57 protein-coding genes and 1 other RNA gene (2 of these 58 cut by a window edge) are annotated in these 57,671 nt (G+C 44.0%); 33 read left to right on the forward strand and 25 right to left on the reverse strand.

The features are described 5' to 3' along the window. The 5 genes from cysZ to gatC all read right to left on the reverse strand — a co-directional run. Positions 1-383, reverse strand: partial view of a sulfate transporter CysZ gene (gene cysZ / locus ACYQ28_RS14590; RefSeq protein ID WP_460051327.1) — the 5' portion only. The gene continues 382 nt to the left of window position 1, outside the view; 383 of the gene's 765 nt are visible here — the first part of the coding sequence; it begins with the start codon at positions 381-383; the stop codon falls past the left edge of the window. A gap of 249 nt (positions 384-632) precedes the next feature. Beyond that, positions 633-929, reverse strand: coding sequence for a PA4642 family protein (locus tag ACYQ28_RS14595; RefSeq protein ID WP_460051325.1), 297 nt, complete (start codon positions 927-929; stop codon positions 633-635). Between the two features lie 96 nt (positions 930-1,025). Then, positions 1,026-2,477 carry an Asp-tRNA(Asn)/Glu-tRNA(Gln) amidotransferase subunit GatB gene (gatB, locus tag ACYQ28_RS14600; protein ID WP_460051323.1) on the reverse strand — a complete coding sequence of 484 codons (1,452 nt, stop codon included), beginning with the start codon at positions 2,475-2,477 and terminating at the stop codon, positions 1,026-1,028. Between the two features lie 12 nt (positions 2,478-2,489). Then, entirely contained in the window at positions 2,490-3,944 is a 1,455-nt protein-coding gene (gene gatA, locus ACYQ28_RS14605; protein ID WP_460051321.1) for an Asp-tRNA(Asn)/Glu-tRNA(Gln) amidotransferase subunit GatA, read from the reverse strand. A gap of 170 nt (positions 3,945-4,114) precedes the next feature. Then, positions 4,115-4,396, reverse strand: a complete 282-nt coding sequence (gene gatC, locus ACYQ28_RS14610; RefSeq protein WP_460051319.1) for an Asp-tRNA(Asn)/Glu-tRNA(Gln) amidotransferase subunit GatC — start codon at positions 4,394-4,396, stop codon at positions 4,115-4,117. Between the two features lie 467 nt (positions 4,397-4,863). Between gatC and ACYQ28_RS14615 the strand changes: the two genes are divergently transcribed. From ACYQ28_RS14615 to ACYQ28_RS14640, 6 genes are all read left to right on the forward strand, one after another. Further along, a complete protein-coding gene (locus ACYQ28_RS14615; RefSeq protein ID WP_460051398.1) occupies positions 4,864-5,898 on the forward strand; it encodes a rod shape-determining protein in 1,035 nt (344 codons plus the stop codon). Positions 5,899-6,094: 196 nt separating this feature from the next. After that, positions 6,095-6,964 (forward strand): rod shape-determining protein MreC, encoded by an 870-nt coding sequence (mreC, locus tag ACYQ28_RS14620; RefSeq protein WP_460101154.1) that lies wholly within the window; start codon positions 6,095-6,097, stop codon positions 6,962-6,964. Then, positions 6,964-7,452 carry a rod shape-determining protein MreD gene (gene mreD, locus ACYQ28_RS14625; protein WP_460051317.1) on the forward strand — a complete coding sequence of 163 codons (489 nt, stop codon included), beginning with the start codon at positions 6,964-6,966 and terminating at the stop codon, positions 7,450-7,452. The genes mreC and mreD overlap by 1 nt, the downstream gene beginning before the upstream one ends. 275 nt (positions 7,453-7,727) lie before the next feature. Next, on the forward strand, positions 7,728-8,312 hold the full coding sequence (locus tag ACYQ28_RS14630) for a Maf family protein (RefSeq protein WP_460051315.1): 585 nt from the start codon (positions 7,728-7,730) through the stop codon (positions 8,310-8,312). A gap of 169 nt (positions 8,313-8,481) precedes the next feature. Further along, positions 8,482-9,960, forward strand: coding sequence for a ribonuclease G (gene rng, locus ACYQ28_RS14635; protein ID WP_460051313.1), 1,479 nt, complete (start codon positions 8,482-8,484; stop codon positions 9,958-9,960). 459 nt (positions 9,961-10,419) lie between these two features. Then, a complete protein-coding gene (locus tag ACYQ28_RS14640; RefSeq protein ID WP_460051311.1) occupies positions 10,420-14,424 on the forward strand; it encodes a YhdP family protein in 4,005 nt (1,334 codons plus the stop codon). Positions 14,425-14,536: 112 nt separating this feature from the next. On the opposite strand, the gene yjgA is transcribed toward ACYQ28_RS14640, so the two are convergent. The 13 genes from yjgA to ACYQ28_RS14705 all read right to left on the reverse strand — a co-directional run bounded on the left by yjgA (position 14,537) and on the right by ACYQ28_RS14705 (position 25,727). Beyond that, positions 14,537-15,037 (reverse strand): ribosome biogenesis factor YjgA, encoded by a 501-nt coding sequence (yjgA, locus tag ACYQ28_RS14645; protein WP_460051309.1) that lies wholly within the window; start codon positions 15,035-15,037, stop codon positions 14,537-14,539. A gap of 99 nt (positions 15,038-15,136) precedes the next feature. Next, complete coding sequence (mgtE, locus tag ACYQ28_RS14650) at positions 15,137-16,510, reverse strand: magnesium transporter (RefSeq protein ID WP_460051307.1); 1,374 nt, start codon at positions 16,508-16,510, stop codon at positions 15,137-15,139. 305 nt (positions 16,511-16,815) lie between these two features. Beyond that, positions 16,816-17,085 carry an HPr family phosphocarrier protein gene (locus ACYQ28_RS14655; protein WP_460051305.1) on the reverse strand — a complete coding sequence of 90 codons (270 nt, stop codon included), beginning with the start codon at positions 17,083-17,085 and terminating at the stop codon, positions 16,816-16,818. A gap of 238 nt (positions 17,086-17,323) precedes the next feature. Continuing rightward, positions 17,324-18,193 (reverse strand): RNase adapter RapZ, encoded by an 870-nt coding sequence (gene rapZ / locus ACYQ28_RS14660; RefSeq protein WP_460051303.1) that lies wholly within the window; start codon positions 18,191-18,193, stop codon positions 17,324-17,326. A 23-nt stretch (positions 18,194-18,216) separates the two neighbouring features. After that, positions 18,217-18,666 carry a PTS IIA-like nitrogen regulatory protein PtsN gene (ptsN, locus tag ACYQ28_RS14665; RefSeq protein WP_460051301.1) on the reverse strand — a complete coding sequence of 150 codons (450 nt, stop codon included), beginning with the start codon at positions 18,664-18,666 and terminating at the stop codon, positions 18,217-18,219. A 2-nt stretch (positions 18,667-18,668) separates the two neighbouring features. Beyond that, complete coding sequence (gene hpf, locus ACYQ28_RS14670) at positions 18,669-18,959, reverse strand: ribosome hibernation-promoting factor, HPF/YfiA family (RefSeq protein ID WP_460051299.1); 291 nt, start codon at positions 18,957-18,959, stop codon at positions 18,669-18,671. Positions 18,960-19,057: 98 nt separating this feature from the next. Next, the gene (locus tag ACYQ28_RS14675) at positions 19,058-20,659 is read right to left on the reverse strand and encodes an RNA polymerase factor sigma-54 (RefSeq protein WP_460051297.1); all 1,602 of its coding nucleotides are present in this window, start codon (positions 20,657-20,659) and stop codon (positions 19,058-19,060) included. 383 nt (positions 20,660-21,042) lie between these two features. After that, positions 21,043-21,768 carry an LPS export ABC transporter ATP-binding protein gene (gene lptB / locus ACYQ28_RS14680; protein WP_460051295.1) on the reverse strand — a complete coding sequence of 242 codons (726 nt, stop codon included), beginning with the start codon at positions 21,766-21,768 and terminating at the stop codon, positions 21,043-21,045. A 44-nt stretch (positions 21,769-21,812) separates the two neighbouring features. Further along, positions 21,813-22,373 (reverse strand): lipopolysaccharide transport periplasmic protein LptA, encoded by a 561-nt coding sequence (lptA, locus tag ACYQ28_RS14685; protein WP_460051293.1) that lies wholly within the window; start codon positions 22,371-22,373, stop codon positions 21,813-21,815. Beyond that, the gene (lptC, locus tag ACYQ28_RS14690) at positions 22,351-22,959 is read right to left on the reverse strand and encodes an LPS export ABC transporter periplasmic protein LptC (RefSeq protein ID WP_460051291.1); all 609 of its coding nucleotides are present in this window, start codon (positions 22,957-22,959) and stop codon (positions 22,351-22,353) included. Before lptC ends, lptA begins: the two co-directional genes overlap by 23 nt. An 81-nt stretch (positions 22,960-23,040) precedes the next feature. Then, a complete protein-coding gene (gene kdsC, locus ACYQ28_RS14695) occupies positions 23,041-23,592 on the reverse strand; it encodes a 3-deoxy-manno-octulosonate-8-phosphatase KdsC (RefSeq protein ID WP_460051289.1) in 552 nt (183 codons plus the stop codon). 57 nt (positions 23,593-23,649) lie between these two features. Next, positions 23,650-24,621 carry a KpsF/GutQ family sugar-phosphate isomerase gene (locus tag ACYQ28_RS14700; RefSeq protein WP_460051287.1) on the reverse strand — a complete coding sequence of 324 codons (972 nt, stop codon included), beginning with the start codon at positions 24,619-24,621 and terminating at the stop codon, positions 23,650-23,652. Between the two features lie 131 nt (positions 24,622-24,752). Continuing rightward, positions 24,753-25,727: a calcium/sodium antiporter gene (locus ACYQ28_RS14705; RefSeq protein WP_460051285.1), complete on the reverse strand. Its 975-nt coding sequence runs from the start codon at positions 25,725-25,727 to the stop codon at positions 24,753-24,755. Between the two features lie 237 nt (positions 25,728-25,964). On the opposite strand from ACYQ28_RS14705, the gene ACYQ28_RS14710 reads away from it, so the two are divergent. The 5 genes from ACYQ28_RS14710 to hisD all read left to right on the forward strand — a co-directional run bounded on the left by ACYQ28_RS14710 (position 25,965) and on the right by hisD (position 30,663). Then, on the forward strand, positions 25,965-26,672 hold the full coding sequence (locus tag ACYQ28_RS14710; protein WP_460051283.1) for an MlaC/ttg2D family ABC transporter substrate-binding protein: 708 nt from the start codon (positions 25,965-25,967) through the stop codon (positions 26,670-26,672). A 366-nt stretch (positions 26,673-27,038) separates the two neighbouring features. Next, positions 27,039-27,284, forward strand: coding sequence for a BolA family protein (locus ACYQ28_RS14715; RefSeq protein WP_460051281.1), 246 nt, complete (start codon positions 27,039-27,041; stop codon positions 27,282-27,284). 33 nt (positions 27,285-27,317) lie between these two features. Further along, the gene (murA, locus tag ACYQ28_RS14720) at positions 27,318-28,580 is read left to right on the forward strand and encodes a UDP-N-acetylglucosamine 1-carboxyvinyltransferase (RefSeq protein ID WP_460051279.1); all 1,263 of its coding nucleotides are present in this window, start codon (positions 27,318-27,320) and stop codon (positions 28,578-28,580) included. A gap of 75 nt (positions 28,581-28,655) precedes the next feature. Continuing rightward, positions 28,656-29,294: an ATP phosphoribosyltransferase gene (hisG, locus tag ACYQ28_RS14725; protein ID WP_460051277.1), complete on the forward strand. Its 639-nt coding sequence runs from the start codon at positions 28,656-28,658 to the stop codon at positions 29,292-29,294. 58 nt (positions 29,295-29,352) lie between these two features. Next, positions 29,353-30,663, forward strand: coding sequence for a histidinol dehydrogenase (hisD, locus tag ACYQ28_RS14730; protein WP_460051275.1), 1,311 nt, complete (start codon positions 29,353-29,355; stop codon positions 30,661-30,663). 38 nt (positions 30,664-30,701) lie between these two features. On the opposite strand, the gene ACYQ28_RS14735 is transcribed toward hisD, so the two are convergent. Continuing rightward, a complete protein-coding gene (locus ACYQ28_RS14735) occupies positions 30,702-31,850 on the reverse strand; it encodes a S1C family serine protease (protein WP_460051273.1) in 1,149 nt (382 codons plus the stop codon). Between the two features lie 311 nt (positions 31,851-32,161). Next, a complete protein-coding gene (locus tag ACYQ28_RS14740; RefSeq protein ID WP_460051271.1) occupies positions 32,162-32,662 on the reverse strand; it encodes a Z-ring associated ZapG family protein in 501 nt (166 codons plus the stop codon). Positions 32,663-33,052: 390 nt separating this feature from the next. Here ACYQ28_RS14740 and zapE point away from each other — a divergent pair, with 390 nt between their 5' ends. The 9 genes from zapE to ACYQ28_RS14785 all read left to right on the forward strand — a co-directional run bounded on the left by zapE (position 33,053) and on the right by ACYQ28_RS14785 (position 42,986). Continuing rightward, positions 33,053-34,168, forward strand: a complete 1,116-nt coding sequence (gene zapE / locus ACYQ28_RS14745) for a cell division protein ZapE (RefSeq protein WP_460051269.1) — start codon at positions 33,053-33,055, stop codon at positions 34,166-34,168. Between the two features lie 420 nt (positions 34,169-34,588). Further along, positions 34,589-35,017 carry a 50S ribosomal protein L13 gene (gene rplM, locus ACYQ28_RS14750; protein WP_460051267.1) on the forward strand — a complete coding sequence of 143 codons (429 nt, stop codon included), beginning with the start codon at positions 34,589-34,591 and terminating at the stop codon, positions 35,015-35,017. A 12-nt stretch (positions 35,018-35,029) separates the two neighbouring features. Next, positions 35,030-35,422, forward strand: coding sequence for a 30S ribosomal protein S9 (gene rpsI / locus ACYQ28_RS14755; protein ID WP_460051265.1), 393 nt, complete (start codon positions 35,030-35,032; stop codon positions 35,420-35,422). Between the two features lie 297 nt (positions 35,423-35,719). Next, entirely contained in the window at positions 35,720-36,313 is a 594-nt protein-coding gene (gene petA / locus ACYQ28_RS14760) for a ubiquinol-cytochrome c reductase iron-sulfur subunit (protein ID WP_460051263.1), read from the forward strand. 5 nt (positions 36,314-36,318) lie between these two features. After that, complete coding sequence (locus tag ACYQ28_RS14765) at positions 36,319-38,535, forward strand: ubiquinol-cytochrome c reductase (RefSeq protein WP_460051261.1); 2,217 nt, start codon at positions 36,319-36,321, stop codon at positions 38,533-38,535. Positions 38,536-38,981: 446 nt separating this feature from the next. Then, positions 38,982-39,614 (forward strand): stringent starvation protein SspA, encoded by a 633-nt coding sequence (gene sspA, locus ACYQ28_RS14770; protein ID WP_460051259.1) that lies wholly within the window; start codon positions 38,982-38,984, stop codon positions 39,612-39,614. A gap of 119 nt (positions 39,615-39,733) precedes the next feature. Continuing rightward, entirely contained in the window at positions 39,734-40,168 is a 435-nt protein-coding gene (locus ACYQ28_RS14775) for a ClpXP protease specificity-enhancing factor (protein ID WP_460051257.1), read from the forward strand. 414 nt (positions 40,169-40,582) lie between these two features. Continuing rightward, on the forward strand, positions 40,583-41,206 hold the full coding sequence (locus ACYQ28_RS14780) for a Yip1 family protein (RefSeq protein ID WP_460051255.1): 624 nt from the start codon (positions 40,583-40,585) through the stop codon (positions 41,204-41,206). 604 nt (positions 41,207-41,810) lie between these two features. After that, complete coding sequence (locus tag ACYQ28_RS14785) at positions 41,811-42,986, forward strand: thiolase family protein (RefSeq protein WP_460051253.1); 1,176 nt, start codon at positions 41,811-41,813, stop codon at positions 42,984-42,986. 102 nt (positions 42,987-43,088) lie between these two features. On the opposite strand, the gene ACYQ28_RS14790 is transcribed toward ACYQ28_RS14785, so the two are convergent. The 4 genes from ACYQ28_RS14790 to ACYQ28_RS14805 form a co-directional block, all read right to left on the reverse strand. After that, on the reverse strand, positions 43,089-43,676 hold the full coding sequence (locus ACYQ28_RS14790) for a BON domain-containing protein (protein ID WP_460051251.1): 588 nt from the start codon (positions 43,674-43,676) through the stop codon (positions 43,089-43,091). Next, a complete protein-coding gene (locus ACYQ28_RS14795) occupies positions 43,673-44,290 on the reverse strand; it encodes an SIS domain-containing protein (protein ID WP_460051249.1) in 618 nt (205 codons plus the stop codon). The genes ACYQ28_RS14790 and ACYQ28_RS14795 overlap by 4 nt, the downstream gene beginning before the upstream one ends. Positions 44,291-44,384: 94 nt before the next feature. Further along, complete coding sequence (locus ACYQ28_RS14800; RefSeq protein ID WP_460051247.1) at positions 44,385-44,816, reverse strand: YraN family protein; 432 nt, start codon at positions 44,814-44,816, stop codon at positions 44,385-44,387. A gap of 19 nt (positions 44,817-44,835) precedes the next feature. After that, positions 44,836-46,797, reverse strand: coding sequence for a penicillin-binding protein activator (locus ACYQ28_RS14805; protein ID WP_460051245.1), 1,962 nt, complete (start codon positions 46,795-46,797; stop codon positions 44,836-44,838). A 30-nt stretch (positions 46,798-46,827) separates the two neighbouring features. On the opposite strand from ACYQ28_RS14805, the gene rsmI reads away from it, so the two are divergent. Together rsmI and rnpB are read left to right on the forward strand one after the other, a co-directional pair. Continuing rightward, complete coding sequence (gene rsmI, locus ACYQ28_RS14810) at positions 46,828-47,676, forward strand: 16S rRNA (cytidine(1402)-2'-O)-methyltransferase (RefSeq protein ID WP_460051243.1); 849 nt, start codon at positions 46,828-46,830, stop codon at positions 47,674-47,676. Between the two features lie 69 nt (positions 47,677-47,745). Then, positions 47,746-48,093: RNase P RNA component class A (rnpB, locus tag ACYQ28_RS14815), an RNA gene on the forward strand. A gap of 238 nt (positions 48,094-48,331) precedes the next feature. On the opposite strand, the gene ACYQ28_RS14820 is transcribed toward rnpB, so the two are convergent. Continuing rightward, on the reverse strand, positions 48,332-48,619 hold the full coding sequence (locus ACYQ28_RS14820) for a DUF6471 domain-containing protein (protein WP_460051241.1): 288 nt from the start codon (positions 48,617-48,619) through the stop codon (positions 48,332-48,334). Positions 48,620-48,736: 117 nt separating this feature from the next. Between ACYQ28_RS14820 and ACYQ28_RS14825 the strand changes: the two genes are divergently transcribed. From ACYQ28_RS14825 to ACYQ28_RS14875, 11 genes are all read left to right on the forward strand, one after another. Further along, complete coding sequence (locus ACYQ28_RS14825; protein WP_460051239.1) at positions 48,737-49,126, forward strand: DUF2170 family protein; 390 nt, start codon at positions 48,737-48,739, stop codon at positions 49,124-49,126. A gap of 48 nt (positions 49,127-49,174) precedes the next feature. Then, positions 49,175-49,858, forward strand: a complete 684-nt coding sequence (locus tag ACYQ28_RS14830) for a PspA/IM30 family protein (protein ID WP_460051237.1) — start codon at positions 49,175-49,177, stop codon at positions 49,856-49,858. A gap of 3 nt (positions 49,859-49,861) precedes the next feature. Further along, positions 49,862-50,911, forward strand: a complete 1,050-nt coding sequence (locus tag ACYQ28_RS14835; RefSeq protein WP_460051235.1) for a potassium channel family protein — start codon at positions 49,862-49,864, stop codon at positions 50,909-50,911. Beyond that, positions 50,901-51,551, forward strand: a complete 651-nt coding sequence (locus ACYQ28_RS14840; RefSeq protein WP_460051233.1) for a YjfK family protein — start codon at positions 50,901-50,903, stop codon at positions 51,549-51,551. The genes ACYQ28_RS14835 and ACYQ28_RS14840 overlap by 11 nt, the downstream gene beginning before the upstream one ends. Positions 51,552-51,872: 321 nt before the next feature. After that, entirely contained in the window at positions 51,873-52,289 is a 417-nt protein-coding gene (locus tag ACYQ28_RS14845) for a DUF350 domain-containing protein (protein ID WP_460051231.1), read from the forward strand. A gap of 14 nt (positions 52,290-52,303) precedes the next feature. Next, on the forward strand, positions 52,304-52,972 hold the full coding sequence (locus ACYQ28_RS14850) for a DUF1190 domain-containing protein (RefSeq protein WP_460051229.1): 669 nt from the start codon (positions 52,304-52,306) through the stop codon (positions 52,970-52,972). A 2-nt stretch (positions 52,973-52,974) separates the two neighbouring features. Next, positions 52,975-54,159: a glutathionylspermidine synthase family protein gene (locus tag ACYQ28_RS14855; protein ID WP_460051227.1), complete on the forward strand. Its 1,185-nt coding sequence runs from the start codon at positions 52,975-52,977 to the stop codon at positions 54,157-54,159. 699 nt (positions 54,160-54,858) lie between these two features. After that, complete coding sequence (gene mraZ, locus ACYQ28_RS14860) at positions 54,859-55,299, forward strand: division/cell wall cluster transcriptional repressor MraZ (protein WP_460051225.1); 441 nt, start codon at positions 54,859-54,861, stop codon at positions 55,297-55,299. A gap of 11 nt (positions 55,300-55,310) precedes the next feature. Further along, positions 55,311-56,237 (forward strand): 16S rRNA (cytosine(1402)-N(4))-methyltransferase RsmH, encoded by a 927-nt coding sequence (rsmH, locus tag ACYQ28_RS14865; protein WP_460051223.1) that lies wholly within the window; start codon positions 55,311-55,313, stop codon positions 56,235-56,237. Positions 56,238-56,341: 104 nt separating this feature from the next. Continuing rightward, the gene (ftsL, locus tag ACYQ28_RS14870) at positions 56,342-56,659 is read left to right on the forward strand and encodes a cell division protein FtsL (protein WP_460051221.1); all 318 of its coding nucleotides are present in this window, start codon (positions 56,342-56,344) and stop codon (positions 56,657-56,659) included. Positions 56,660-56,702: 43 nt separating this feature from the next. Beyond that, positions 56,703-57,671, forward strand: partial view of a peptidoglycan D,D-transpeptidase FtsI family protein gene (locus ACYQ28_RS14875; RefSeq protein ID WP_460051219.1) — the 5' portion only. It continues 798 nt past the right edge of the window; the window shows 969 of its 1,767 coding nt (coding positions 1-969); the start codon lies at positions 56,703-56,705; its stop codon lies beyond the right edge, outside the window.

Here is a 57,671-nt window from a genome sequence, read left to right on the forward strand (position 1 = left end):
ACAGACTCGGGCGGCGGCGCTTTACCCGTTAAATAAACTTCCACTCTTTCGGCCAGAAAACCGTAAAAGGGCGCGGCGATAATGTTGGTGATAATGCTGAAACAGTACCCGTAGAGAACAATACCGATAAACGCTGAAATAATTGAAATAAACAGCGCTAGGGTTTGTTTGATGCCTGAAAGCCAATCCCAATCTGGAATCAATGCCACCACAGATGCAACCGCGTCGTCGAAGTAGTTATACATCAAGCTGGTTAGGGCGATAAATATTACGATGTTGATCATCAGCGGCACGATTAAAAATAATCGAAACTGCGGTTTAAGCAGCAATTTTGCGCCGTCGATTAGGTAACTCGCTCCAGTAATTAAATTTCCGCTAGCCAAGGTAAGTCCTTTAAATGTGGAGTGTGGGTAGAAACGTTTTCAGACGATATAACGTAATAGTTGGTTGCAGAGAATTCTTTGACTTGGTGTTTATTTGTCTTAGAGTCCAGTTGTCTTAGACCTGCTTAGGTGATGTGAATACATTCAGAGAATAAACTGGGGAGCACTGTGAGCCACCGCCAGATTATTCGATAACCTCAAGCGGTCAACCCAGCATTGAAACGGGTCGCTTGAGGTAACTTGAGGCGTTTATTGGGCGCCGTTTTGTTCTAACACTTCTGCGTAGTCGTCGCCTAAGCGATGGGTTTTTACCTGTGCCAGCAAGGTTTGACCTTCTGGATTGGTCGCATTGATGTTGCGTCCTTCTTCTTTGAAAAACTCAAGGAAGGTTGCGAAGTTCTCAACGTTCATACCGCGATACGCTTTTTCAAGTACGTGAAAATCAGGATCAACTCCTTCTGGAGCTTGGAACAATAAAAAGCTTTTTACACGCTCGTTATCGAATACTTCGCCAAGTACTTTTTGTTTGTCTTTCTTTAAAGCCATGTTACGTCCTTAACTTAAAAAGCCCGGTACGAAGTTTACCGGGCGAGGTATTTGGGAAAATACTGAATCAACGTCAATAAAGTTCGTCAGCAATTCCTAAAGTAATTTATCGAGCTTATCCAACAATATTTGATTGATTGCTTGTGGGTTGGCTTGTCCTTGAGACGCTTTCATAATTTGGCCAACAAAATAGCCAAGCATTTTCGGGCGTTTATCGGGTTCGGCGTTGCGATAGTTATCAACCTGTTTGGGGGACGCGGCGATAACGTCGTCGGCCATTTTTTCTAGGGCGCTGGTATCAGAAACCTGTTTTAAACCTTTCGATTCAATAACAGAATCGGCATCGCTACCTTCTTTTGCCCACAAGGCATCAAAAACTTGCTTGGCAATTTTACTCGAAATAGTACCGTCTTTGGTTCTTTCAATTACGCCAGCAAGTTGTGCGGCACTGACGGGACTTTGCTTGATGCTGATGTCATCGGCATTCAAGCGCGCCGACAGCTCACCCATAATCCAGTTTGCCGACTGTTTTGCGTCTTCGGTAAGCTTGGTGAGTTCTTCAAAGTAAGCGCTGATATCGGCATTTGCGGCCAAAATTCCCGCATCGTAATTGTTCAATGAATACTGCTGTTTAAATCGCTCGGTGCGAGCTTCGGGAAGCTCCGGCATAGAGGCGCGAATTGCTTCGATGTATTCGTCGTCAATTACAACCGGCAACAAATCTGGGCAGGGGAAGTAGCGGTAGTCGTTGGCTTCTTCTTTTGATCGCATGCTGCGCGCGGTGCGAGTGTCGCCATCGTATAAACGCGTTTCTTGAATAATCGCGCCGCCTTCTTCAAGAACTTCGATTTGGCGCTCAACTTCAAGGGCAATGGCCTCTTCCATAAACTTAAATGAGTTTAAGTTTTTGGTTTCGGTACGGGTACCAAAAGGCTCGTCGGGCTTGTGGACTGAAATGTTCACGTCAAAACGCATTGAGCCTTGGCTCATTTCGCCGTCACAAATACCTAAAGACGTCACCAAACCGTGCAGTTTTTTGGCAAAAGCCACGGCCTCTTCGGCGCTGCGCATATCGGGTTCAGACACAATCTCAATCAGCGGCGTACCGGCACGGTTCAGGTCGATACCACTCATGCCATGAAAATCTTCGTGCAGCGATTTACCGGCGTCTTCTTCAATGTGGGCGTGATGGATGCGGATTTGTTTGGTCGAGCCATCATCTAGGGTAATTTCTACGATACCTGGGCCAACAATTGGCTTGGCTAGCTGCGTAGTTTGGTAACCCTTTGGAAGATCGGGGTAAAAATAGTTTTTGCGTTCAAAAACAGACTCTTTGCCGATTTCGGCACCAATGCCTAAACCGAACATCACCGCGTAGCGAAAGGCTTGCTCGTTGGCAACCGGCAGTGTACCCGGCATGGCAAGATCAACAGCCGCCGCTTGGGTGTTGGGCTCAGCACCAAAAGCGGTACTGGCAGCCGAAAAGAGTTTTGATTTGGTGGCCAATTGGACGTGAACCTCAAGGCCGATAACGGTTTCCCATGTCATCGCTGTTTCTCCTTAGTCCAAGTCTGGCGCGGTAAGTTTGTGGAAATCGGTGGTTAACTGGAACTGGTGGGCAAGGTTGAGCAGTTTTCCTTCAGAAAATGCCGGGCCGATCATTTGTAGGCCAACCGGTTTATTTTCAACCAAGCCACACGGAATCGATAGACCCGGAAGACCCGCTAAGTTAGTCGCGATGGTGTAGATGTCTTCAAGATACATGGCAACAGGGTCTGCACCTTTGGAGCCAAACTTAAATGCAGGTGTGGTGCAAGTTGGGCCCATGATCACATCAACGTCTTTAAAGGCGTCATCAAAGTCTTGTTTAACAAGACGGCGAACCTGCTGAGCTTTGTTGTAATAGGCATCAAAGTAACCCGCAGACAGCGCGTAGGTACCTACCAGAATACGTCGTTTGACTTCATCACCAAATGCTTCGGCGCGACTGCGACGGTATAAATCTTTGAGGTCTTCCGGGTTTTCACAGCGATAGCCGTAACGAACACCATCAAAGCGCGACAAGTTAGCTGAACACTCTGCCGGTGCAATGACGTAGTACGCCGGAACCGAAAGGTGGGTGTGTGGCAGGCTAATTTCTTTGATTTTTGCGCCAAACTTTTCGAATTGATCGATAGCTTCTTGCACCAAGGCGGCTACTTCTATTTTTAAACCATCGCCAAAGTATTCTTTAGGAACGCCAATGGTTACGCCTTCAACCTTGTCAGCAAGATTTTCTGAGTAATTGCTTCTAGGTACATCAACACTGGTGCTGTCTTTTCGATCGAAGCTAATCAGCGTGTTAAGCATGGTTGCTGCGTCTTCGGCACTGCGTGTAAGAACACCGGCTTGGTCTAGGCTTGAGGCGAAAGCAATCATTCCCCAGCGCGATGCGGCACCGTAGGTTGGTTTAATGCCGGTCAAACCACAGTGGCTGGCGGGCTGGCGAATAGAGCCGCCGGTATCGGTCGCTGTAGCGGCGGTGGCAAGCATGGCTGCAACGGCAGCTGCCGAACCACCCGATGAGCCGCCGGGTACACAGCGCTTATCCCAAGGGTTTTTCACCGGGCCGTAATAGCTGGTTTCGTTAGATGAGCCCATGGCGAACTCATCCATGTTCACCTTACCCAACATTACAGCGCCGGCATTTTTGAAGTTCTCAACCACAGTGGCGTCGTAAGGAGGAATAAAGTTATCAAGCATTTTTGAACCACAGGTGGTTTTCACGCCGTTAGTACAAAAAATATCTTTGTGCGCGATGGGAATGCCGCACAAGGGATTGTTATCGCCTTCGGCCAAGCGTTGATCGGCAATTTTAGCCTGTGCCAGAGCAACGTTTTCGGTCACGGTGATATAGCTGTTGAGGTCGCCGTCGAGACGTTTAATTCGCTCTAGAAAATGTTGGGTTAACTCAACGCTGGAATATTTTTTCTCTCGTAAGCCTTTAGCAAGCTCGGAGATGGTAAGTCGATGCATTGGGGAATTGTCCTTGACAAATCTCATTACAATGAACATTTAAAAGACTTTGTGGGTAAGGCCTAAATTGTAGGAATTACCTAAAAGTCTTCGTGGAAAAATGTTCTTGGTGTTGGTACTGCAAATTAAGTTGGTACTGTAAAAGGTACCGATATCGCCCAAACAAATGCCTAGTCGATGACTTTGGGCACTAGATAAAGACCGTCTTCGCAGGCTGGTGCAATGGCTTGGAATTCATCTCGATGATTCACTTCAGTTACTTCATCAGCGCGTAACCGCTGAACAGTGTCGAGAGGGTGCGCCATCGGTTTTACACCGGTGGTATCTGCCGCTTGCAACTCGTCAACTAGAGCTAATACGTCGCTGATGCGTGCTGCAACTTCTGTAATTTGAGACTCGTCAATTTTGATCATTGCTAGATCGGCGAGTTTTTGTATTTCCGAAGGATCCAAAATGGTTACCTGTCTATTGAGCAAAAAATATTCATGAATGTATAGGTTTTGCCGAAGCTCACCTAAACTTATAAAAACAAACCTTTGCCAATCTTTGTGGTCTATCGTGCCACTTAAATAAATTGGTGCTGTTAAATAAAAGCTTGTTATTTTTGGTTGGAGATATTACCTATCCCACCTCAGCTTTTACAGATTAAATTTGCGCGTTTTGGTATCGGGGTAAATTTAATTTTGGGAATTAGAACTAAAATGTAGCGAAATCGCCAGATATTCCCGCAAGTATAGCTAATGCCACCTTGCTCAATGCCCTTGCCATTGTTAGAGTGCACGCACTTAAAAGCACAGCCAAAATGGGCACTGTGGCCAAAGATTTTGCATAACGAGCGTATGAAAATTGGTCACTTTGGGTGTCCTTCATTGCATCTTTGTTAAAAATATAATTTCTAAGGTACAAACTCTCTATGTTAATGCCAAAGCGTCTGCGCGGTATGTTCTCTAATGATCTATCGATAGATTTAGGAACTGCTAATACCCTTATCTACGTACGTGATCGTGGCATTGTCTTAGACGAACCCTCAGTGGTTGCCATCCGAACTCACAATGGCCACAAAATTGTTGAAGCCGTTGGTGTTGAAGCTAAACGAATGTTGGGGCGTACGCCAGGTAACATTACGGCCATTCGGCCTTTAAAAGACGGTGTTATCGCGGATTTCCAAGTTACCGAAAAGATGTTGCAGCACTTTATTAAAAAAGTGCATGAAAATAGTTGGTTTCAGCCCAGTCCTCGCGTTTTAGTGTGCGTACCTTGTTTATCTACAGAGGTTGAAAAGCGCGCCATTCGTGAATCGGCATTGGGTGCTGGTGCTCGTGAAGTTCGCTTAATAGAAGAACCAATGGCAGCGGCAATTGGTGCGGGTTTACGAGTTGAAGAGGCCAGCGGATCAATGGTTGTTGATATTGGTGGTGGTACTACTGAAATCGCCATTATTTCTTTAAACGGCGTGGTTTACTCCGATTCTGTTCGCATTGGTGGCGACCGCTTTGACGAAGCCATTGTTAATTATGTGCGCCGTAACTATGGCAGCGTCATTGGTGATGCTACCGCTGAGCGCATCAAGCAAGAAGTGGGTTGTGCGTATGCCAGCAGCGAAGTGCGCGAAATTGATGTTCGTGGTCGTAATCTTGCCGAAGGTGTTCCTAGAAGCTTTACGCTCAATTCCGATGAAATTTTAGAAGCCTTGCAAGAACCTCTGGCAGGTATTGTTCAAGCGGTTAAAAGTGCTCTTGAGCAGTCGCCGCCGGAATTGGCTTCCGACATTGCCGAAAGCGGTATTGTGTTAACCGGTGGTGGTGCTTTGCTTCGCGATATTGACCGCTTGCTCAGTGAAGAAACTGGTTTACCGGTAATTGTTGCCGAAGATCCATTGACCTGTGTTGCCCGTGGTGGTGGCCGTGCCATGGAATTTATGGATACCCATCGCATCGATTTGTTGTCGAGCTAATCGATTTCAGTTTGTGCGCTCGATGCTCTCATATTGATTGCAAGCAAGGATGCTTGCAAGAGAGCTAAAATTTAGCCAACTCTTTTTTAGATAATGCTATTCTTTAACAACACAGAGTATTTCGTGTTTGTCTTTGGATGATCGTTACTCATCCGATTGTTAATGACTCCACATGTATTAATATCAGGAAATTGCCATTAAACCGCTATTTTCCAAAGGTGCATCGTCGTTATCCCGAATCACATTGTGGGTAATTTTGCTCACGATGACTATTATCCTTGTCGATGTTTTCACCCCATATCTCAAGCCTGTTAAAGCCAAGCTTTCCGCTGTAGCCGCTCCTTTTTATTGGGTCACCAGTATTCCCTCACGAATTAGCGAATGGGGTCAGGTTAATATTGTTACCCGTGATCAGTTGGTTGAAGAAAACCGCGCCCTCAAGGAACAGCTGTTGATTCATCAGCGTAAACTGCAAGGCATGGCTGCCGTTGTCACCGAAAACGTCCGTTTGCGTGAGCTGATGAATTCGGCAGAAATGGTTGCTGAACAGGTGTTAGTGGCCGAAATGATTGGCGTTTCTTCCGATCCTTTGGTGCACAAGGTGGTCATTAATAAAGGCTCCCGAGACAACGTTTATGTAGGTCAACCCTTGTTAGATGCCCATGGTTTAATGGGGCAGGTCGTTGAGGTTGGGCCAATATCGAGTCAGGTGTTGCTCATTACCGACAGCACTCACGCTCTGCCGGTTGAGGTGAACCGCAACGGTGTTCGCGCCATTGTAGAAGGAACCGGTGATTTGTATCGCCTTGAGCTACGCCATGTTTCAAATACCGTGGACATTAAAGAAGGCGATCTGTTGGTGAGTTCCGGCCTTGGCCAGCGATTCCCTCGTGGTTATCCGGTCGGAAGAGTTTTAGAAGTGATCCACGATCCTGGTAGACCTTTTGCGAGCATTAGAGTTGAGCCTATGGCTCAGTTAAATCGCAGTCGTCATGTTTTGCTGGTATTTAGAGACACAACCACGCCGCAATCAACGACTACCGCCGAGTTAACGGACGAACCTTGATGCAAACTGTTGTTGCTAACAATCGTTGGTTTATCGTCTTAACGGTGGTTGTCGCATTAATGCTGAGTGTGATGCCGCTACCGCAAGAAATTAGTTGGTTGCGCCCTCAGTTTGTCGCCATGGTATTTATTTACTGGTCTTTGGCGTTACCGCAAACCGTCGGTATTTTAAGTGCTTGGATGACCGGGTTATCCCTCGATGTAGTGTCTTTTTCGGTATTCGGCCAGCACACACTGGCCATGGTTATCGTTGCTTATATTTGCCTTTTATCTTACCAGCGCATTCGCACCTACCAACCTTGGCAACAAGCGATCTGGATATTCGTTATGCTGGGTATTTATCAATTATTTGTGAACTGGGTGCACAGTCTTACCGGACATTCCGCTCGGCCGAGCGAATTCCTATTACCCGCCGTTGCCAGTGCTTTGTTGTGGCCAATTGTGCACGTCTTACTGGAGCGTTTTCGGGTCATTTACCGCGTTAGTTGACACTGCTACGGCTGTGGGAATTGGTCTATAGGTTCGCTCAGGTTTCACAACGACGCTCAGGTTTTACAGTCACGCTCAGGTTTTACAGTCACGTCAATTAGATTCACTATTCCGCTGGCGGCCTTCTCAAGCTCAACAAATTAGCTCCTAAAGCCGTCAAGACGGCGCTAATGTTTTGTCTAAAAACTTCAGATGCTTTTTTGCCACACAGTTTACATTTGCGAAAAAGTCTTTAAATTGAAACGGATAGAACATTTATAGGATATAAACCTCCCATGAATCCAGCTCAACTGGTACTGGCCTCGCAATCTCCTCGTAGAAAACAATTACTCGAACAAATTGGCGTGCAATTTATTGTTGCGCCAGCCAATGTTCCTGAAGTTTACTCCGCAACTGAAACACCCTTAGAGTATGTGCAGCGTCTTGCATTAGAGAAAGCATCGTTTATTGCTCAGCAGTATGACGACTCAGTGGCAGTATTGGGTGCCGATACCATAGGCGTTTGCGATGGCAGGGTTTTGGAAAAACCAACCAGTCTTGCCGACGCAAAATCCATGCTTTTGGCGATGTCAGGACGAGATCATGAAGTGATTAGTGCCGTGGCCATTGTATGGGGTGAAACCAAGCTGATTAACACCAGTACCACCCTGGTGACCTTTCGCTCGATATCGGAGTCAGAGATTGAAGCCTACTGGCGAACCGGCGAACCACAGGATCGCTCCGGTAGCTATGCCATTCAAGGTTATGGCGGTGTATTTGTTGAGAAAATCGTTGGTAGTTACAGCAATGTGGTTGGCCTACCCATAGAGATTTTGGTGCCAATGTTTAAAGAAATTGGCGTTCCCATATGGCTTCGATAAGTATTTAAAGACGTTAACGAGTTGAGTGTTAAACATTTGCTCATCATAAGATACCTTAGGAACCTGTGATTAACTCAACCGTGATTTAATCACTGGGGCGCATCCTTGTGTCACTGGAAACTCTAGGTTAATCGGCGTTTCCCTTAGTCATTAATAATAAAGAAAAAATATGAGCGAAGAGTTATTAATTAATTTTGCCCCAACTGAAACTCGCGTAGCCTTAGTTGAAAACGGTGTGCTGCAAGAAGTTTATATCGAACGTACGCAGAGCAAAGGGTTTGTGGGCTACATCTTTAAAGGTAAGGTCGTTCGGGTTTTACCGGGTATGCAAGCCGCCTTTGTCAACATTGGGCTGGAGCGAGCAGGTTTTATTCACGCGGCCGATATCGCACCGCTGGATGAAAACGGCATGGAAGATCGGTCTGCACAGGTTCCTGATATCCGAGATATTGTTCATGAAGGCCAAACCCTAACGGTGCAGGTCACTAAAGATGCCATAGGAACCAAGGGCGCGAGATTAACCACTCATTTATCGGTTTCGGGACGCTACCTAGTGTATATGCCACAAACCGAGCACATTGGTATTTCAACACGCATTGAGGATGATGGAGAGCGGGATCGTTTACGAACTCTGGTTGAAAAAGCCATCGCTGACCTGCCAGAGCGGCCCGAGGGAGGGTTTATCGTTCGCACCGTCGCCGAAGGTGCGCAAGAAGATGATCTGGTCGCCGACATTCCCTTTTTGCAAAAGATGTGGGCGGACCTGTCTAACAAAGCTAAAAAGGCTAAGGTGCCATCGGTTATTTATCAAGATCTTCCCTTGTTTATGCGAACCCTACGAGATTTGGTAAAACCTCATATCGAAAAAGTTCGTGTCGATTCCCGTGAAGTGCACGGCAAAATGATTGAGTTCGCCAGACAGTATGCACCGGAAATTGCTGGCAAAATCGAGCATTATCCCGGTGAGCGTCCGTTATTTGACTTGTACGGTGTCGAAGACGAAATTCAGAAAGCTCTTAGCAAAAAGGTGCCCTTAAAGTCAGGCGGTTATTTAATTATCGAGCAAACCGAAGCCATGACGACCATTGATGTGAATACCGGTGGTTTTGTTGGCCATCGCAATCTCGAAGAAACCATCTACAAAACTAATCTTGAAGCGGCAAGCGCCATTGCTCGTCAGATTCGGCTTCGCAATATTGGTGGCATTATTGTTGTCGATTTTATCGATATGAAAGAGCAAGAAAACCAGCGGCAGGTTTTAAGAACGCTTGAAAAAGCTATGGAAAAAGATCACGCCAAAACCACCATAACGGGTGTGTCCGAGTTGGGATTGGTTGAGATGACGCGCAAGCGCACGCGAGAATCTCTTGGACAAATCATGTGTGAACCCTGCCCCGTGTGCGACGGTCGCGGCACGCTTAAATCTGCACAAACTATTTGTTACGAAATTTTTCGTGAAATTCTACGTGAAGCTCGAACTTACGATACGCCTAAGATACTTGTCTTGGCATCACAACTGGTTGTTGATTGTTTACTCGATGAAGAGTCGGCAAATGTTGCCGATTTAGAGGCTTTTATTGGTCGTGAAATTCAATTTCAGGTCGAGGCTATTTACAGCCAAGAACAATACGACATTATTCCTATTTAGTATTGATTGTCTTAAATAATCGGTAAAAACGTATAATTGATTTAAGTAATCGCTATAAACCGCGCAGATTTTTTACGGTAAATTAGCCTAAGGTGCAATTCTAGCCCTAGTCTGAGTTTGTAAGAACATATTGGATAATCGATCAAAAATCTATTTTTGTACAAATGATTAATTCAGGCGCGGTACAGCGACCATTGATAGAGTGGTGAGGTACAAAAAACCGCTATCAAAACCAAATTCGGTGTAACAGTTAATAGCGATGTTAACTTCAAATTTGGTTTAATTTGTACCGATGCAAGTAACTGAATTGTACAAAAATACGCAACTCGCAGACGTTTATCTGCAACGCATTGTGTTTTTAAGTACAAATCTAGGTCGAGCTGATAGAGCGGCTTGAATTAAATTACCGACGACAGAAAAACCATTAATGACAAAAGGTTTTCGTTCCACAAGCAATGTATGAAAAAAGTATTCATTAAATCAGCTAACGTATTTTGGCTGAGCATTGCATTACTCATCGTTGTATCTGCACTGCTTATTCAAGGTGGTCGTCTGGCAACGCCATTGATTGAGCGTAATAAAGATTATTTCGCGAATATCATTAGCCAACGTATCTCCAGCGATGTGCGCATTGATCAGCTCAGCGCACAATGGCTAAATCTTACTCCTGCCATCTCAATTCAAGGTTTGCAGATATTTCCAACCGAGCCGACGGACACGCAGTCCTTACCCAGTATTGCTGTAGAACAGGCGGTGATTGAAGTTGATTTGTTAGCGAGTTTGGTGCGTGGAAATTGGGTTTGGAAAAGTATCGCCTTTTCAGAGGCATCACTGCGCCTGCAACAAAGTGCCAGGGGCGCGTGGCAGTTAGCGGGTATTAAAACAACCTCATCGACCAATAATGCCATTGATGATCCAACAGATTTGTTTTTTATTGCCGACAGTTTATCCATCGAAAATGTTTCTTTATCGCTTGAAACCTATTCAGGACGAATAATTGATTTGTCGATTTCAGAAATCGAATTTCAAAACCAACGAGATTTTCATCGTTTATTAGCGAATATTCAATTTGACCAAAAACCACTTGCGCGCGCGGTATTAGAAGCTCATGGTGATCCACGTTCAATAGATCACAGAGACGTTACCGGTTTTGTTGAATTCTCACAGTTCCCCTTAGCCGAGCTTAAAAACTTTTTTCCTCAGGCTGATCTCGCCTTTAACGATGTAGACCCCGAAAACGATTCGCTAAACGCTCAATTATGGTTAACCAGTAAACGGCGCTCTGAATATAAAATTGTGGGTGGGTTATCTGCAACCGTTGAAAACGCCACCATTAACGGCTCACAAATACCGAGTTTTTTCGAAACATCCGTTGGTGGAACGATTAATTTTAGTCCCAACGAATTTTTAGTCAGTTTAGAGTTGCGCGATTCCATAATTCATTGGGAGCAACATCAAGCGCGTATCGATCATTTATCGATTTTATTGGAAGACAATATTTGGAACTTCGCATTTCCACAGATCGATCTATCCAAGCTCAGTGATTTTTCTTTGGGATTTTTAGAAAACCAAAGCTTTCTTCAAGAACTTCTTACCGACCTACACCCCACGGGCAGTTTGTCGGCTGTGCATATTGAATTTCCGATATTTGATACCGAGGCGTTTCATATATCCGCTAATTTACATTCGGTTTCAGTTGGTGATTGGCGCGGTGCTCCGGAACTGAAAAATATTACCGGTTATGTGAGTGCTACCGCCAGATCTGGCGAGGTGGTTCTTAACAGCTACGATGGATTTTCGGCATGGTTTACGACTGCCTTTGAATCTCCAATGCAATTTGATACTGCGCGAGGGTCGATAAAATGGCAGTTATCACCGGAGAATAACCAAATACAAATCTATACAGGTTTAATTTATCTCGATGGTGAAATTGGTACAGCGGTGGGCAAGGTTGCCATTGATTTACCTTGGTATGAAGGCACGCGCTCGTCCAATATGGATATGTTTATCAGTTTGGTCGACAGTGATTTTAAATATCGGCAGATATTTATACCGCAGGTTATCAATCCAGATCTTAAGTCATGGTTAGAGACTTCCATTCATCAAGGTGAAATTACGGAGTCGGGGTTTATTTATCGTGGCAGTTTAGCGCGTGGCGGAGAGGTTAATACTCAACTTTGGCTAGGTATTGAGAGTGGCGAATTAAGCTTTCATCCGCAGTGGCCGAATATTTCCAACATTCAAGGTCGGGTTGAATTAAACAACAAACAAGCGACGGTTAATGTTGACTCTGCACAGCTGTGGAATACGCATTTGCACGATGTGGTCGCCACTATTGAGCGCATTAATGAGCAAGATCTCATTAATATTCACGGACGAGTTCAAGGCCCTGGTGGCGATGGCATTCGATTATTAACGGAAACACCTATTAAAGAAAATCTAGGATCGGCGTTGGATGCTTGGCAGCTGAGCAGTGCATTCGAAGGTGCAATATCATTGCAGATTCCTATTTCCGATGGCGAATTAGAGGGATCTCAGTACGTTGATTTATTCTTATCGCCCGGAAATTTAATGCTGGGCGATATCGGTTTGGTTTTAGAAGATTTAACCGGGCCATTGGAATTTAGCAGCGAGTTGGGTTTGAGTTCGAGTGGTTTAGAGTTTTCGCTCTGGAATCAACCGGCATCGGCTTTTATCGTTAGTGAAGGCTATAGCGATTCTTTTCAAACACAGGCATCGCTCGGAGCAAGCAATACCAGTGTGCATTTCAGCAGCTCTGTTGATGTTCGCGAAGTGCAACAATGGTTGCAAAGTCCAGAATTATTATTTGCGCAAGGTATGGCCTTGGTCGATGGCGAGTTGATTATCCCTTCAGCGTCTAAAACGTCTAAAGATAAGCCCGCTACAGTATTAAATATTGAATCGGATTTAGTCGGTGTTTCTGTAAATCTTCCCGAACCTTTCAACAAGCTAGAAGATGATTTTTGGCCATTTAATTTACAACTTAAAATTAATGATCATCAAAATATCTACAGCGGAAAAATAAGCTCAATCAGCAAAGAGCTTAGCAACAAGAATGTTGAATTTTCGTTTCTGAGTACTGACGGTGTTATACAGAGTGCCGGTATTGGCCTGTTTGATAAGGCACCGATTGATTATTCAGGACTGCGCGTAACCGGACAGTTACCTAAATTCCAGTTGGATCAATGGCTAGAAACACTCAATAGTTATGAACAGTTTCAGTCACAGGTTCAAAAATCTTCGGGAAAAAGCTTGGACCTTAGCTTTGATTTAATTGCCAATCATGCAGATGTCAAAATTCGGGAAGTAAATAATTTGCATGCCATTGGCGGTCGGCTGGATGATGCTTTGCTTATTGCGTTTGAAAGCGATCCTTTAAAAGGACGAATTCGGATCTCTGAAGACGAAAGTGCCCCGCTATTTGTGGAGCTGGAACATTTAAAAATACAGTCTGATATTGCCGACGATGATTCGGTACAGACTGCGACCGATCCTTTGGCAGATGTGGATATTTCTGAAATACCTTATGCGCAAGTTGATATTCAAGCCCTTTATTTTAACGACAAACCCTATGGTCAATGGAGATTCGATTTAAACCCAACCGATAACGAGCTGCGTGTCGACAATATTTTGGGCGAAATTAATGGTCTTGAAATATCGGGTATCAATGGTGAGGGTGGTGCCCAATTAATTTGGACTGATTTTGATGATATGAGATCGAGCTTCACCGGACTTGTATCTGCCGCACGTATTCAAGACACTTTACAAAATTGGCAACAGCCGCAATTTCTTGAATCATCCGGAGCTAAATTTGGATTAGATTTAGCGTGGTATGGCTCGCCTGCAGCTATTGAGCTGGATAATTTGTCCGGTGCGGTTGATCTTGATATCGAGCATGGTCGTTTTGTTCGTGTAACAGAAGGCGGTAGCGATGCGTTTTTACGATTAATTGCGTTATTTAATTTTGATTCTTGGGCGCGGCGTTTGAAATTGGGCGTTTCGGATTTGGTCGATAGCGGTATGGCGTTTGACAGTATTGATGGCCGCTTGCAATTTAATAACGGAGAAATGTTTGTGCCTTTACCTGTTAAGGTAAAAGCGCCTTCAAGCACATTAAGTTACGCAGGAAGCTTTGATTTGGTAAATCAGCAAATGGACACCACCTTGGTTGCGACCTTGCCGGTTGGTGGTAATTTAACGTTGTTAGCAGCACTTGCCGGTGGTTTACCCGCTGCGGCCGGTGTATATGTGGCAAGTAAGTTATTCAAAAAACAAGTCGATAAGGTCGCGAGTGTTAGCTATAAAATTACCGGCTCTTGGGATAATCCGAAAACAGAATTCGTGCGATTATTTGATGATAACGCTGCGAAAAAAGCCGGAAAAAAAGCCAATGAAGACGCTCAAAATAAATCTTCTAAAGCATTACCGCCAAAAGAAACTTAAGATCCTAAGCTGTCGTTTCCATCGGCCAATTGACGTGACGCACCGATGTTTAATGTAGGAAACTCTGATTAGTCTAGAGTTTCCAGCGACATAAGTTCAGGTACAGTAGTTTTTAAGAAATGATGATTTGTTTGATGTGCTTGTACAGCTTACGTGTACTTTCAACGGATTTTTCTGTTTTATCACCGCTTGGAATATTTCTGAGCAGTTGGCGCAATTGCTGGCGGTCTGCTTGTGGGTATTGATCAATAAAATCTTGTAAGGCTGAGTTATCGTCGATCAGTCTGTCGCGCCAATTCTCACAAACATGATGAAGTTGCACTTGGTTTTCTTGCTCCTTGTACATCTCATCGTAATTTAATTGAATACTCTCAAAATCACTGTTGCGCAGTAATTTACCAATGTATTGAATCTGCCGACGGCGACCGTTACCAGGTCTCATGATGCGAGCTTGTTTTACGGCATCAAGAATATCGCTGTCTAAGTTTAGCGTCGCAATCTGTTGGTCGTTAAGGGCTGTAAGCTTCTCGCCAAACTCTTGAAGAGCGTTGGATTCTTTCTTTCGTTGGGTTTTACTGGGGCCCAAGTCTTCATCAAAATATTCGTCAGTCATTGTTCTATCTTTAAAATCTTAATTTGTACCGCTATAAGTGGTGTGAGTTTACCCTTGTCGTAAGCATTTCGCCTTGTTTCTTTAGTTATATTTCTTTCGTTATGTGTAGAAGTAGGTTGCAAGCCCTAAGAATGCAAAAAAGCCGACAACATCGGTGACGGTTGTTAATGCCACACCTCCAGCTAAAGCCGGGTCTATTTTCAGGGCTTTTAGAATGACGGGTAATAAGGCACCCGCCAGTGCGGCAAAGATTAAGTTCACAATCATCGCGAAGGCAATAATAAAGGCGATTATTTTATCGTCAAACCAAAACATCACGATAATCGCCATAATCGCAGCCCAGACAATGCCGTTAATTAGGCCGACTTGAAACTCTCTGCTGAGTAGCCAAGAGAGGTTTCCTCGACCAATATGACCAAGCGCTATGCCTCGAATAATCACGGTTAAGGTCTGACTGCCGGCAACACCACCCATACTTGCGACAATGGGCATTAACACTGCTAAAGCTACAACCTTGTCGATGGTATCTTGGAATAGGCTAATCACCATGGATGCGATGATGGCGGTTAACAGGTTGATGCCTAACCAGATAGCGCGTCGAGGCGAGGTTTTACGTACCGACGCAAAGGTGTCCGAGTCATCTTCAAGACCCGCCATACTCATTAAGGAGTGATCGGCACCTTCTCGAATTACGTCAACAACGTCGTCAATGGTGATACGTCCAATCAATTTTCCTTCATCGTCGATAACCGGTGCCATTACCCAGTCTTCGCGTTCAAACAGACTGGCTACTTCGGTGTCTTTCATTTCGCAATGAATTGCCGTCACGTCTGTATCCATGATCTCGCGCACGGTTAAACTCGGATCGCAGGTCAATAATTTGGTAATGGGTAACAAACCCAAGAAAATGTCCGATCGGTTGACGACAATAAGATAATAGGTCGAGTTGGGTAATTCTTCGTGTCGTCTTAAGTATCTAAGAACTACGTCGAGAGTGATATCCGGCCGCACGGTGATGGTGTCGGTGTTCATTAAACCACCGGCGGTGTCTTCATCGTAGGACAGTATCGACTCTACAAGAGACCGGTTTTGGCTCGACATGGTCGCCAAAACTTCTTGAATCACTTGGTCTGGGAGCTGTTGAAGAATATCCGCAACGTTATCGGCTTCCAGTTCTTCGGCCATTGCTGCAAGATCGGCAGTATCCATCTCGTTCAAAAGCTGGCCGCGAACATTGTCAGGCAGTTCTTGAATTACCTCACCTTCAAGCTCTTTATCTACCCACTCCCAAATTAACATCCGGCGATTGGGTGGTGAAGATGCTAATAAGTGCGCAATTGCGGCCGGTTGAAGGCCATTCAACATCCGACGTGTTGAATTAAACGCGCCGCTATCGAGCGCCGATAATATCTCGGTTAATTTTGAATGGGATTCTAGAGTCAGTAGCTGCGTTTTCGATTTACTAGAGGCCATAAATTCCCACTTCAGTTAATGATGGCTTATTCGTGCGGTGCTTTATCAACCAAAAAAGTTAACAATTCGGTTGAAACACGATTTTGTAGGCGGGTGAATCAATATTGTTAGTTTAGAGACTAGGCAATGTTCATGACAAGTCGGTGTGATAAAGATTTCTTTTTTAAAGACTTTTTGGGGCAGGCGATTTCGAATGATTAATCTTGTTATTAATTAGCTTTCAAATAAAACGAAGGTTTTATTAATTATTTGTGCGAAATATTAGCGGAAATATAAGTCTGAAAATACACGGCAGTGAAAAGGGTTCAATTGTCTTCTTCAAATTTATCGGCAAATAAAGCTTCAATCGCAGTAAGCGCAGCTTGTTCATCGCTGCCATCTGCACAGATGGTTACTAAAGTGCCCGCAGATGCCGCCAATAACAGAATCGACATAACGCTTTTGCAATCTGCTTTTTTTCCATTGGCTTCAATAGAAAGTGTCGCGCTAAATTGCATAGCCAATTTGGCGAGCTTAGTAGCGGCACGAGCATGCAAGCCTTTGGTGTTGGAGACCAGGATATTCTTTTCGATCATTGTGTAGGCGCTTGGAATAGTAATAAAAAGTGATTGAGTGACTTTTAATGAGTTAACTTAATCGCGATTTATGAAATTATTGTTGAGTTCTTTTGTTGTTATTATTGTATTTCGATGGCTAATAATAGAACGTTTATCGTTATTATTGTCGCTATTTTAGAAAATTATCGAAATTTTAAAAAAAGAATGCTCTCTGTAGTTTACCGCTATGACGGTTTACTACTATAACCGTACACGGCTATGACGTTTTTGAGCGATTCGGCACCGCCAGATCGCGATGGCGGACGAGTATATTTTCGAAATCTTCTTTTAATTGGTCGGCGAGCGCATTACAGACATATACAGAGCGATGTTGCCCACCGGTGCAACCGATAGCAATGGTTATGTAGCTGCGATTGCTTTTTTCGTATTCAGGTAACCATTGTTTTAAAAAGTTTTGTGTTGAATCGATCATAGCGTGAACCATTGATTGACTCTTTAAAAACTGTACAACTTCTGGATCATTACCCGTACAGCCGCGCAACTTGGGAATCCAAAATGGATTGGGCAAGCAGCGCACATCGAAGACTAGATCGGCATCAGCTGGCAACCCGCGTTTAAATCCGAAGGACTGAAACTGCACCGCCATGTGCGGTGCTCCTGAACCTGTCACCCATTTATGAACCAGATTTCGAAGGTCATGCACACTTAAATTACTGGTGTCTATAACTCGGCTTGCACGGGTTTGAATGGGCCTTAAAAGCTCAGACTCCGCCAAAATAGCGTCTTTCAAATCAACATTATCGGATGTTAGCGGATGTTTGCGGCGAGTCTCACTAAAACGCTGAATGAGAACATCGTCTCGGGCATCCAAAAAAATGATTTGTGTCTTGCGGCATAAACTCTCTAGCTGTGGAAACAAACTATCGAAAGCTTCTAACTCTTGTAGGTTACTGCGCGCATCAATGCTTACGGCGAATTGTTTGGACTGATCCGTTTGTGATGTGACCAAATACTTGAGCAGGGTAATTGGAAAGTTGTCGATACAAATCATTCCGGCGTCTTCCAGCGCACGTAAAGCACTGCTGATGCCTGAGCCTGATCTGCCGCTAACAATGACCAACTCCATTTTATGCTCCGCGAAACGAAAGATTACTGCTGGGTAATAACTTGGTACAACTCTTCATCACTTTTGCAGTTGCGCAATTTTTTTACCAGCTCGGTTTGGGACAAAACCTCAGCGATTTTCGCCAGAGTTTTAAGGTGGGAGTCATCCGCTTCCTCGGGGACTAGCAGCGTAAAGATCAGATCTACGGGCGCGTCATCGATGGCGTCAAAGTCCAATGGCGTATTAAGTTTAAATAACGCTCCCATGACGCCGGTACAGTTTTCCAGTCGGCAATGCGGAATCGCAATTCCTTGCCCGATTCCGGTCGAGCCGAGTCTTTCGCGGGCCATCAGGCGGCGAAAGAGCTCATCAGCGTCAAGAACTGGGAATCCTTTAGTAATGAATTGCGCGACATTTTCTAATGTTCGCTTTTTACTTGATCCCTCCAAGCCACATTTAACGCGGCTGGGAGTAAGAATGCTGGAGAGGTCCATAATCAACGGTGGCTGGTTGCTTTCTCTTTATGTTTGAGCAATTGCCGATCTAATTTTACGGCCATTTCATCGATGGCAATATACAGATCGTCAGATTCACTCTCGGCAAATATATCTTTGCCACTTATGTGTACGGAAGCTTCTGCTTTTTGTCTTTGTTTTTCAACCCTTAATACAACATTGATTGTAGTGATTTGCGGGTTGTGTTTGCCGAGTTTTTCAAATTTAGTTTCAACATAATTTCGAATAGAGTCGGTGACTTCGACGTGGTGCCCACTGATGCTAAGAGTCATTGTTATTCCTCATGTCAGAGTTAAGTCATTGATTACACAGGTTTTAAACCCGTGTAATCGGGTATGAATTAGGGTCGAGATCACCGAGTCATGGTTGGTCAGACCAGTCTTTTACGTTCGTTCGAGGCTGGAATACCCAAGGATTCGCGATATTTCGCAATGGTTCTTCGGGCGACTTGAATGCCTTGGTCTGCCAGTAACGCGGTAATTTTGCTGTCGCTTAAGGGTTTGCGAGCGTCTTCTGCGGCAACCAGCTTTTTGATAATGGCACGTATTGCGGTTGAAGAGCATTCGCCGCCATTGTCTGTGCTGACGTGGCTTGAGAAAAAGTATTTTAACTCAAAGATGCCTTGAGGCGTGTGCATGTATTTTTGCGTTGTTACCCGTGAAATTGTCGACTCATGCATGCCTACGTCTTCGGCAATGTCGTGAAGTACTAGAGGTTTCATGGATTCTGGGCCGAAATCCAAAAAGCCCTGTTGTTTTTCAACAATGCAGCTTGCAACCTTCAGTAGAGTCTCGTTGCGGCTTTGTAAACTTTTCAAGAACCAGCGTGCTTCTTGTAAATTATCTCGCAAGAAGGTGTTGTCTTCACTGCTATCGGCACGCTTTACAAGACTGGCGTAATTGTTGTTGATGCGAATTTTAGGGGCTATTTCTGGGTTCAGCTCTACGATCCAGCGACCTTCTTGCTTGCTCACAAAAACATCGGGAACGATATAACTGGTATCGCTGCTGCCGATAGTAGCGCCGGGATGAGGTGTTAATTCCTGAATTAAATCGATCGCAACTTTGAGTTCGGGCTCTTTAACGCGACATTTACGCATTAACTGTTTGTAGTCACGACTGCCAAGTAACGCTAGATGCTCTGCAACTACCGCCTTGGCGGTTTCCAGTCCGGGTGTTTCTTTGGCGTATTGATTGAGTTGTACCATCAAACATTCAGACAAATCGACGCTGCAAGAGCCGATAGGATCAAACAGTTGAAGTCGGTGTTGAACCGCAATCACTTCGTCGAGGCTTAGGTCTTCGTCTGTATCTGCGTCTTCGTTTAGAGGTTCAGAAGCTTCAAGCTCACCGCTTTCTTGTTCGGCATCTTCGTCATTCTCACGCCAGTCACCGCGTAGGCCGTGAAAAATCTCCTCGATACTGCTTGAGAGCAAACCGCTGGGCTCTACCGAGTCTATGATTGCTAAAGCAATGGTTCGATCGGTTTCTGACATCGGAGTCAGATTCAATTGCCACAGTAAGTATTCTTGAAGGGTCTCGGTGTTGTCGATTTGGCTGTCGAAAAAGCTGTCGTCTCGTTCTACGGCTGATGACGAGGAAGAGTTGCTACTGCCTTGGTAAATGTCGTCCCACTGGGTATCAACGGGTAAATCCTCGGGAATGTTTTCCTGCCATTCGCCTTCTTGGGCGTCGCCAGAATCGGATTCGGATTCGGATGCGGTTGCGGTAACTTTTTCTTCGCTGAAGTTGTCGGAAATTTCGTTGGGTTGTTCGCTGTTGTCGCCGGACTCACCGCTATCAAGGTGAGAGTCATCGGATTCGCTAACTTCGAGCATGGGATTAGACTCAAGAGCTTCTTGAATCTCTTGTTGAAGATCGAGCGTTGAGAGTTGTAGCAGGCGAATGGCTTGCTGCAACTGAGGGGTCATCGTTAATTGTTGACCCATTTTTAGCTGTAATGATTGTTTCATAACTTGACACTACTTCCAAAAACGGTGTCAGAATCGGAGCTGATTCTGATCAAGCTTAGTGTCAGTGTAGACTTGAAAGGGGCGTTTTTGCAACATCTATTAAGCAAAAAATATGCCCAACCTTGAATTTTCTTTAAATAAATGTTTTGAGGGGAAAAATAAAAGAACAGCGAGTGCTTTAGCGGAGGGGATTACTTGTTGATCACTTAACAGTAAGACCAATGTTCGCCTATTTCAACAGCAAGGTAAAGCGGTTTTTTAATGTCGCCTAAAATGTCTTTTGGGTGGTCTTGTAGGCTAAAAAAGAGTCTTTCTGTGGGTTCTTTGATAGGTGTCGAGGCTTTTGTTGTTTTATTGAGGGTCGGTTGAGGTGGCGGCTCAATTTAGAGCTTAAAGCCTTCACCCAAATAAGTGTCTCTTACTTTTTGGTTGGATAAAACCGTCTCAGCGTCGCCTTCGGCAATGATAAACCCGCCGCCCACAATATAGGCTTTCTCGCAGATATCTAAGGTCTCGCGAACGTTGTGGTCGGTAATGAGTACGCCAATTCCTCGTGATTGAAGGTGTTCAATAATTTGCTTGATATCACCGACGGATTTTGGGTCCACGCCGGCAAAGGGTTCGTCAAGGAGGATAAAGCGTGGTTCTGTCGCTAGCGCGCGAGCAATTTCGACGCGACGACGCTCACCACCGGATAGGGCGATGCCTTGGCTGTCTTGTACGTGGGTGATGTGAAATTCTTCTAAAAGTTGTTGCGCTCGGTCTTTGCGATCTGTTGCAGATAAATCGGATCGAGTCTCTAAGATTGCTAAAATATTGTCTTTGACCGATAGCTTTCTAAATACCGATGCTTCTTGTGGGAGATAGCCAAGTCCGCGTCTGGCGCGGCCATGCATGGGAAGATTGGTAATGTCTTCGTTGTCGATCCAAACGCTGCCGTGATCGGCTTTAACAATTCCTGCAATCATGTAAAAACACGTGGTCTTTCCCGCACCATTTGGGCCGAGTAAGCCAACAACTTCTCCCGTTGACACAGAAAATGAAACGTCGGATACGATTTGTCTCGATCCGTAGCTTTTGGCCAAATTTTTAGCGCTCAGTCGACTCATAACTCTTAGTGCTGGTAGTGATTAATTGAAAGATTCAACAAGGTTTATTGGTTGGTGTTTGTGGTGTCTTTATTTTGAGGTTGAATAATCAACTTCACTCGATTCTCACCCGACGCTACGGCATAGGAGTCTTTAAGGTCGTAATCGATGGTATCGCTGTTGATTTTCGAGCCGTCGCCCTGATCAATTTGCGCATTTACGGACAGTTTGATTTTCTCATTGATGACAGAGTAGTGAATGCGTTTAGCTTCGGCTTTAACCGTGGGTTTGTCGATTTTGGGTTTTTGTTCAAGCGTTGCTGGATTTCCTGTCGCTGTAATACTTTCTACGCCTTCGGGTTTATGATGAATGGTGATTGTATCTGCGACGATTACCAAGGTGCCTTGTTTGAGTTTGGCGTTGCCAGAGAAAATGGTTACTCCGGTTTTGTCATTTCGCTCAGCTCTGTCGGCGTCAATATTGATGGGTTGATCGCTGTCGCTTGGCAATGCCACGGCGGTATTGATTGATAACAATAATCCAATAACAACCACGACCATTTTTACTGCCGAGGCGAATGGTTGTGGCTGGGCGCTTTCGTTTTTACGGTGCAGGTTGAGTTTCATAAATGCCTGTAACTTGAGAAAGTAGTTCGGTTATGTTGGTAATCATGTTCAGACGCATACCAACAGAGTCGGCAATGCCTTCAGGGCTGGTAATGGACACAGGACTTTCTGATTCAGCGATTTGTTCGACAGGTTTTACGTCCAATTTATCGGTTGTGAGTCGATATTCTCCACCGGTCTCTAAGTCTTTTCTGACCACCACATTTCCCCAAAGTGTAATCAATGAGCCATTATTTTCTGCTCGCCCATGATCGGCGGTGATTTTCCAGGGAGTTTGATTGGGTTGTTCGGAAAACAGCGTCAGGAAAGGATTGCTTAAGTCGGTGTAGCCTCGTTTGGCTTCGAGCGGGCGGTTTTGTGCGTTATATCTTAGGTATTGCTCGGCCTTATCGACAACTAATAGATACTGTAGCCGACCTGTTGCGTCGAATTGGCGAGTTTTGGAATTTTGTATAATTGCCACTGGCGCCTGCGATTGTGTTTCAGTGGCGGGTTTAGTCTGAGTAATTTCAGGGTTTTCCCACAGTAGTATGACAAGCACAAACAGGCCTGCAATGATGGAAGTTGTTAAGATTTTTTTTAACACGGCTACTGTGGATAACTTTAAGCGAGTGGGCGTTATTGCATGTTGCTAATGACTGGAAACTGTTGGTTTACAAACTCTACCTTACTGGAGATAAGGACTTAATGCAGCATCAAAAGTGCCTTGCACCTGCATAATAAGATCGCAAGTTTCTCTAACCGCGCCTTCGCCACCATTACGAGTTGTTTGCCAGTGCGCATGTTCAACCATGGCGGGTAAAGCATTTGCCACGGTTACCGCAAAACCTACCTTAGTCATAACGGTTAAGTCCGGGTAATCATCGCCAATAAATGCAACTTGGTTGAGTGCAAAATTATGTTCAGCCAGTATTTCTTTTAGTGCGGTGTACTTGTCTTCTCTGCCTTGAACTAAAATTTCGATGCCGAGATCTCTGGCTCGTTTTTCAACCAAAGCACTTTTACGTCCCGTTATAATGCCAACCTTAACACCCGATTTTTGCAAGATTTTTATACCGTGACCATCTAGCGTGTTAAATGCTTTGTATTCGTTACCATCGTTACCGAAATACAGTTTGCCATCGGTTAAAACGCCGTCTACGTCTAGAAGCAATAGTTTTATTTGTTGGATATTTTCTTTTAATTTTGTCGACAATTCTTTCAGGCAGGTAGAGGTCATAATTACTTTAGCTATTGAGTTAACGGTGGCGCGATTAGGCGGTTCAACTTTGGTTATTCAAATCACGCCCGCGCGTAGTATGTCGTGCAAGTGCAGAATTCCAACCAGTTTTTGATGTTCGTCAGAGACAATTACCGCGGTAATTTTTCGGGTTTCCATAAGGTGTAACGCTTCGGCAGCCAACATATTTGGCGAAACGGTTTGCGGTTTAGGCGTCATGACTTGGCTCATCACTGCCGTTGACAAGTTGGTGCCGAGATCAACATGTCTGCGTAAATCGCCGTCGGTAAATACTCCGCAAAGAGCACCTTCGGTATCGGCAACTGTGGTAATGCCGAGACCTTTTTCAGTCATAACAACAAGGGCTTGTGTTACTGGTGTGGTTGTTAATACCACGGGAATTTCGTCGCCTTTGTGCATGATGTTTTCAACCTTGAGCAAAAGCTTGCGACCGAGTGCGCCACCGGGATGAGAAAAGGCAAAGTCTTCGGCGCTGAATCCTCTCGCCTCTAGTAACGCAACCGCCAGTGCATCGCCCATCACTAGGGTTACCGTGGTGCTGGAGGTTGGCGCTAAATCTAGAGGACAGGCTTCTGTCTCGACAGAAATATCTAAATGAGCATCAGCGGCGGTTGCCAGAGGCGACTCTGGATTTCCCGTCATGCTGATTAGGGGTATATCCATGCGTTTAAATAACGGCAGGAGTGTTAATACCTCAGCGGATTTGCCGGAGTTGGATATAGCAATGACAACGTCTGTTGGTGTGATCATTCCCAAATCACCGTGGCTTGCTTCGCCAGGGTGAACAAAGAATGCTGGTGTGCCTGTGCTGGCGAGAGTTGCTGCAATTTTGCGACCTATGTGGCCTGATTTTCCCATGCCTGTCACAATAACTCGACCTTGTACAGATAGGATTAATTCACACGCTTTTTCGAAGCTATCATCAATGCGGGCTTCGAGTTTTGCGACAGCTTCGCATTCCATTCTGACGGTTCTTTTTCCGGCATCAACAAGTGAAGTGGGTGACATGGAAAATAATTCTCTCTTTTTTAAAACTTAAAAACTCAACAATCACTAACAACGAAAAATGGATTTCACTGCGTTGTGATCTAGAACTCTTTAATTAAACCAGGATGGTTTAACCGAGAGTCTCTGTAATGTTATACGGTAAATAAGGAAACGCAGTAGGTGACATAAGCGGCTAATAGCAATGCGCCAATGATTCGACCGAGTTTTCCAGAGCCGTGTTTTTTGGACGCAATGGCATAGTCAATGATCAGCACTACCGCTAAAAATACCGTGATGGCTGCCATGGCTAAATAATCGCGATTGAATACCTCGGCATCCATACTTAACGGACCCAAAATTCCGGGTACAGACATAACCGCGAGAATGTTAAATATATTTGAGCCAACCACGTTGCCAAGCGCAATGTCGTGGTGACCTCTGATGGCGCTCATTACCGATGCAGCCAATTCTGGCAAGCTGGTGCCGATAGCGACGATGGTTAAACCAATAATTAGCGGGCTAACACCAAAATGTGTGGCTGCGGTGGTGGCTCCCCAAACTAAAACCTCTGAACTGCCAATCAATAATGCTAGGCCAATGACAAACCACATAATTGCTTTGCTGTTCGGCATAGATTCAATTTCAGTTTCTTCTTCCTCGGGAGAATGATGATTTTTTTTGCTAATGATCATCCAGCTGATCAGAGGCACGACCGTTGCGGCCAATATGATGCCTTCATAGACTTCGAGTTTTGCGTCGAACAGGAACAGACCCGCAAGCGCAGTCACCACCAGAAGAATGGGCAGTTCTTGCGTTAAAATATGTCTGAAAATAGGTATGGGTGAAATCAAAGCGGTTGCCGCGAGTACCATTCCGATGTTGGCTAGGTTAGAACCCAGCGCGTTGCCAATGGCAAGTTGCCCTTCATCTTTTAACGACGCGCTAACAGAAACAACAATTTCTGGTGCTGATGTACCCAAGGAGACAATAGTTAAACCAATGACTAATTTGGATAAACCTAGATTTTCGGCGAAAGCCGCGCTTCCTTCTACAAATCGATCCGCGCTCCATACAAGCCCCACAAAGCCGAGTAAAATGGCTCCCCAGGCAATCCAAATATCAGGCATTTTTTAATCCTTGTTCATGAAAACGCAATTTAGCGCAACCTTTTCGTAGAGTTCGTGGTCAGATTAGGCGAAATGGTCGGCAATGGTATAGTCTCATTCAGTCTTTGTCACTTTGAGCACCGATTTATACGATTGTTCGCACGGTGCTAAGTCGTTATCATCGCGGCGTATTGAACTTGGGCTCATAGCAAATGACTTGCTCGGCGTATCAAGGTTCGCATGGGAGTATTTCTAACAATGAATAAATTAAATTTTAAACCTCTTTTTTTAGCTTCTGCCTTGGTTTTAAGCGCGGGCTCATGTTCTGTCTTTGCGCAAGAGAACGCTGCGGATGCATCTGTGAAAATCGATAGCGCGGAAGCTGTAGACAAAGCTTCCAAGGTGAATCTTTCAATTGCACATAATGCCGATGAAGTAAGTGCGCACGACGTGGTTAAGTCGGTGACTGAATCGGTATTAGCAATGATTCATAAATCTCAAAATGATCCACAATACGATCAGGCAACCCTGTCCAGTCAGCTTGATGCTTTGTTAACCGAGGTGGTGGATTTTAATTTTATCGCTCTGAACGTCATGGGTGTTGATAACGCTCGATCTATTTCGCGTGAAGAGTTCGACCGTTTTGCATCTGTATTTAAGCAAAATTTGATCAGTACCTATGCGAAAGGTATGACCAGCTTTTCAGACTTCAATGTTGAGGTGATCCCGCCAGAGAACAGTATTGAAGGTCAGCGCAACGTCACGGTTCGCCAAAAAGTGGAGGCTCCTACCGGTACGAGTCTGGTTACTTACACCATGGCTGTGAATAAATCCGGCCAGTGGGTATTGCGGAACATGAACATCAATGGCATCAATCTTGGTGTTACTTTTAGGGATCAATTTAGAGTCGCCCTAAAACAAAATGATGGCGATGTAAAAAAAGTCATCGATAACTGGGACGTCTAGTCATCGCTGATTTTCTGTTCTGTGCAAAGTGGGAATTAGCCACTTTGCACAGAGTTATTAAGGTTTCTCTCCTACAAATTTCTCTTCGTATTATTGTCGTTTGATTTCACGTTCTATTCTTGTTGTCTCTCTTATAACTCTAATTGTCTGGCGTGTTGACGTTTGTGCCGAGAAATCTCTGTAACATACGGTGGTTGAGAGTATGCTGGAGATTGGAGTTTTATCTTAGAAATTAAATCGAATTTGGGTGAATTTAGAGTCTGTCTTCTTTAGAATAGCGGGCCTTTTTCGCCAAGAAGCGGTTAGATTGTGAGCTGGCGTGGCTAGCTCACTCCAATTAACAAATTTGTAGCAAAAGTGAACACAATGATTCAAGCCGAAGAAATTAAGCAGAAGTTAGAGCAGGGCATTGATCAAGCAGAAGCCGTAGTTGAAGTATCTGGTTCTAATGTTAATGCCGTTATCGTCAGTCCAGCCTTTGCGGGCTTAAACCCAGTGAAAAAGCAGCAATTGGTTTACGGTGTGTTAGACGAGTATTTCAAATCCGGCAGCATTCATGCCCTCAATATGAAGACCTTCACGCCTGATCAATGGCAAGCACAAAACTCGTAGTTTTCGATCCTCTATTTACGTTGGCAACTCTCTATGGATAAGTTAATCATCAAAGGTGGCAGCTCGCTCAATGGTGAAATTCGAATTTCTGGTTCGAAAAACTCAGCACTACCGATTCTGGCAGCTACTTTGTTGGCCGATGAACCGATGCATGTGGGCAATTTACCGCACCTACACGACGTAACGACAATGCTTGCTTTGCTGCGTTGCATGGGTGTTGGGGTAACCATTGATGAGAAACTGACGGTAGAGGTTGATAACAGCACCATCACCGACTTTACCGCACCTTATGAATTGGTTCGTACCATGCGAGCGTCGATTTTGGTGTTAGGGCCAATGTTGAGCCGCTTTGGTCAGGCCAATGTTTCCTTCCCTGGTGGTTGTGCGATCGGAAGCCGTCCGGTTGACATTCATTTGCGTGGCCTTGAAGCCATGGGTGCAACCATTGAGGTTGACCAAGGTTACATTCGCGCTCGTTGCAATGGCCGGTTAAAAGGTATTCACTTTTTCATGGACATAGTAACTGTTGGTGGAACCGAAAATCTTATGATGGCGGCTACCTTGGCCGAAGGCACCACCATTCTTGAAAACGCCGCCCGCGAGCCCGAAGTTGTTGATTTGGCCAAGTGTTTGGTCGCAATGGGCGCGCAAATTGAAGGTATCGGTACGGATACTTTAGTTATTACCGGCGTTGACAGTCTCAAAGGTTGTCATTTTGATGTTATGCCCGACCGCATAGAGACTGGCACCTATTTAGTGGCGGCAGCGGCTAGTCGCGGCCGTGTAAAACTTAAAGATACCAATGAAAAAATTCTTGAGTCCGTTTTGCTAAAGCTTGAAGAGGCTGGCGCCAGTATCAGTTGTGGCGATAACTGGATTGAATTGGACATGAAAGGTAATCGTCCAAAAGCGGTAAGCTTAAGAACGGCCCCATATCCAGCATTTCCAACCGATATGCAGGCACAATTTTTAGCAATGAATACCATCGCTGAAGGTGTTGGCTCGGTTACAGAAACGATCTTTGAAAACCGACTGATTCAGATCCACGAATTGAATCGAATGGGCGCGAATATTCGTTTAGAGGGAAATACCGCCATTGTTACCGGTGTAGAATCCTTAAAAGCTGCTCCGGTTATGGCTTCTGATTTGCGCGCATCGGCGAGTCTAGTGATTGCCGGCATGATTGCCGAAGGCGAGACGTTGGTAGATCGTATTTACCACATTGATCGTGGTTATGAATGTATTGAAGAAAAACTGCAATTGCTGGGCGCTAATATTCGCAGGGTGCCGGGTTAGGCATCTGCTTAATAATTCGCCTCGGCGAAATCCAATCATTCCCAGTTTTTTCTGGCAAAGCATTAAAAAAGTACCATGACAGAGTTAACCATAGCCCTTACCAAAGGGCGAATTTTAGAAGAAACCTTGCCATTGCTGGCGGCCGCTGATTTATATCCCCTTGAAGATATTGAAAAAAGTCGCAAATTAACCTTTGAAAGCAATCAGCCAGGTGTACGTTTTGTTGTGTTACGAGGCGTAGATGTTACCACTTATGTTGAATTTGGCGCCGCTGATATTGGCGTTTCTGGTAAGGATATGCTGCTAGAGCATGGTGGCAATGGTATTTATGAACCTCTCGATTTAGGCATTGCTCGTTGTCAGTTGATGACGGCAGGTATTAAGGGTCGTGAGACGCCAAAAGGTCGCATTAAGGTCGCAACTAAGTTTGTGAACGTCGCAAAAAAATACTACGCAGAAAAAGCTCAGCAGGTAGATATTATTAAGCTTTACGGTGCTATGGAGCTTGCGCCGATTATTGGTTTGGCCGATGAAATCGTAGATATTGTTGATACGGGTAATACACTTCGTGCTAATGGTTTAGAGCCCAGAGAGCACATTGCGGATATCAGCTCTCGGCTGATCGTTAATAAGGCTTCTATGAAAATGAAGCACGCAGCGATCAGTTCGATTATCGAAAAGGTTGCGTCTGCTGTTGCTTTGCGTGACAAATAATGTGCCCCAGGATTAAAACCCACTTTCTTCTTAGTTGTATTTCTATAAAGAGTATGTGATGACACAAGATTTATTGATCAAAAAACTGAATTCTCAAGATGTTAACTTTCAAGCAGATCTAGACGCTCTGCTGTATGTGGACTTGGTTTCAGATCATGATGTAACTCGTGTTGTCGATGACATTATCGCCACCGTTCGCCGAGATGGTGATCAAGCTTTGGTTGCTTACACGCAAAAGTTTGATCGTTGGACGCCTGAAAATGCTTCCGATTTGGAAATCACCAGACAGCAATTAGAAGAAGCATTGGCGCGAATTTCGGTCGATGCGCGCGAGGCTCTGCAACAAGCCGCAGATCGTGTAGAGCAATATCATAAACATCAAGCACAAAGTTCTTGGCAGTACATCGAAGCTGACGGAACCGTTCTTGGGCAAAAAATTACGCCCCTAGACACCGTAGGTGTCTATGTTCCTGGCGGTAAGGCAAGCTACCCTTCTTCAGTTTTAATGAATGTCATGCCTGCAAAAGTTGCAGGTGTTGAAAATGTCATCATGGTAGTTCCTACGCCAGACGGTGAGATCAGTGATCTTGTTTTGGCGGCGGCTGCTATTGCCGGAGTAGATCGGGTCTTTGCTATTGGTGGGGCTCAGGCTGTTGCAGCTTTGGCTTATGGTACCGAGCTTGTGCCCAAAGTTGATAAGATCGTTGGCCCAGGTAATGTATTTGTGGCTTGCGCTAAGCGTGCTGTGTTTGGCCAGGTTGCTATTGATATGATTGCCGGCCCTTCAGAAATTCTTGTGGTGTGTGACGGCAAGACTGATCCCGACTGGATAGCAATGGATTTGTTCTCGCAGGCTGAGCACGATGAAATGGCACAATCAATACTTATCTCTCCCGATGCAGATTTCTTGCTTCAAGTGGAGCAAAGCATCAAAAAGCTGTTACCTACTCTAGATCGAAAAGAGATTGTAAAAACCTCTTTGCAATCGCGCGGTGCGCTGATTGCTGTCTCTTCACTAGAAGAAGCAATTGAGATCACCAATCACATAGCCCCAGAGCACTTGGAGTTGTCGGTAGAAGATCCAGAGCAATGGTTGCCGAGTATTCGACATGCTGGCGCCATATTTATGGGGCGCTACACAGCAGAGGCTCTGGGTGATTATTGTGCGGGCCCTAACCATGTTCTGCCAACATCGGGTACGGCGCGTTTCTCTTCGCCTTTAGGCGTTTATGATTTTCAAAAGCGCAGCTCGATAATTTACTGCTCTGAACAGGGCGCCTCTGATTTAGGCAAGGTAGCTTCGGTTTTGGCCCGAGGTGAGTATTTAGAAGCTCATGCTAGATCGGCGGAATATCGCATTAAAAAATAATGCGGTTGCGGTCATATCCAGCTAACAGCGATTGAGTTTTAGCTGGATATGACCGGTTTCTCGGCAAGTAATGCCGACAGTCTGAAATGCTGGCCATTACGAATAAGATCTACAAGTACGGCTTCATTCGGTTTTTTACCGGCAATCTGATTCATCCCATTGCGGCCATTACCTACAGGCGCATCATCAATATGGGTAATGATGTCACCCGGTTTTAGGCCGGCAATATGCGCTGGTCCATTTTTATAAACTCCCACAACTACGACACCATTACCGCCTAAACCCATAGAGTCCGCAATTTGAGGGTTTAATGGTTGAGCTTCGATACCAAGCCAGCCTCGTATTACGCGACCGTTTTCAACAAGATTGCGCATCACTTGCATGGCTTGGTCTGCTGGAATAGCAAAACTGATCCCCACCGATGGGTTGCCGTCGTCAAGAATGGCGGTGTTAATACCGAGTAGTGCTCCGTTAACATCTACAAGTGCGCCGCCTGAATTGCCGGGATTGATCGCAGCATCCGTTTGGATGTAATTTTCATAGTTACTTAAATCTAACCCGTAGCGACCTGTGGCACTGATGATTCCTTGAGTTACCGTCTGGCCAACGCCAAAAGGGTTGCCGATGGCCAGCACCACATCACCAATATTCGCTTTGGCAGGCTCTCCAAGTGTGGCTGGGGTGAGTCTGTCTAAATCAACTTTTAATACCGCAAGATCCGTTTCTGTATCGCGACCAACAACTTCGGCCAAGGCCTCTCGACCATCGTGAACCAATACGACAATTTCCACGGCATCATCAATGACGTGGTTATTGGTAAGAATGTAGCCGTCATCACTAACAATCACGCCTGAGCCCAACGCGGACTGAAGTCTGCGCTGCATTAGGTTGTTTGCATTGTTGAAATAATGTCGGAAAAGAGGGTCGTCAATAAAAGGATAACGGCGTTTACTTGGGAGTTTTCTGGCGTAAATATTAACAACCGATGGCGCAGCAGTTTTTACGGCAAATGAGTAAGATGCTGGGCCGCTCCATCCTTCATAAGGATTAACGGCGCTAACAACTCTATTGAGCTTATCGTTGTCCGAGTCGGTTTTAGTAAGCGAAGGCGACGCGAAAATCGCAATGGCAGCAGCGAGTAGGCCTGTAAAGGCGGGCCATATGAGATAGTCGATAATTTTTTTCATTGCGCTTTTAGCATTACCTGGTTGCGTAGTCGGCGTTTACCGATGAAAACAATCTGTAAGTAGCTTATCTAACGGTATAAACCACTATATCACAGAGCAGAGCGAGTTTATTTTCGTCTACTCTGTAGATCTTTCTAGTATAGAAAAATCTGATTAACCAAGAGTTTCTGGTGACACGAGTATGTGCCGCTAATTCCAAGAACAATAAGTAATTGAAATTGTTAAGAAACTGGAAATCGTGTTGTCAATTTCTTCTCTTTGATTTAAGCATGGCGGAGTTAATCAGAGCTGCCAGCAAGTACCTTGAGCGATCAAATTTTGCTTGTTTTTTGATCGATGATTTCGCCTTCTTTATCCGATAGAGTTGAGTCGATCTCCGATGAGGATTCAAGTCCAAATGATTCACTGAGAGTGCCATTATTAGGCGCCCAGTCTCGTGGTGGCTGAACCTGTGTTTCATCGGCTAAAAGGTCACGATGATGGTCTGACTGAGCCCATTGCTTTGATGCACTATCGAGTAAATCTCTGCCAATATCGGCGTTGGCAAGTTTAATCGCGCCAGCTGCCAAATGCTCGTGTACATCTTTGTAGTTTTCAGTGAGCTTGTTAACTAATACAGAGGTTTCTTTGAAGTGTTCGGTAACGTCATTTTGAAACTGTTTTAATTGCTCTTCGGCTTGGTTGGCACGAGCTTCCATGGCTCGGAAGCCTTTTTTATCAGTGCTAAAGAGTCTGCCCGCGAAGTATCCAGCAACACCTCCAAGAACCAAGCAAACGATACTGACAATAATTAAGACGGATAGAGAATACACATGAAGCTCCTGCAGGTTTAAAATCGTTCAGCTAAGCGCTGAAAACTTCTTTCGTAGAGTTAATTCTACGCGAAAAATAGACTTTGTAGGTTCGATGTAATCTGTCTACATGGGTGTATTAGATTACCATTGACTACCAAAGCCAGAAACGAATAAGGGTTTGCAAAGAAAGAAAAAACCGCGAATCGTTGTTTCAATCACAAATTTTACGCTCTTAATTGGTTCTGTTTAAAACAATAAATGAGCGCCAAAGAATATTTTCTAAATGGTGTTTGGAAAATACGCTTTGGTATAATCCATTTTCTAAAAATCCTTGTCGCCATTGTATGAGGTGATAGGTGAGGGCTTTCTCCTAATATTTCAATTAACAACAGATGTATGGTGTAGATAATGGAGAATACTCCTCTTGCTCGTTATCAGCGTGATTTAGAGCGTGATGATTTCAATTATGACCCTGCTCAAGAGATGGCGGTAAAGCATCTTCAAAATTTGCACGATCAGCTGATTCTTGCCATTGAGCAGGCTAATCCAAAGACTTCTTTGCTCAATAAATGGTTTAAAGCGAATCGCAAACCGGTCACTCCCGTTCGTGGCCTGTATTTCTGGGGCGGTGTCGGGCGAGGTAAAACCTATTTGATGGATAACTTTTTCGAAAGTCTTCCGTTTGATCAAAAAATGCGGGCGCATTTTCATCGCTTTATGCGACGAGTGCATCAAGAACTTAAAACACTTGATGGACAGAAAAATCCCCTAGAAATAGTTGCAGACAGAATTGCCTCTGAGGCTCGTGTTATATGCTTTGACGAGTTTTTTGTTACCGACATAACAGACGCAATGATCTTAGCTACCTTGTTGGACGGGTTATTCCGACGTGGTGTGAGTTTGGTGGCAACCTCCAATATTGTTCCTTCTGGTCTCTATAAAGACGGGCTTCAACGCGCGCGCTTTTTACCGGCTATTGCGTTATTGGAAGAGCATACGCAGGTTGTTAATGTTGATGGCGGTGTCGATTATCGGTTGAGAACACTTGAACAGGCAGAGCTTTATTACACACCTTTAGGTGAGGCTGCGGACGAGAGCTTAAAGTCTAGCTTTGAACGTCTGGTACCAGAAAAGTCCGAGATCAGGGCAGATGTTCAAATAGAAATCGAAGGACGTATGCTCAATGCACTTATGGAAGCCGATGATATTGTTTGGTTTGAGTTTTCCGAGGTTTGTGAAGGGCCGAGATCTCAAAATGACTACATAGAAATTGCCAAGGAATTTCATGCGGTGCTTGTTTCTAATATTCCGCAAATGAATCGAGATTGCGACGATTCTGCTCGCCGATTTATTAATTTAGTGGATGAATTTTATGATCGCGGCGTAAAGCTTATCGTGTCTGCTGCGGTACCTTTGGCACAAATCTACGCAGGTGGAAGGCTAGAGTTTGAGTTTCAGCGTACCACGAGCCGCCTTTTAGAAATGCAAAGTCACGAATACCTAGCGCGCGAGCACCGTCCTTAACTTGAGTGGTGTGTTTACTAGTCTTTAAGAGTTTTCTTGGGTTAATTTCTGCGGACAATTTTTAATGGATATACGCTAATAATTGGCCTTCTGAACTTGTTATTTTATGCAGGAGGCCTTAGAATCCGCGCTCCTTTTTTCAAGTGCGCTGATAGAAACAAGTTATCAGAGTCAACAAGTTGGTTCTACGAAACAGTTTTAGTTAGTGCATGAATAAGCCACACAATTTTGAATTGAAATTTGTTTGGTTGGTGATTGTGTTGGAGTTATCTAACTCTATTACCTTTTTCAGGGCTCGAATTGAGCTTAGCCGTATTTGGCAATTGGATGTATGAACTCATCCGCATTTATTACCGCTGAGATGATTTTTCCAAATCTTGACTCAGCTTTAGTTTTTATACAGGTTATAGGCAAAACAACATGAAGACTATCAGTGCCAATCCTGCTACCGTAAAACGTGAATGGTACGTTGTGGACGCAGAAGGCAAAACTCTTGGCCGTATGGCTGCAGAAATCGCCAGTCGTTTGCGCGGTAAGCACAAGCCAGAATATACACCTCACGTTGATACCGGCGATTACATCGTTGTGATCAACGCAGAAAAAGTACATGTAACCGGTCGTAAAGCTACCGATAAAATGTACTACCACCACACTGGATACATCGGCGGTATTAAGTCGATCAGCTTTGATAAGTTGATAGAAAAAGCCCCTGAGCGCACCATTGAAATCGCTGTTAAAGGCATGTTGCCAAAAGGCCCATTAGGCCGCGCGATGTTCAAAAAGCTAAAAGTTTACGCTGGTACTGAGCATCCACACACTGCTCAGCAACCGCAAGAACTGAACATATAATTGGGGGAAATAATGGCTGCAACACAATACTACGGTACCGGACGCCGTAAAACCTCTACTGCTCGAGTATTCATTACTGAAGGCTCAGGCAACATTGTTATCAACGGTCGCACTCTAGACGATTACTTCGGACGTCAAGTAGCTCGTATGATCGTACGCCAGGCGCTTGAAGTTGCCGAGGCTGTTGATAAATTCGACATCAAAGTTACCGTTAAAGGTGGTGGTAGCTTCGGTCAAGCTGGTGCAATTCGTCACGGTTTAACTCGTGCATTAATGCAATACAACGAAGAATTGCGCAGACCGCTTCGCGACGCTGGTTTCGTTACCCGTGACGCTCGTGAAGTTGAACGTAAGAAAGTTGGTCTACGTAAAGCTCGTAAAAAGCCACAATTCTCAAAACGTTAATACAAAAGCCCGTTTTTGGTTGCTTGTTGTGGTTATCAAAAAGCTCGGGCACTTGCTCGGGCTTTTTTTTGGTTTGTAATCCAAGACGCCAACAACTTGCGAATCTAAATTGTTCTTGACCAATATCAATGATTTTGAGTTAGGAAGGCATGTGTATATAAGCTTATCTTGTCTCAAATTGGCAGGTTCTATACCATGTCGCGATTTACAATCATGCCTAATAATTCAAATTTTAAATCTTAGTGATTCACCCGGTTATCTGTAAGTAAAAGAGTACCTGGAATGGGAGAAAGCCTCATGAGTGAAGACGGTGTTAATACCGGACGGCGCAAGTTCTTAACAGCGGCGACCTCCGTAGTTGGTGCTGTAGGAGCAGTGGGTGCAGCAGTTCCTTTTGTTGGATCTTGGAATCCAAGTGCAAAAGCAAAAGCGGCTGGTGCGCCTGTAAAAGCAAATCTTGAAAAGCTTGAGCCTGGTCAGATGGTCACCCTAGAGTGGCGCGGAAAACCGGTTTATGTGGTTCGTAGAACCCCAGAGATTTTAGAAGGTATTCGAAAAATGGACGGTGAGGTCCGCGATCCGAATTCCGAAGTTCCTCAACAACCTGAGTACGTCAATAAAGAGTACCGCTCTATCAAAAATGAGTTCTTGGTATTGCTAGGTCTATGTACTCACCTTGGTTGTGCTCCTCTATTCCGTCCTGAAGTGGGCGCCGCTGATCTCGGTGGTGATAAATGGCAGGGTGGTTTCTTCTGTCCTTGTCATGGTTCTAAGTTTGATTTGGCCGGTCGCGTATTAAAAGGCGTTCCTGCTCCTATTAACTTAGAGGTTCCTCCTCATTCCTTTGAGGGAGATTACATTCTCACCGTAGGTGTTGATCAAGAGGCGTAAACACAATGAGTAAAATTGCGGATTTATGGAGTTGGGTTGACTCACGCTTGCCGGTTCAGCGCGCGTGGGATACCCACATGGGAAAATATTACGCTCCTAAGAACTTCAACTTTTGGTATTTCTTTGGCGTTCTATCGATTTTAGTTCTGGTTAACCAATTGTTAACTGGTATTTGGTTGGTGATGAGCTTCGTTCCAAGTGCGGAACAAGCATTCGCCTCCGTTGAATACATCATGCGTGACGTTGATTACGGTTGGATCATTCGTTACATGCACTCAACAGGTGCTTCGGCGTTCTTTATCGTTGTGTACCTACACATGTTCCGTGGTTTGATGTACGGATCTTATAAAGCACCTCGCGAGTTAGTCTGGATTTTTGGTATGACCATTTATCTAGCGCTAATGGCAGAAGCTTTCATGGGCTACGTATTGCCATGGGGTCAAATGTCATACTGGGGTGCACAGGTAATTGTTTCGCTATTCGGTGCGATTCCTGTTGTTGGTGATGATCTTGTTCAGTGGATTCGCGGTGACTTCCTAATTTCTGGTATCACGCTAAACCGATTCTTCTCATTACACGTTATTGCCCTTCCAATTGTTATTTTAGCGTTGGTTGTGCTGCACATTTTGGCACTTCACGAAGTTGGATCTAACAACCCAGACGGCGTTGAGATTAAGAAAAATAAAGATGCTAACGGCATTCCTTTAGACGGTGTTCCATTCCATCCTTATTACTCCGTACACGATTTGGTTGGTATTACCGTATTCTTGTTTGTGTTCTGCTTTGTATTGTTCTTTATGCCTGAAATGGGTGGTTTCTTCCTAGAGCACGCAAACTTCGAACAAGCAAATAACTTAAAAACTCCACCACATATCGCACCGGTTTGGTACTTTACGCCTTTCTATGCGGTACTTCGTGCAGTAACCATTGATATTGGCCCGCTTAGCTCAAAATTCTTAGGCTTGGTTGCCATGGGTGCTTCGATTGCAATCTTGTTTGTATTGCCTTGGCTGGATAAGAGCCCTGTTAAATCAATGCGTTTTAAAGGTTGGTTGCCTCGTATTCAGTTAATGAACTTCGCTGCGATGTTCGTTGTATTGGGATACTTGGGTGTGCAAGCGCCGACCGATGGTCGTACTTTATTAGCTCAGATAGCGACTCTGTTCTACTTCATTTACTTCATTCAAATGCCAGTGTTTACCAACCCAACTAAAAACCAGATGACTCCGGTGAATTTAGTTGTGGCTGTGATCTTAGCTGGATTGATGATTTATATGTCTCTCGGACAAATGGATGCTGATATTCCAGTTATGGTTCGAGTGTTGGGCTTTTACTTAGCGATTCTTACACTTCTTACTCCATGGTTAACTAACCGTGACGGTTACACTCCAGAGCCAACTCGTGTGCAAGCAAAAGGTTTACCTGCGCACATTGTTTGGGGTGGTGTATTACTGTTTGCAATCTTAGCAATTGTTCCGATCAAGTCAGTTGCTGCGACAGGTGGTGAATGTGGTCATGTTGCTTGTGATCATATGGAGCCAGATTTACACGACAAAGAATCGTTACAACGTGGTGCAAAGTGGTTTGTTAACTATTGTATGGGTTGTCACTCAGCGCAATACTCGCGCTGGGAACGTGTTGCCGATGATTTGGAAATTCCTCATGAAGATATGATGAGTAACCTTGTTTTGGGTAAAGACAAGATTGGCGATCTCATGACAATTGCTATGCCTGCCGCAGAAGCTAAGGCTTGGTTTGGTGCAACGCCTCCAGACCTAACATTGGTTGCTCGCTCACGCAGCCCAGAGTGGTTGTACACCTATTTACGTAACTTCTATAAAGATGAGACTCGTCCAACGGGTGTGAACAACAAGGTGTTCGAAAAGGTCGCTATGCCTCATGTTTTAATGGAGTTACAAGGTCTAGCCGAGTGTGCACCAGGACCTGCCCATGATGAGCATGGTCATGTTATGCGTAATGCGTTGGGTGAAGCTCTTCAAGATGAAGAATGTGGCAGTTTAAAAGTTGGGGCTGTCAAAGGTTCTATGACTACCGAAGAGTTTGATCAAGCCATGTATGACTTGGTTAACTTCATGGAATACATAGCAGAACCTTATGCTCTTGATCGTCAACGTATCGGTGTTTACGTATTATTGTTCTTAGTTGTTTTATACATCTTCGTGACTTTATTGAATCGTGAATACTGGCGTAACATTCATTAATGAATGTGTTACAACGATGATTCTGAAAACGCGGCCTTATGGTCGCGTTTTTTTTAGTGATTTATTTAACTGCTCACCAGAATCGCAGTGCAATTGCAGTTTCTAGAGAATTCGATTGGCGTTAAATTTTTATATTAGCGTGTATGGTTGATATGCTTTTAAAATAAAGGCACTAATACCGATAATTTTGCCTCTCAAGATTGAAAATTTCTTATCTATTCCCGCCGTAAGTTTTATTTTCAGGTATAATGGTCGGCTTGGCTAAGAGGTTTTGATCAGATTTAAGGTTAGCGTAGGTGTTGCGGCTTTTCAGATGCACGCATTACAGAAAAGACGTTTTTCTACAGAGAATTTCCACAACCTTTCCTGATTTTATATAAATGCATCAAACCCTCAGTTATTCCACTTGTCGTCCCAGTTTATAGTAAATACTCGAGGTGCAATCAATGGGAGTTGTTGCGAAACGCTCATCCATGACATATTTTTCCGATGGCCGTGATCATTACAGTCATCGTGTTCGTATCGTTCTGGCAGAGAAAGGAGTGTCTGTTGATGTTATCGATACAGACCCAAATAACCTACCTGAAGAACTTGCTGATCTGAATCCTTACGGAACCTTGCCAACGTTGGTTGATCGTGAGCTCGCGCTTTACGAAACCAAAGTGATGATGGAATATCTTGATGAGCGTTTTCCTCATCCACCACTTTTGCCTGTTTATCCGGTTGCGCGTGCCCAAAGTCGTTTGTGGATGCACCGTATTGAAAAAGATTGGTCGCCGTTAGTTGATGCTATTGTTTTAGGTAAGAGTAAAGAGTCTGTGAATAAGGCTCGTAAAGAGCTAAAAGATAGCTTATTAACCGTCGCGCCAATTTTTGAAGAAATGCCATTCTTCATGAGCGAAGAGTTCAGCATCGTAGACTGTTGTCTTGCGCCAATTTTGTGGCGTTTAGATGTATTGGATATTAAATTACCAAAAACACGTCAAGCTAAACCTTTATTCGATTATATGGATCGTCTTTTTGCTCGTGACTCCTTTAAAGAGAGTCTAACCGAAGCAGAAAAAGAAATGCGCCAATAATTGCGTTGGCATGTGAGCATTCTCATGTCTTTTATTGGCTTGAGAGTGCTTATTGCTAAAGTTCGCAAAATAGCGGTTTAAGAGCTAGCACGTCAAAAGCATTCGCACCGGGTATAGATATGTCGATGACCTCCAACAAACCATATCTGATCAAGGCCATTTATGATTGGATAGTTGATAACAAATGTACTCCGTATATCGTTGTCGATGCTTACGCACCTGAAGTTAGTGTTCCTCAGCAATATGTAAATAAAGATGGCCAAATTACCTTAAACATTTCTCCTAACGCAGTGTTGTCCCTAAATTTAGGTATTGAAGCCATTGTTTTTAATGCAAAATTTGGTGGTGTGCCCATGGATATCCATGTGCCGAGTTTTTCGGTATTAGGTATTTATGCGCGAGAAAATGGTCGTGGGATGATGTTTGAGCCAGAATCTCCCCCAGAGCCACCTAAACCGTCCAAACCGAAAATTCAGGTTGCACCGGCACCTAAAAACGAGAGTTCCAAATCAGGGCAAGAATCATCACGCCCGACTCTGCGTGTCATAAAATAAAGCTATTCATGTTATTTGGGCCAGCTCACGTGTTATTAGTGAGTTGGCTACTCCTGTCGTTAAAATCATTATATTTTCCAGAAAAAACGTAATTCTTGACTAAAGTGTTAACTTGGTCTCGTTATGTGTTATTCGTTCGAATCTAAATCAGTTTAGGCAAAGATGTTGCGAACATTTGTTCGAGCGTAGCGAATTTTGTTCGGTTTTTCGAGATTACGAAGATCAGCACTTATTTCTATTCTGTCGAATAAGCTCTTCATATTTTTATTTTTTTGTCTGAATAGTCAAAAATTAGACTTGGTCTGACTTAAAACGAAAATTTTAATGAGAAGAACTTATTGGAGGGAGAGTCATTCCTCGCTAATACTGAGTTAGTTGTAAACCATAAAATGCTTTCGACAATTGGAGGGGCTTATGGCCATCTTGGAGCATACACTTGGAATAATGATTCACCCTGACAAAGAATGGCAGGAAATTAGAAAAGAAAAACATTCCTTCTTGCAGGTCTTTATCAGTCACGTTCCTTTTTTAGCGTTAATTCCTGCCGTATCTGCGTATATCGGCGTTACACAAGTCGGTTGGTCGTTCGGTGCAGGCGGCGTCACTAAGCTCACACCTATGAGTGCTGCGAGCCTGTGTTTAATCACGTATTTTGCACTCATTATTGGTGTTTACATGCTGGGTGAGTTCATCAATTGGATGTCTAAAACCTATGGTGTCCGTGATGGTGACGAACAGCGTCATTACGAAGGTACAGCATTGGCTGTTTATGTTAGCACTCCAGTATTTTTAGCGAGTGTTGTGCATTTATATCCTGATATTTACCTAAATGCTGCGGTTGTAGGAATCGCTGGAGCTTATGCGATTTATCTAATTTACGAAGGTATTCCGATTTTAATGAATATCTCTAAAGAACGCGCATTTATGTACGCAACTTCAGTGGTCACAATAGCACTGGTTCTAGCTGTGATGGTGCGCGTGGGGTCGGTGATTTTGTGGACTGTTGCCGTGCATCCTGTTTATATAGATGGAATATAATTTGGGTATCACCTCCTAAAGCACAGTTTATTTAACCTCCATTTAAGCTCTACACTCCGCGTAAAAGGATTTGCGCGGTGATCTCTTCAAGATGAAAGCCTCATTTTCAATAGTCACTAAATCCGCTCTTTTCATTGAATTGGCTGGTTTTCAAATCTGAAATTTTATTTTCCAGCTTAACCCTCGCCAATTCTTAAGGTTTGATGAAACGAAATAAATTCTCTGCTGACAAAATAACTGATTCGATTTCGTTTCATTATTGTTATTAATGTCTAATATTAATTAAAAATAGATTGTTTATTTCTAATGTGGCTTAGAAACTGATTCATTTGGTTGAATGTTTTATTTAAGCTTTTAACAATTAACCGACTTGAAAAACCGGCATTTAGGCGCTGATTTTTCAAGTGATTAGAGTGTAAAACGATCTATTCAGAAGCATTCTAAATTTCTCGTTTAATAAATGATCTGTATATTGTTTAAATCAAATCTACAGTTTTGCTTTGGTATTTAATACTCAAGGCATTTCGGAATTTTTTCAGATAACCCAAAATGACACGTTTTAACTAGACAATAACAACAACAAGTTAGTTTTTCGGAGGATGATATGAGTACATCAGTGGTAATTGTTGGTTTTGCACGTACCCCAATGGGCGGCTTGCAAGGTGATTTGAGTGAAGTATCAGCAACTGAGTTAGGTTCCACTGCGATTAAAGGTGCTCTAGCCGATGCTGGTATTGAAGGCAGTGATGTTGATCAGGTTTATATGGGTTGTGTTTTACCTGCTGGGCTAGGACAAGCTCCAGCGCGTCAAGCATCATTGGGTGCTGGAATTCCCAACTCAGTGCCAGTTTCTACCATTAACAAGCTCTGCGGCTCAGGTATGAAAACCGTACAAATGGCTTGCGATATCATCCAAGTAGGACGAGCAAAAGTCGTTGTTGCTGGTGGTATGGAGAGTATGACTCGTGCCCCGCATATGTTGACCAAAGCGCGACAAGGTTATCGATTAGGTCACGGCGAGCTTCTCGACCATATGTACACCGATGGTTTACAAGATGCTTACAGTGGTGCGTTGATGGGTGCTTACGCAGAAAACTGCGCTGGTAAGTACGAGTTTTCTCGTGAAGAGCAAGATGCTTACGCGATTGAATCTTTGGCAAGAGCAAACAAAGCAATTACCGAAGGTAAGTTCAAGCGTGAAATCGCAGCTGTTACCATTCAAACTCGCAAGGGCGAAGTTGTCGTTGATACAGATGAACAACCTAGCAAGGCCCGTCCAGAAAAAATTCCAACGTTAAAACCTGTGTTTAAGAAAGACGGCACAGTTACAGCCGCTAATGCTAGCTCAATTTCTGATGGCGCAGCCGCCTTGGTTTTAATGAGCGAAGAAGAAGCCAATCGTCGTGGTTTGAAAATTCTTGCCCGTGTCAAAGCTCAAGCTGAACATGCTCACGAGCCAGAGTGGTTTACAACTGCACCTGTTGGCGCTATTCGTAAAGTACTTGATGAAACCCAGTGGGCTGCTAGCGATGTCGATCTATACGAAGTTAACGAAGCTTTTGCAGTGGTTACCATGGCGGCAATGCGTGAGTTCGATTTAGATCATGCTAAGGTCAACGTTCATGGCGGTGCTTGTGCTCTAGGTCATCCGCTTGGTGCATCTGGTGCGCGCGTTATGGTTACTTTGCTTGGCGCTATGGAAGCCTACGACAAGAAAACCGGTATCGCAGCTCTATGTATTGGTGGCGGCGAAGGTATTGCAATTGCTCTAGAGCGCTAATTCGTTATTCAACCACCATTTTTTTATGGCGGTTTTCGAGCTAACAAAAAAGGCAGTTTAATAACTGCCTTTTTTGTTATTGCTACTTTATGTTAGTTCCAATTATTCGACGTACTCGAAAACCCGAACAACCTTTATTACACCGCTGATACCGGCAACGGCAGTGGTAACTTTCTCTGCTTGGGCGTGGCTTAATAATCCCATTAAAAATACCGAACCATTTTCAACTCGATATTTTACTCTTGAGCTGTCGATGTCTTTGTCTTGGATCAGCTTGGCCTTAACTTTTGTTCCTATCCATTGATCGTTTCTATTCATCCAGAAAGTTGCATTGCTACGAATTTCTAGCTCATTATGAACTTGGCGAATACGATTAATACTAGAAACTACTCTGGCAGCTTGGGCGCGAATAGCTTGATCAGGTACTTGTCCGGTCAGCAATGCCACGCCGTTGTATACAGTAATCTGAATGTTGGAAGCTTTAAGTTTGTCACTGGTTTTTCTAAGGTTTACTCGAGCAATGGTTTCTAGTTGCTCATCATCAATATAGGTTCCCAAGGTTCGTTTGGTTGGGTCGGGATCGATGGGCTCTTTTGTGGTTGCATCAACAAGTGCTGTACAGCCAGTGATTAACGACAATAAAACAAAAAACCATGTAAGTCTGAGAAGGTTTTGAAAAGCTAACGTCATGTTTCTAATGGTCCAAACAGTTGGTTATCAATTAGGTCACAGAGACAGAAAGTACACAGTAAGTGCACTTCGTGAATTCTTGCTCGCGAATCAACAGGCACGCGAATTTCCATATCGTTGTCATAAAGTAGCGAAGGAATGTTACCTCCATCTCGACCGGTAAAGGCCACTACAGACATATTACGGTCATGAGCAGCAGCGACAGCTTGAATTAAGTTACTGGGATTACCGCTGGTGGTAAAAAGCACCAGAACATCGCCATCTTGACCCAGTGCAAGTACTTGCTTGGCGAATATATCGTTAAAACTTTTATCGCTGGCAAATGCGGTTATCGCCACCGGGTTAGTTGCGAGTGTGTAGGCAGCAAAACCCGGACGCTCTCGCTCGAAGCGATTCATTAAACAGGCGGAGAGCACTTGACCATTAGCCGCAGAAATTCCGTTACCAGCAATCAGTATTTTTCTTTCGTTTAACAGCGCATCGACAACGAGATGGCTGGCATCGACTAAAGCCGGTGCGAGTATTTCTCCGGACTCCATTTTGGCTTCAAGACTGCGATGAAAGAGCGTAATAACCCTTTCTTCCAAGTCTTGATTGAGTTCTTGATCTACCATAAAACGAAAAAAAATCCTGTAATCTCTAAGGTGTATTGCTGGCGATTAGTTACACATAACTACTTTTTTAAAAAGCAGTCGTGATGTTTAATTTTTATTCCAGTAAAAAGGCGTTTTTAATCCAATTTACTTCAATTTTTGCCGCTGTTTTTTGCAGCGCGATAACATCAAATCGACAGTCGTAATTTTTGTATTTTGGATGTTCAATTAAAAAATATTGGGCGGCTCTTATAATTTTCTTTTGTTTGCTGAGTGATACCATCTCTTGAGCATATCCGTAGTCACTGCGGCTGCGAAATTTCACCTCAACAAAGAGCAAACAATTAGATTTTTCTAAAATTAAATCGATTTCTCCGCCGCGACACGCGTAATTTCGCGCCAGGTATTTTAATCCATTTTGGATTAAATAGGCTTCTGCAAATTGTTCGGCGCTTTTACCATCGGTTACATTAATTGCATCAGGATCGACTGCATTCGCCTTTTTCTTGGTGTTTTGATTTTTTCGTGTAAAAAAATCAAAATTCATCAAACTCTCCAAAGATTGACTAACGCGAACCTAAGACAAGACCATTGGCGACGCTGGGTAGCACTTTTGCTTGGCCGTTGATAATCGTCGCCCAAGTTTGTACCCGTTTCATTTTTCCCATGTTGTCCAATTGCAAGCTGCCGGTTGCTCCGTAGAGCTTGGTGCTGTCAATGGTTTCGAGCTGTTTTAATCTCGGATACAACCTAAACGCATCAACACCCAAAGCATGCAAGCTCTGTAGCGACTCGGGTGTTTTTAGATTCCGTTCTAACTGGTCTTTTAATTCAGGATCGTAACCGAAGTACCAGGGTAAAGAGATAAAGCGTATTCCGTTTAGGTCACCATTTGCCCCTGCGCTGTCAAAACCGTTGTAAAGATGACTTGTAGCGTAGACGGGTACATCACCTGCGTAGTGGAATGCCAATGTGGGCTTTAGCTGTTTGGCGTCACGATTGTTGGCAACCATGAAGATCATATCGATATCATCGCGCGAGCGAGGTTCGAATTCGATATTTTTACCAATAACTCGTCTCAAGTCTTTCATTCGTTGCTTGCTGCGATCGACCAATAGAGACGTTTCGATGATGTTTGAGAACTGCTGTTGTTCCGCAAACTGAGTATCGGCAGCGACTTCACCGCCTAACTCTAGCCAATGAGCCTTGAAAGCTTCCGCGGCACGTTGTCCCCAATCGCGATTAGAGGCAAGAATCATGACTCGACGCTTTCCGTCTAGCCAGGCTCGTTCTGCAATCTGATAACCTTCGTCTTCAGCCGATAAGCCGAATTGGAATAGATTTTCGGTAAGTAGTTGTTGGTCATTGAGATAGTTAAGGGCCAATGTTGGAACCGGTAAAACAGGTCGTAAATTCAACTCTTCAAGACTTTCTTTTTGCAGCGGGCCAATGATCGCTCCTGCGCCCTCGGCTACCGCCTGATCATAAACGGTGTTGATATTCGCGCCTTCGGTGTCATAAATCTTAATTTGAATAGCCGAATCAGATTTGTTCAATGAATCAAAATAAGTCGCCAAAAAACCATCTCGAATTGCACTGGCGGCACTGGCGTAACGTCCGGATAACGGCAAAAGTAAAGCAACTTGTTTGGGTTGATTTACCACCAATTGCTGTAAGAGTTGTAGGTCTTGAGGAAGACTTCGGTTGGCTGGGTGATCTCGCCATTGCAGCCTCCAACCATTAACCTGCTGTAATTGTTGATCAAGAGATAAGTCGTTATTTTTCGAGATAGCCGCTAAGGCATACCAGCCTTTTAACAAACTTGAGGATTCACTTGTACTTAGCTCAACCAAAGATGATTCCGGTAATGCGGTCAGCACTGCCCACAGTTTCTCGCTGTTTTCCTGTTCTTGTTCCGGCGTTGTTAATAGCGGAGTAATTGCCAAGTGTTCATGAATGGCTTTTATAGATTCATCCAGCAATGCGTAAAGTAGCGCTCGGTGTTGGCGCAGCTTTAATTCCAGATCTGGCTCAAGTGTTGTTATTAAAAGATTGAGTCTGTTGCTGTTGAACAGGCGATTTGCAATAAAGTATTCGCCCTTGTTGAGGGCCAGTTCGCCATAACTGATTGAGTAATCAACAAAATTATTCTCATCTAAAAACTCAGGACGAATCTCATCATAAAGACGGAAAGACGCATCAATGTTGAGTTGATTGTAAAGAGCCTTAGCAGCAGCAAGTTTAAAGGCTTGAGCTTGATCTTGGGCACCTTGTTGCTCGGCAAACTGAGCTTTATCGAGCAGCGATTGAATGGATTCGCTGGTGTTTTGTGACGGGTTCAAGCTTTGATTTTGTGGTTTTTCGTTACCGCCACAACCAACAAGTACTCCGCATAAGCTCACCGCTAACAGAGATATTTTGAGTGTCTGAGTCGGGACCCGTATACTTGCTCGCAAATTATTGAACGAACCTGCAATAAATTCTTCTGTTTTAGCTTCGTTGTTGAATGATGATGGCTTTGAACGCATGAATTATCTTGCCCTGATTTCAGGAAATTTATGACTTCTAATACAAATTGGGGGCAATTGTACATTGTCGCCACCCCAATCGGTAACCTCGCAGATATGGCTCCGAGAGCTCTAGACGTTTTGAGTCGAGTCGATTTAATTGCCGCAGAAGATACACGTCACAGTATTAAGTTGCTAGAACACTTCCAAATCAGTACAACGATGACTGCCTATCACGACTTCAGTGACAACAATTCTACCGAAAAGCTCATTGATAAGCTCAAATCTGGGTTAAATATTGCGCTTATTTCTGATGCTGGAACGCCATTGATATCTGACCCTGGATATCGATTGGTGCAACGTGCTCGCCAAGAAGGTCTATCTGTAACGCCAATTCCAGGAGCTTGTGCATTAATTGCTGCACTTTCGGCATCTGGTCTCGCAACAGATCGTTTTCACTTTGAAGGCTTTCTACCTGCTAAAACTGTGGCGCGCTCAAAAATATTGTCTGATCTGAGCAAAGTGACTGCGACCTTGGTTTTTTACGAAGCTCCACACAGAATTCTTTCAAGCTTACAAGACATGGCAACGGTGTTTGGTGGTGAGCGGCAAGTCGTTGTAGCCAGAGAGCTGTCTAAGACCTTTGAGACATTTCTTTCCGGCTCGTTGGATGAAGTTATTGCCACTGTGAGCTGTGATTCAAATCAGCAACGAGGCGAAATTGTTGTGATGGTTGCTGGAGCCGTATTTGACGCTACCGAAATTGATCCTGATGCGCAAAAACTGCTCCTATTACTCATTCAATCATTACCACTTAAACAAGCAGCGTCGATTGTGAGTGAATACAGTGGTATCAAAAAAAATAAGCTCTATGACTGGGGCCTGTCTCAAAAAGATTAGTCCAATCTTATAATAAGCTTGGTATGCATTCGGCTTGCTTCGCGATCTATAAAAAAGTAACCTACGCGCGAAGTCGGCTGGACAGTCGCTCCAGTTTACTGGGGAGGAAAGTCCGGGCTCCAAAGGGTAGAGCGCCAGGTAACGCCTGGGGGGTGAAAACCTACGGCCAGTGCAACAGAGAGTAGACCGCCTAAGTTATCTTTGATAACCGGTAAGGGTGAAAGGGTGCGGTAAGAGCGCACCGCGCAACTGGTAACAGTTTGTGGCACGGTAAACCCCGCTCGGAGCAAGACCAAATAGGCCTTCTATGGTGCGACCCGTACTGAAGGCGGGTAGGTTGCTAGAGGTGTTCGGTGACGAGCATCCCAGATGAATGACTGTCCACGACAGAACCCGGCTTACAGGCCGACTTCAATTTTATTTCTCGCCAAATTTCTTTTCTCTATTGAGCACTTTTCGCACATTGATATCTTTGAGCGTTAAGAACCGCTTAAGTATTTTCTAATAATAAGCTTTTATCTTCGAATAGAACTTATTTCTACAAATCTAAATCGAAGTTGTCTCTTGGATTTAAATAAATATTAATAACAAAACTCGCACAATAGTTAGCATTTATTTGAACTACTATTTGTTAATTTAATGCGATATTCGCTGATTAAAGATGTTCTTTTTGAATGGCGTTTAGCAGCTCGGCGAGTAAACTTTGAGAGACCTGCTCAACATTCATGACAAAAAGCAGTTGTAATAATAGGTCGGCGCCCAAAATTCCTCGATTAATCTTATTTCGAAGATTGGCCGCTGTTTGCACGGTACCGTGTTTAGCGAGCAGTTCGCTTAGGTCATCGTATTTGAGCTTTTTCTTGCTCATTTCGGCTTTTATGAGTCGGCTAACCAACTCGCGCCATTGAACATTGGGTTTTGCATCGTTGCTAATAGTATTCATGTGTAAACCATTTTTTACAAAAAAACATTTTACAGACATTTTAAATGTTATATGATGTGCACGCTAGCTAGTAAAACCGTGCCAAAATAAATTAATTAACTTAGGAGAGAGCTTGGTATGGGTTGTAATCTCACACAAGTAGAGGAAATGTTAAAGGAGAACGATCATTGGGCAGTGCACACAGAGAACGGAGTTCTGTGCATTACCAATGCTGATGGCATTGATGCCTTCCTCGCCGTAAGTGGTGAGCAAATAGTGGTTGAATCTATTTTATTTGCTAAAAGTCAGGTCAAAGATGTGGCTGGACTGAATGATGAAATCCTAAAAACGCATCAAGTTTTCCCTCTGACAACGATAGCAATTTCGACCATAGATGGGCAGGAATATTACGTCGCCTTCGGAGCGCTTTCTTCTCAATCCGATAAAGAAAGCATCAAAATCGAAGTGGAAACACTTTTCGATAATATTGAAGGTTTTTTAGACGCTTACGAAAATTATTTGCAATAAATTTTGATTCCACGACATTAGCTGTCGTGAGAAAAATGAGGTGTTCATATGAGTGTTTGGAGAAAATTAGTGACCGCAGTGAAAGGCGGTGTGAACGAAGTTGCTGAGACTGTTGCTGATAGTCAAGCATTGCGTATTCTAGATCAAGAAATTCGTGAGGCAAAAGAAGAGCTGCGCCGATCAGATACTGCACTGACTCAAATTATGGCCAAACGTAAATTGGCTGAGCAAAAGGTCGCAAGCCTAAAACAATCTGTGTCTGAGTATGAATCTCATGCCATTACAGCCAACGAAAAAGGTGACCAGCAATTAGCGTTAGATTGCGCACAACGTGTGGTTGATTTAAGTGGCCAGCTTGAGAACGAGCAACAATTTGTTGATCAATTCAATCAGTCTGAAAAAGCACTTAGAGCTAATATTGAAAAAGCGAAGAATAATCTTCGTAAAATGGAACAACAAGTGGATATGGTAAAAGCCACTGAGTCTGTTCAAAAAGCACAAACGGCTGTGTCTTCACGCCATATGGGCGCAAACAGCAAGATGAAAACCGCAGCAGAATCGCTGAGTCGAATTCAAGATCGTCAAAAAGAGCGTCAAGCTCAGCTTGAAGCTGCCGGCGAGCTTGCGGAAGCAGAATCGGGCGATGCACTCGAAAAACGTTTACGCGAAGCCGGCATTAATGGTGGCAACAAGTCTGCTAGCGATGAACTCGCGAGGATTTTGGCAAAATAACAAATGCACGTGTTTAACTATTTACGAAAATTGTTAATCCGGCATTTTCTAGAGCTGCGCTGGCAAACTTTTGTGTTGGTCATCGCGGCTTATTTTTTTATAAGCTGGGTACTATTACGACTAAGCGGTGAGGCAGCTATCACCGATCTTAGTGTTTTTTTTTACTGGATGATGGTTACTGCATCGACCGTAGGTTACGGTGATTTTTCACCAACAACTGTTGCCGGGCGTTATGCAGTATCGCTGTTTGTTATTCCCGTTGGACTTAGTCTCTTTGGTTTGGCGGTTGGACGTATTGCGGCGTTTATTTCTTTTCAGTGGCATCGTGGCGTAAAAGGATTAAAAACTTTGCATTATCAAGATCATATTGTCGTAATTGGCTGGAATGGAGCTCGCACGTTGCAGTTGCTGCGATTGTTGCTGCGTGAAATGGAACACCAAGACAAACCTAAGAATATTGTTCTTTGTGTACGAGTCGATATTGAAAATCCACTACCAAACGATATTGGATTTGTTCGAGCTGAAAGCTTTACTAGTGATTCGGATATGGAGAGAGCCTCCATCGATAAGGCGGCTACCATAATTATCGATAATCCAGACGATGATATTACTCTTACCACGGCACTGTATTGCCACAGCAAAAATCCCACAGCGCATTCCATCGCGTATTTTTCAGAAGAGTCTTTAGGGTTGTTGCTCAATAAGCACTGTCCTAATGTGGAGTGTCTCCCCTCTGTTGCCGTCGAAATGATGGCCAAAGCTGCGGTTGATCCCGGTTCTAGCTTTTTGCATCATGAATTATTGAATGTCGATAAAGGCATGACTCAATATTCGTTACGTTTTAATTTTGAACGAGAATTAAGTGTTGAAGACTTATTTTTGTATTTAAAACGATCTTTTGATGCAACGCTCATTGCTATTGCCGATCCGTCTAACTGGCAAATTTCTTTAAACCCAAAACTCAATGAACAAGTCAAACCTGGGTATGTGATTTATTACATTGCGGATGAGCGTATTCAATTTATTGATTGGAGCGGTATAAATGTTCAGTAAACTGTTTGGAAAATCTAAAGAAAACCCCGCCCAACGCTTGGTTCCTGAAATTATGGGTTTACGATTGGGCGGCGCATTTAACTTAGATGAACTAAGAATGCGTTTAATAGAGCCAAAGTTAACCGTAGAAGGTGTTGCCAGAACTCAGTTTATTCAGGCAGTTGGCCGCGTCGTGATGGATGACGATTCTGTTATTTTGCGTTTTTACACCGACGATGATGGATTTTTACAGGTTGTCCTTTCCGGTGGCGAGTCCGAAGAAAATATTACCAACGTTCAACTTTGGTATTTTTACGATACTCAGGGTATCGGGAGTCAACGCGATTGGGATCAGTTATTGAAATCGGGCGTTAGCCAAGAATCTTTCAGTTTAGAAGGTGAGCAATTTTCTCGCTTGTGGACTAGTACCGGGTCAGAATCTCCGCCGGTGGCAATGACAGAAACAACCTACATGGAAAAGGGCAAAACCTCTGAAACTGATCAGTTTGTTATGCTGTACGAGCGCGTTATTGAAGATGGGTTGGTTGAATATGCAATGATTTCTGCCGAAGAAAAAATCATTGATAACAATTACGATCGCTGCGTAGTAAAAAGCACTGGCTTTGATTTAATGGTTTCGGATATTGATATTATTGGGTAGTGCACCATTTTTTACAGAGTAATTATTTTAAAGTGCATCTTAAAACACAGTGTTTATTGAATAGTCCCGTTTTATATTGGGCGGGGTTTCTAAGGCTGTTTCAAAAAATTACTGGTCGATTCTCTTTTGATTCATTCAGTGGTAAGAAATGAAAATATAATTTCAATACCATCTCAATGACGTATCATTGCCAGAATTGGTGGCGTATTTTTACATCGCCGGGTGCTCTGGGTTAATTACTCTCAATAAATTAGAGTCACCTCAAAATTTAGTTTGATTGATGATTAAAAATTATTTTTAGAATGAATTCGGGATAAGTGTATGGAAGCTTTGCAAAACTCTCTACTCGGTCTGGGTAATTTTGCCCTTTATTTTGCGATCTCTTTGGTATTTCTCTTCTTATTTAAAGCAATTTACGCTTGGTTTACCCCTCACGATGAGTGGAAACTTGTTAAAGAAGAAAAAAACATTGCCGCCGCTGTGGGTTTCTCAGGAGCAATTATTGGGTTTTGTTTAGCGTTAGCCAGTGCCGCAAGTAATTCTGTATCGATCATTGATTACACTATTTGGGCGGTTGTTGCATTAATTGCGCAGTTAATAGCTTTTGTAATTGTACGCTTTGTGTTTATGCCCAAACTCGTTCAACGTATTAATGATAATGAAATCTCAGCGGGTATTATGCTAGGCGGTACATCTATCGCCGTAGGTTTATTAAACGCGGCCTGCATGACCTATTAATTGGAGCGTGAATCATGAAGAGAACTCGTTCAATTAATTTGCAGCGAATGCGCAAGCTCGACCAATCTACTATTGGCTCAATACTTACTACGCACTTAAAACCAATTGTTGTGTCTGTTGCGGCAGCGACCTTAGTTGCCTGTTCAGATGGCGGTGAAAAAGGGGTTGTATACAGCGATGCCTCCGACTGCATCAGTCAAAATCCCGAACAAGCTGAAACCTGCCAGGCCGCGTATAACGAAGCTCTTGGTAAAGCCAGTGAATCCGGCCCCAAATACTCCACGCTTGAGTCCTGCACCTACGAGTTTGGTGAGCGAAACTGTGTTCCTTACCAAGCGCCAAGTGGGCAGAGTTGGTTTGTTCCAGCCATGGCAGGCTTTATTTTAGCGAATGTTATCGACGACATTACCGACCGTAGACGCTATCAAACCGCGCCACTTTATACCTCTTACTCAAGGCACTCTCCATTTTACGGCCAATGGTCTTCTGTTGATGGCTACGTGTATGGCCCGAGTCGGTACGGATCAATCCGGGTAGATGATTCTGCGTTTAAACCAAAACCTAAGGTTACTAAGACAATCGCTCGCGGTGGTTTTGGATCGACTGTTGCCGCCAAGTCGAATTGGAGTAGTAGCTCGTCGAAAAGTGGTTGGGGTTCATCTAAAGGCGGTTGGGGCGGTTAATTGTGCGTCGAATTAAGACGCGGGAGCGAAATGACTGGCAAGGCTTGGCATTAGAGTTTGGATTTAAATTCCACACCATGTATGGCCAAGCCTACTGGGACGAGACGGCGTATTACGAGTTCTCCCTAGAGCAGATTGAGCGCGATATCGAATCTCCCACCGAGGAGATTCACCAGATGTGTTTGCAGGTTGTCGATCGAGTCGTTGACAGCGAAGAGCTTATGGCTTTATTTCAAATTCCACGCGATCAGTGGGATTTGGTTCGAAATTCCTGGAAGCAAAAAGAACCGAGCTTATATTCTCGGCTCGATCTCGCATACAACGGCAGCTCACCGGCCAAACTCTTCGAAAACAACGCCGATACACCGACAAGCTTATACGAATCAGGCTTTTGGCAATGGTTATGGCTAGAGGATAAGATTCGTTCTGCTGAGTTGTCCAATCAAAGCGATCAATTCAATTCTATTCAGGAAAAGCTAATCGATCGTTTCCGATTTTTATCGCAGCACTATCAACAGAATCTGTTTCATTTTTCCTGCTGTAAAGACACCGATGAAGATCGCGGAACCGTTCAATACCTAGAGGACTGTGCTAGAGAAGCTGGTTTAGATAGCGAGTTTGTTTATGTAGAGGATATTGGCTTGGGCTATCTAGAGTCTGAGCAACGGTCGGTTTTTACGGACTCTTCTGATCAAGTCATTGATGTGTTGTTTAAATTGTATCCTTGGGAGTTTATGCTCAGGGAAGATTTTGCCGAGCATCTTGATGAGGCAGGTGTTCGTTGGCTAGAACCAGCCTGGAAGGCGCTCGTATCTAACAAAGCACTACTTCCATTATTGTGGGAGATGTTTCCCCGTCACCCGAATCTACTGCCTTGTTTTTTTTCGGAGCAAGCGGCGATCGATGCGGGACTGAGGCATTTTGTTAAGAAGCCGATTTTTGCCCGCGAAGGCGCTAACGTGAGCATCGTTAATGATGGAAAGGTTACCTTTCAATCAGATGGCCCTTACGGGGACGAAGGCTATATTTTTCAGGCTTACGAACCTCTCCCTCAATTTGACGGCAATTACACACTGATTGGTTCGTGGTTGATAAATGATCAGGCTGCGGGAATTTCGGTTCGCGAAGATACCCAAATCATTACCCAGGATCTATCGCGCTATCTTCCACACTGTATAAAACCTTAGTTTTTATCTAAGTATTTACCCGCCTTATATAATCTCTATCTTGCGCGTTGTTCTCAGAGCCTTTTTTGGCGTATTTTTGATCGGTTTTGATTCCTTTCCTAGAAGATTTTTTAAAAACTAATTTGTTTTTGTTATAAAAAAGGCTCTGATTTTTCTAACTATCGATATAAAAACACCAAAATGAGCGTTTTTAATCGGCGTTCTAATACCAAAATTTGGTTAAATTACGCTCTTTTAATCTCCGCACTGAATGATCGAGAGCGCTTCCTTTGCTGGCTGCGATTCAACTGTAAGTTAGTGCATACAAACTTTTAGATTGATTTTTAATCAAATTAAATTTGTTGCTTTTTTTATCAGCATATTAGTGAAAGTGTGTATTCACTTTTACTCTTGTTTACATTTTTGCGAAATTATCGCAAAAATTCTTTAATAATTTTTTTCTTCTTAATCCCAAATTTTAATGATGGTTCTAACTTGTTGTTTTTAAAGAAAAATAGAACAAGCTAATGGACCCCTAATTTATTTAAAATTTTCCTGTTATGTCGTTTACTCCTCAAATTTGAATTTTTCCAATGCAATCAACGCGCTAAACAATTCTACCCAACTTGACTTTAAGTAGATGCCACTTATAGTGTGCATTAGTGGGAAAAAGTGGTGAATAGTGTATTTTTGTGGAGTTAGCGACTCTCTCGGTGGTAAATGTTCCTCGGCAACCAACTCATCAATATGGACGCGAAAGGCCGGGTGGCTATTCCTACCCGTACGCGTGAGTTATTGAATGACGTTTGTGCCGGTAACATTGTGCTAACAGCGCATACCCAAGATCGATGTTTGCTGATGTACCCAAAACCTCAATGGGATGAAATCTTACCGAAGATCGAAGCTCTGCCAACATTCAATAAGACGGCTCGTAAGGCTAAGTTATTGATGATTGGTTATGCCAGTGAGTTCGAGTTGGATGAAGGTGGTCGGATCTTGATTCCACCGACATTACGAGATTACGCGGGCTTGGAAAAAAAAGTTATGTTGATTGGTCAAGGTAAGAATCTTGAGTTGTGGGGTGAAGAGCAATTCTTTGAGCGATTGGACTCTGAAAGTGACGACGCTATGCCCGAAGAAATGATGTCGTTGAGTTTCTAGGTAAATCTTATATGTCTCAAGAACACTATTCGGTGCTTCTTAAAGAAGCCGTAGAGGCATTGGTTATTACCGATGATGGTTATTACGTCGATGGCACCTACGGTAGAGGTGGCCACTCCGAACAAATTCTATCAAGACTCAATTCGCAAGGTCATTTACTTGCCATTGATAAAGATCCGCAAGCAATAACCGACGCTCGAAAGTTTTCTGAAGATAAACGGTTTGAAATAGCACATGCCTCCTTTGCCGAAATGCAACCGTTGCTTGCAGAGCGTTCAAAAGTTGGTGAAGTGCAGGGTGTTTTACTCGATTTGGGTGTGTCTTCGCCACAACTAGACCAGGCTGAACGAGGTTTTAGCTTTACTCACGATGGCCCTCTGGATATGCGAATGAACACCACCTCAGGAATGAGTGCCAGTGACTGGGTTAACTCTGCTTCTGAGCAAGATATGGTCTGGGTGTTTAAAACCTACGGTGAAGAGCGTTTCGCTAAGCGAATTGCCCGAGCGATTGCCCAGCGCAGATTAGAAACACCATTTACTCGAACCGCAGATCTTGCCGAGGTAGTTGCTGCGGCGAATCCGGCTTGGGAAAAGGGTAAGAATCCAGCAACTCGTGTGTTTCAGGCGATTCGTATTCATGTTAATAACGAATTGGGTGATCTAGAGGCTGCGTTAAATCAAGCCTTGGAAGTATTAGCGGTTGGTGGCCGTTTGGTGGTGATCAGCTTTCATTCTCTAGAAGACCGGATTGTTAAACAGTTTATTCGCAAACAAGAGAAAGGCGAGCAATTACCTAGGGGCTTACCCATTAGAGATGAGCAACTAAACAAGCGCTTGAGATCAATTAGTAAAGCGCAAAAAGCCAGTGAGCAAGAGTTGAATGAAAACATTCGCTCACGCAGCGCGATTATGAGAGTTGCAGAAAAATTAAAGTAAATCTGCTTTCTTTTGTACCTGTCATACAGCAGGTCAGGTGAGTGAAATTTGCTCGACGAATTAATCAGTAACTCGATAAAAGTGTTTCGGTAACGGAATTTGAGATGGATACACCGATTAAACCTAATCCAAAGTTAGACACTGTTAAGCCCGGTGCTTGGATGGTTACGTTGGTGTGTTTACTTTGGTTGGCTGTATTGGCTTCGGCGTTTGGGGTGATTTATTCAACCCACATAACGCGCATGAATACCAATATCTTGGCGCAAGAACAGTCCAAATCGTCGGAGTTGCAGTTGCAGTGGGGGCGATATCTCTTAGAAAAGAGCACCTGGGCTGCATACGCGAGAGTTGAAAAAATTGCATCGGACGAGCTCAAAATGTCGGCACCTAATGCAAAAGAAATTGTGATCGTGGCTCGATAATTATCGATCACTGAAAAAACCTATATTTTATAAACGGATAACTGTGGCTAAGCAAGCAACTCAAAAAATTAGGGCTCAAGCGGTACCAGTCCTAGTGCCAAAGTGGCGTTTTTACGTCACGGCGGTAGTATTGCTTGGTTTAGTTGCGGCATTGGCCAGTCATCTTATTCGCTTACAAATTCTTCCCGGAGAAGAGCGTGGTTTCGAGTTTTTGCAGTCTCAAGGCGCTGCAAGAACCTTGCGTTCAGAACCTGTTCTTGGATACCGAGGTGCCATAACCGATCGCAATGGCGAACCTTTGGCTGTGAGCACGCCGTTGCTCTCTATAGAAGTCAATCCAAAAATTCTTTATCAGCACCCAGAAACTTGGGCGGATTTGGCTACGGCCAGTGATTACAGTTACAGCGAATTGAAATCCAAACTTGAGCGATATAAAGACAAACTTTATATGTCGCTCAGGCCCAGGTTACCGCCTGATGAGGCGCAAAAAATATTAGATATAAAAATTCCTGGTGTGTACTCGCAGCAGGAATTTTTGCGATTTTATCCCTCCGCAGAAATCAGTGCTCACCTCGTTGGCTTCACCGATTTTGACGACCATGGTTTAGAGGGTTTAGAGCTCGCTTACGACAATCACTTATCTGGCGAGTCTGGCTGGCGGCACGTCGAAAAAGACTTAAAACAACAAGTCATTCGCGAAGTTGGTTTGATTAAACCCGCAAGTGCTGGCAAAGAGTTGCAACTAAGTATCGATTTACGCTTGCAGTATTTCGCGTACAAAGAATTAAAAGCCGCGGTCATTGAGAATAATGCACGCTCTGGATCGGCAATTGTTCTAGACAGCAAAACCGGAGAGGTATTAGCCCTCGTTAATCAGCCTTCATTCAATCCGAATGATCGTAGCGAAGTAGAAAGTGACGAGATTCGAAATCGCGCACTTGTTGATCCCTTTGAGCCGGGTTCAACCATGAAGCCTTTTAGCATAATGGCTGCGATGGAAAAGGGTGTTGTT

Source organism: Sessilibacter sp. MAH1 (genome assembly GCF_054658315.1).

Bases quoted from the DNA above. Each gene is read 5' to 3' on its own strand.
- rpsI (WP_460051265.1), top strand. From the start codon at position 35,030: ATGGCTGCAACACAATACTACGGTACCGGACGCCGTAAAACCTCTACT.
- zapE (WP_460051269.1), top strand. From the start codon at position 33,053: ATGGAGAATACTCCTCTTGCTCGTTATCAGCGTGATTTAGAGCGTGAT.
- lptA (WP_460051293.1), bottom strand. From the start codon at position 22,373: ATGAAACTCAACCTGCACCGTAAAAACGAAAGCGCCCAGCCACAACCA.
- hisD (WP_460051275.1), top strand. From the start codon at position 29,353: ATGACACAAGATTTATTGATCAAAAAACTGAATTCTCAAGATGTTAAC.
- ACYQ28_RS14615 (WP_460051398.1), top strand. From the start codon at position 4,864: ATGCCAAAGCGTCTGCGCGGTATGTTCTCTAATGATCTATCGATAGAT.
- rsmH (WP_460051223.1), top strand. From the start codon at position 55,311: ATGTCTCAAGAACACTATTCGGTGCTTCTTAAAGAAGCCGTAGAGGCA.
- mgtE (WP_460051307.1), bottom strand. From the start codon at position 16,510: ATGGCCTCTAGTAAATCGAAAACGCAGCTACTGACTCTAGAATCCCAT.
- yjgA (WP_460051309.1), bottom strand. From the start codon at position 15,037: ATGACTGACGAATATTTTGATGAAGACTTGGGCCCCAGTAAAACCCAA.
- ACYQ28_RS14780 (WP_460051255.1), top strand. From the start codon at position 40,583: ATGGCCATCTTGGAGCATACACTTGGAATAATGATTCACCCTGACAAA.
- ACYQ28_RS14845 (WP_460051231.1), top strand. From the start codon at position 51,873: ATGGAAGCTTTGCAAAACTCTCTACTCGGTCTGGGTAATTTTGCCCTT.
- kdsC (WP_460051289.1), bottom strand. From the start codon at position 23,592: ATGACCTCTACCTGCCTGAAAGAATTGTCGACAAAATTAAAAGAAAAT.
- lptB (WP_460051295.1), bottom strand. From the start codon at position 21,768: ATGAGTCGACTGAGCGCTAAAAATTTGGCCAAAAGCTACGGATCGAGA.
- ACYQ28_RS14825 (WP_460051239.1), top strand. From the start codon at position 48,737: ATGGGTTGTAATCTCACACAAGTAGAGGAAATGTTAAAGGAGAACGAT.
- ACYQ28_RS14630 (WP_460051315.1), top strand. From the start codon at position 7,728: ATGAATCCAGCTCAACTGGTACTGGCCTCGCAATCTCCTCGTAGAAAA.
- ACYQ28_RS14830 (WP_460051237.1), top strand. From the start codon at position 49,175: ATGAGTGTTTGGAGAAAATTAGTGACCGCAGTGAAAGGCGGTGTGAAC.
- ACYQ28_RS14790 (WP_460051251.1), bottom strand. From the start codon at position 43,676: ATGACGTTAGCTTTTCAAAACCTTCTCAGACTTACATGGTTTTTTGTT.
- rsmI (WP_460051243.1), top strand. From the start codon at position 46,828: ATGACTTCTAATACAAATTGGGGGCAATTGTACATTGTCGCCACCCCA.
- murA (WP_460051279.1), top strand. From the start codon at position 27,318: ATGGATAAGTTAATCATCAAAGGTGGCAGCTCGCTCAATGGTGAAATT.
- hpf (WP_460051299.1), bottom strand. From the start codon at position 18,959: ATGACTCTTAGCATCAGTGGGCACCACGTCGAAGTCACCGACTCTATT.
- sspA (WP_460051259.1), top strand. From the start codon at position 38,982: ATGGGAGTTGTTGCGAAACGCTCATCCATGACATATTTTTCCGATGGC.
- ACYQ28_RS14805 (WP_460051245.1), bottom strand. From the start codon at position 46,797: ATGCGTTCAAAGCCATCATCATTCAACAACGAAGCTAAAACAGAAGAA.
- rapZ (WP_460051303.1), bottom strand. From the start codon at position 18,193: ATGGAGTTGGTCATTGTTAGCGGCAGATCAGGCTCAGGCATCAGCAGT.
- gatA (WP_460051321.1), bottom strand. From the start codon at position 3,944: ATGCATCGACTTACCATCTCCGAGCTTGCTAAAGGCTTACGAGAGAAA.
- ACYQ28_RS14675 (WP_460051297.1), bottom strand. From the start codon at position 20,659: ATGAAACAATCATTACAGCTAAAAATGGGTCAACAATTAACGATGACC.
- ACYQ28_RS14840 (WP_460051233.1), top strand. From the start codon at position 50,901: ATGTTCAGTAAACTGTTTGGAAAATCTAAAGAAAACCCCGCCCAACGC.
- ACYQ28_RS14640 (WP_460051311.1), top strand. From the start codon at position 10,420: ATGAAAAAAGTATTCATTAAATCAGCTAACGTATTTTGGCTGAGCATT.
- ACYQ28_RS14715 (WP_460051281.1), top strand. From the start codon at position 27,039: ATGATTCAAGCCGAAGAAATTAAGCAGAAGTTAGAGCAGGGCATTGAT.
- rng (WP_460051313.1), top strand. From the start codon at position 8,482: ATGAGCGAAGAGTTATTAATTAATTTTGCCCCAACTGAAACTCGCGTA.
- ACYQ28_RS14820 (WP_460051241.1), bottom strand. From the start codon at position 48,619: ATGAATACTATTAGCAACGATGCAAAACCCAATGTTCAATGGCGCGAG.
- ACYQ28_RS14655 (WP_460051305.1), bottom strand. From the start codon at position 17,085: ATGATCGAAAAGAATATCCTGGTCTCCAACACCAAAGGCTTGCATGCT.
- gatB (WP_460051323.1), bottom strand. From the start codon at position 2,477: ATGACATGGGAAACCGTTATCGGCCTTGAGGTTCACGTCCAATTGGCC.
- ptsN (WP_460051301.1), bottom strand. From the start codon at position 18,666: ATGGACCTCTCCAGCATTCTTACTCCCAGCCGCGTTAAATGTGGCTTG.
- ACYQ28_RS14735 (WP_460051273.1), bottom strand. From the start codon at position 31,850: ATGAAAAAAATTATCGACTATCTCATATGGCCCGCCTTTACAGGCCTA.
- ACYQ28_RS14705 (WP_460051285.1), bottom strand. From the start codon at position 25,727: ATGCCTGATATTTGGATTGCCTGGGGAGCCATTTTACTCGGCTTTGTG.
- ACYQ28_RS14595 (WP_460051325.1), bottom strand. From the start codon at position 929: ATGGCTTTAAAGAAAGACAAACAAAAAGTACTTGGCGAAGTATTCGAT.
- rplM (WP_460051267.1), top strand. From the start codon at position 34,589: ATGAAGACTATCAGTGCCAATCCTGCTACCGTAAAACGTGAATGGTAC.
- petA (WP_460051263.1), top strand. From the start codon at position 35,720: ATGAGTGAAGACGGTGTTAATACCGGACGGCGCAAGTTCTTAACAGCG.
- ACYQ28_RS14765 (WP_460051261.1), top strand. From the start codon at position 36,319: ATGAGTAAAATTGCGGATTTATGGAGTTGGGTTGACTCACGCTTGCCG.
- ACYQ28_RS14795 (WP_460051249.1), bottom strand. From the start codon at position 44,290: ATGGTAGATCAAGAACTCAATCAAGACTTGGAAGAAAGGGTTATTACG.
- ACYQ28_RS14850 (WP_460051229.1), top strand. From the start codon at position 52,304: ATGAAGAGAACTCGTTCAATTAATTTGCAGCGAATGCGCAAGCTCGAC.
- hisG (WP_460051277.1), top strand. From the start codon at position 28,656: ATGACAGAGTTAACCATAGCCCTTACCAAAGGGCGAATTTTAGAAGAA.
- ACYQ28_RS14775 (WP_460051257.1), top strand. From the start codon at position 39,734: ATGTCGATGACCTCCAACAAACCATATCTGATCAAGGCCATTTATGAT.
- ACYQ28_RS14700 (WP_460051287.1), bottom strand. From the start codon at position 24,621: ATGTCACCCACTTCACTTGTTGATGCCGGAAAAAGAACCGTCAGAATG.
- ACYQ28_RS14710 (WP_460051283.1), top strand. From the start codon at position 25,965: ATGAATAAATTAAATTTTAAACCTCTTTTTTTAGCTTCTGCCTTGGTT.
- mreD (WP_460051317.1), top strand. From the start codon at position 6,964: ATGCAAACTGTTGTTGCTAACAATCGTTGGTTTATCGTCTTAACGGTG.
- ftsL (WP_460051221.1), top strand. From the start codon at position 56,342: ATGGATACACCGATTAAACCTAATCCAAAGTTAGACACTGTTAAGCCC.
- mraZ (WP_460051225.1), top strand. From the start codon at position 54,859: ATGTTCCTCGGCAACCAACTCATCAATATGGACGCGAAAGGCCGGGTG.
- ACYQ28_RS14835 (WP_460051235.1), top strand. From the start codon at position 49,862: ATGCACGTGTTTAACTATTTACGAAAATTGTTAATCCGGCATTTTCTA.
- ACYQ28_RS14800 (WP_460051247.1), bottom strand. From the start codon at position 44,816: ATGAATTTTGATTTTTTTACACGAAAAAATCAAAACACCAAGAAAAAG.
- ACYQ28_RS14785 (WP_460051253.1), top strand. From the start codon at position 41,811: ATGAGTACATCAGTGGTAATTGTTGGTTTTGCACGTACCCCAATGGGC.